Annotated in this window: 55 protein-coding genes (2 of these 55 only partly in view); 28 read left to right on the top strand and 27 right to left on the bottom strand. The window is 73.8% G+C overall.

The features are described 5' to 3' along the window. Nucleotides 1-57, bottom strand: the start of a protein-coding gene (locus EV383_RS17835) for a TetR/AcrR family transcriptional regulator (protein ID WP_130294646.1). 546 nt of this gene lie to the left of the window's left edge; the window shows 57 of its 603 coding nt (coding positions 1-57); the start codon lies at nt 55-57; the stop codon falls past the left edge of the window. A gap of 134 nt (nt 58-191) precedes the next feature. On the opposite strand from EV383_RS17835, the gene EV383_RS17830 reads away from it, so the two are divergent. Beyond that, nucleotides 192-827: a Pr6Pr family membrane protein gene (locus tag EV383_RS17830; RefSeq protein WP_130290961.1), complete on the top strand. Its 636-nt coding sequence runs from the start codon at nt 192-194 to the stop codon at nt 825-827. Between the two features lie 245 nt (nt 828-1,072). After that, on the top strand, nt 1,073-2,542 hold the full coding sequence (locus EV383_RS17825; RefSeq protein WP_130290960.1) for an acetyl-CoA acetyltransferase: 1,470 nt from the start codon (nt 1,073-1,075) through the stop codon (nt 2,540-2,542). Nucleotides 2,543-2,598: 56 nt separating this feature from the next. On the opposite strand, the gene EV383_RS17820 is transcribed toward EV383_RS17825, so the two are convergent. From EV383_RS17820 to EV383_RS17810, 3 genes are read right to left on the bottom strand one after another with little or no spacing between them, the layout of a single operon-like run. Continuing rightward, nucleotides 2,599-3,828 (bottom strand): CaiB/BaiF CoA transferase family protein, encoded by a 1,230-nt coding sequence (locus tag EV383_RS17820; protein WP_130290959.1) that lies wholly within the window; start codon nt 3,826-3,828, stop codon nt 2,599-2,601. Nucleotide 3,829: 1 nt separating this feature from the next. After that, entirely contained in the window at nt 3,830-4,636 is an 807-nt protein-coding gene (locus EV383_RS17815; RefSeq protein WP_130290958.1) for an enoyl-CoA hydratase/isomerase family protein, read from the bottom strand. 10 nt (nt 4,637-4,646) lie between these two features. Further along, complete coding sequence (locus EV383_RS17810; RefSeq protein ID WP_130290957.1) at nt 4,647-6,266, bottom strand: AMP-binding protein; 1,620 nt, start codon at nt 6,264-6,266, stop codon at nt 4,647-4,649. Between the two features lie 167 nt (nt 6,267-6,433). Here EV383_RS17810 and EV383_RS17805 point away from each other — a divergent pair, with 167 nt between their 5' ends. The 3 genes from EV383_RS17805 to EV383_RS17795 are packed head-to-tail and all read left to right on the top strand — an operon-like array spanning nt 6,434 to nt 9,115. Further along, on the top strand, nt 6,434-7,645 hold the full coding sequence (locus tag EV383_RS17805; protein WP_130290956.1) for a CaiB/BaiF CoA transferase family protein: 1,212 nt from the start codon (nt 6,434-6,436) through the stop codon (nt 7,643-7,645). Between the two features lie 34 nt (nt 7,646-7,679). Then, nucleotides 7,680-8,909 (top strand): cytochrome P450, encoded by a 1,230-nt coding sequence (locus EV383_RS17800; RefSeq protein WP_130290955.1) that lies wholly within the window; start codon nt 7,680-7,682, stop codon nt 8,907-8,909. Next, nucleotides 8,906-9,115 (top strand): ferredoxin, encoded by a 210-nt coding sequence (locus tag EV383_RS17795; RefSeq protein WP_130290954.1) that lies wholly within the window; start codon nt 8,906-8,908, stop codon nt 9,113-9,115. Before EV383_RS17800 ends, EV383_RS17795 begins: the two co-directional genes overlap by 4 nt. 28 nt (nt 9,116-9,143) lie before the next feature. Here the strand turns inward: EV383_RS17795 and EV383_RS17790 are convergent, their stop codons facing one another. The 5 genes from EV383_RS17790 to EV383_RS17770 form a co-directional block, all read right to left on the bottom strand. Continuing rightward, nucleotides 9,144-9,962: a GAF and ANTAR domain-containing protein gene (locus EV383_RS17790; protein WP_130290953.1), complete on the bottom strand. Its 819-nt coding sequence runs from the start codon at nt 9,960-9,962 to the stop codon at nt 9,144-9,146. A gap of 83 nt (nt 9,963-10,045) precedes the next feature. Then, entirely contained in the window at nt 10,046-10,774 is a 729-nt protein-coding gene (locus EV383_RS17785; protein ID WP_130290952.1) for a GAF and ANTAR domain-containing protein, read from the bottom strand. A gap of 357 nt (nt 10,775-11,131) precedes the next feature. Continuing rightward, a complete protein-coding gene (locus tag EV383_RS17780) occupies nt 11,132-11,719 on the bottom strand; it encodes an STAS domain-containing protein (RefSeq protein ID WP_130290951.1) in 588 nt (195 codons plus the stop codon). Nucleotides 11,720-11,971: 252 nt separating this feature from the next. Next, nucleotides 11,972-13,909 (bottom strand): GAF domain-containing protein, encoded by a 1,938-nt coding sequence (locus EV383_RS17775; RefSeq protein ID WP_165438387.1) that lies wholly within the window; start codon nt 13,907-13,909, stop codon nt 11,972-11,974. 14 nt (nt 13,910-13,923) lie between these two features. Then, nucleotides 13,924-14,604: a response regulator transcription factor gene (locus EV383_RS17770; RefSeq protein WP_130290949.1), complete on the bottom strand. Its 681-nt coding sequence runs from the start codon at nt 14,602-14,604 to the stop codon at nt 13,924-13,926. A 161-nt stretch (nt 14,605-14,765) separates the two neighbouring features. On the opposite strand from EV383_RS17770, the gene EV383_RS17765 reads away from it, so the two are divergent. From EV383_RS17765 to EV383_RS17750, 4 genes are all read left to right on the top strand, one after another. Continuing rightward, complete coding sequence (locus tag EV383_RS17765) at nt 14,766-15,194, top strand: MmcQ/YjbR family DNA-binding protein (RefSeq protein ID WP_130290948.1); 429 nt, start codon at nt 14,766-14,768, stop codon at nt 15,192-15,194. 32 nt (nt 15,195-15,226) lie between these two features. Beyond that, complete coding sequence (locus tag EV383_RS17760) at nt 15,227-15,841, top strand: DJ-1/PfpI family protein (protein WP_130290947.1); 615 nt, start codon at nt 15,227-15,229, stop codon at nt 15,839-15,841. Beyond that, entirely contained in the window at nt 15,838-16,350 is a 513-nt protein-coding gene (locus EV383_RS17755; RefSeq protein WP_242623169.1) for a MarR family winged helix-turn-helix transcriptional regulator, read from the top strand. The genes EV383_RS17760 and EV383_RS17755 overlap by 4 nt, the downstream gene beginning before the upstream one ends. Before the next feature lie 77 nt (nt 16,351-16,427). Next, nucleotides 16,428-18,476: an ATP-dependent Clp protease ATP-binding subunit gene (locus EV383_RS17750; RefSeq protein WP_130290946.1), complete on the top strand. Its 2,049-nt coding sequence runs from the start codon at nt 16,428-16,430 to the stop codon at nt 18,474-18,476. A 9-nt stretch (nt 18,477-18,485) separates the two neighbouring features. On the opposite strand, the gene EV383_RS17745 is transcribed toward EV383_RS17750, so the two are convergent. The 3 genes from EV383_RS17745 to EV383_RS17735 are packed head-to-tail and all read right to left on the bottom strand — an operon-like array spanning nt 18,486 to nt 21,186. Continuing rightward, the gene (locus EV383_RS17745) at nt 18,486-19,265 is read right to left on the bottom strand and encodes a citryl-CoA lyase (RefSeq protein WP_130290945.1); all 780 of its coding nucleotides are present in this window, start codon (nt 19,263-19,265) and stop codon (nt 18,486-18,488) included. After that, nucleotides 19,262-20,209, bottom strand: coding sequence for an alpha/beta hydrolase (locus EV383_RS17740; protein WP_130290944.1), 948 nt, complete (start codon nt 20,207-20,209; stop codon nt 19,262-19,264). Before EV383_RS17740 ends, EV383_RS17745 begins: the two co-directional genes overlap by 4 nt. Then, nucleotides 20,209-21,186, bottom strand: a complete 978-nt coding sequence (locus EV383_RS17735; protein ID WP_165438386.1) for an amidohydrolase family protein — start codon at nt 21,184-21,186, stop codon at nt 20,209-20,211. Before EV383_RS17735 ends, EV383_RS17740 begins: the two co-directional genes overlap by 1 nt. A gap of 153 nt (nt 21,187-21,339) precedes the next feature. Here EV383_RS17735 and EV383_RS17730 point away from each other — a divergent pair, with 153 nt between their 5' ends. Further along, nucleotides 21,340-21,657 carry a hypothetical protein gene (locus EV383_RS17730; protein ID WP_130290942.1) on the top strand — a complete coding sequence of 106 codons (318 nt, stop codon included), beginning with the start codon at nt 21,340-21,342 and terminating at the stop codon, nt 21,655-21,657. A gap of 186 nt (nt 21,658-21,843) precedes the next feature. Next, nucleotides 21,844-22,704 (top strand): hypothetical protein, encoded by an 861-nt coding sequence (locus tag EV383_RS17725; protein ID WP_130290941.1) that lies wholly within the window; start codon nt 21,844-21,846, stop codon nt 22,702-22,704. A gap of 7 nt (nt 22,705-22,711) precedes the next feature. On the opposite strand, the gene EV383_RS17720 is transcribed toward EV383_RS17725, so the two are convergent. Beyond that, a complete protein-coding gene (locus EV383_RS17720; RefSeq protein ID WP_130290940.1) occupies nt 22,712-23,662 on the bottom strand; it encodes an alpha/beta fold hydrolase in 951 nt (316 codons plus the stop codon). A gap of 219 nt (nt 23,663-23,881) precedes the next feature. Between EV383_RS17720 and EV383_RS17715 the strand changes: the two genes are divergently transcribed. Together EV383_RS17715 and EV383_RS17710 are read left to right on the top strand one after the other, a co-directional pair. Continuing rightward, complete coding sequence (locus EV383_RS17715; RefSeq protein WP_242623168.1) at nt 23,882-24,919, top strand: GGDEF domain-containing protein; 1,038 nt, start codon at nt 23,882-23,884, stop codon at nt 24,917-24,919. Between the two features lie 45 nt (nt 24,920-24,964). Next, nucleotides 24,965-25,684 (top strand): PIG-L deacetylase family protein, encoded by a 720-nt coding sequence (locus tag EV383_RS17710; protein WP_423213652.1) that lies wholly within the window; start codon nt 24,965-24,967, stop codon nt 25,682-25,684. A gap of 55 nt (nt 25,685-25,739) precedes the next feature. Here the strand turns inward: EV383_RS17710 and EV383_RS17705 are convergent, their stop codons facing one another. The 6 genes from EV383_RS17705 to EV383_RS17680 all read right to left on the bottom strand — a co-directional run bounded on the left by EV383_RS17705 (nt 25,740) and on the right by EV383_RS17680 (nt 29,550). After that, nucleotides 25,740-25,922, bottom strand: a complete 183-nt coding sequence (locus EV383_RS17705; RefSeq protein ID WP_130290937.1) for a DUF4236 domain-containing protein — start codon at nt 25,920-25,922, stop codon at nt 25,740-25,742. 76 nt (nt 25,923-25,998) lie between these two features. Beyond that, nucleotides 25,999-26,418 (bottom strand): DUF1772 domain-containing protein, encoded by a 420-nt coding sequence (locus EV383_RS17700; protein WP_130290936.1) that lies wholly within the window; start codon nt 26,416-26,418, stop codon nt 25,999-26,001. 40 nt (nt 26,419-26,458) lie between these two features. Then, entirely contained in the window at nt 26,459-27,082 is a 624-nt protein-coding gene (locus tag EV383_RS17695) for a DUF4190 domain-containing protein (protein ID WP_130290935.1), read from the bottom strand. A 152-nt stretch (nt 27,083-27,234) separates the two neighbouring features. Further along, nucleotides 27,235-27,891: a TetR family transcriptional regulator gene (locus EV383_RS17690; RefSeq protein ID WP_130290934.1), complete on the bottom strand. Its 657-nt coding sequence runs from the start codon at nt 27,889-27,891 to the stop codon at nt 27,235-27,237. A 77-nt stretch (nt 27,892-27,968) separates the two neighbouring features. Beyond that, the gene (locus tag EV383_RS17685) at nt 27,969-28,283 is read right to left on the bottom strand and encodes a hypothetical protein (protein ID WP_130290933.1); all 315 of its coding nucleotides are present in this window, start codon (nt 28,281-28,283) and stop codon (nt 27,969-27,971) included. Nucleotides 28,284-28,365: 82 nt separating this feature from the next. Continuing rightward, entirely contained in the window at nt 28,366-29,550 is a 1,185-nt protein-coding gene (locus EV383_RS17680) for an FAD-dependent oxidoreductase (RefSeq protein WP_242623167.1), read from the bottom strand. A gap of 123 nt (nt 29,551-29,673) precedes the next feature. Between EV383_RS17680 and EV383_RS17675 the strand changes: the two genes are divergently transcribed. The 4 genes from EV383_RS17675 to EV383_RS17660 all read left to right on the top strand — a co-directional run bounded on the left by EV383_RS17675 (nt 29,674) and on the right by EV383_RS17660 (nt 35,707). Continuing rightward, complete coding sequence (locus EV383_RS17675) at nt 29,674-30,567, top strand: LysR substrate-binding domain-containing protein (RefSeq protein ID WP_130290932.1); 894 nt, start codon at nt 29,674-29,676, stop codon at nt 30,565-30,567. 76 nt (nt 30,568-30,643) lie between these two features. Beyond that, entirely contained in the window at nt 30,644-31,312 is a 669-nt protein-coding gene (locus EV383_RS17670; protein ID WP_242623166.1) for a maleylpyruvate isomerase N-terminal domain-containing protein, read from the top strand. A gap of 108 nt (nt 31,313-31,420) precedes the next feature. Then, nucleotides 31,421-34,819, top strand: a complete 3,399-nt coding sequence (locus tag EV383_RS17665; protein WP_242623165.1) for a proline dehydrogenase family protein — start codon at nt 31,421-31,423, stop codon at nt 34,817-34,819. Nucleotides 34,820-34,858: 39 nt separating this feature from the next. Beyond that, nucleotides 34,859-35,707, top strand: coding sequence for a CBS domain-containing protein (locus tag EV383_RS17660; protein WP_130290930.1), 849 nt, complete (start codon nt 34,859-34,861; stop codon nt 35,705-35,707). Here EV383_RS17660 and EV383_RS17655 read toward each other — a convergent pair. Together EV383_RS17655 and EV383_RS17650 are read right to left on the bottom strand one after the other, a co-directional pair. Then, nucleotides 35,704-37,374, bottom strand: a complete 1,671-nt coding sequence (locus EV383_RS17655) for a class I adenylate-forming enzyme family protein (protein WP_130290929.1) — start codon at nt 37,372-37,374, stop codon at nt 35,704-35,706. The genes EV383_RS17660 and EV383_RS17655 overlap by 4 nt on opposite strands. A gap of 130 nt (nt 37,375-37,504) precedes the next feature. After that, nucleotides 37,505-37,900 carry a DUF1275 family protein gene (locus EV383_RS17650; protein WP_165438385.1) on the bottom strand — a complete coding sequence of 132 codons (396 nt, stop codon included), beginning with the start codon at nt 37,898-37,900 and terminating at the stop codon, nt 37,505-37,507. 101 nt (nt 37,901-38,001) lie between these two features. On the opposite strand from EV383_RS17650, the gene EV383_RS17645 reads away from it, so the two are divergent. Next, nucleotides 38,002-38,781: an SDR family NAD(P)-dependent oxidoreductase gene (locus EV383_RS17645; RefSeq protein ID WP_130290927.1), complete on the top strand. Its 780-nt coding sequence runs from the start codon at nt 38,002-38,004 to the stop codon at nt 38,779-38,781. Between the two features lie 70 nt (nt 38,782-38,851). Here EV383_RS17645 and EV383_RS17640 read toward each other — a convergent pair whose 3' ends face one another. After that, nucleotides 38,852-39,973 carry an NDMA-dependent alcohol dehydrogenase gene (locus EV383_RS17640; protein ID WP_130290926.1) on the bottom strand — a complete coding sequence of 374 codons (1,122 nt, stop codon included), beginning with the start codon at nt 39,971-39,973 and terminating at the stop codon, nt 38,852-38,854. Next, nucleotides 39,973-41,112 carry a CaiB/BaiF CoA transferase family protein gene (locus EV383_RS17635; protein WP_207223567.1) on the bottom strand — a complete coding sequence of 380 codons (1,140 nt, stop codon included), beginning with the start codon at nt 41,110-41,112 and terminating at the stop codon, nt 39,973-39,975. Before EV383_RS17635 ends, EV383_RS17640 begins: the two co-directional genes overlap by 1 nt. Before the next feature lie 157 nt (nt 41,113-41,269). On the opposite strand from EV383_RS17635, the gene EV383_RS17630 reads away from it, so the two are divergent. The 4 genes from EV383_RS17630 to EV383_RS17615 all read left to right on the top strand — a co-directional run bounded on the left by EV383_RS17630 (nt 41,270) and on the right by EV383_RS17615 (nt 46,095). Then, the gene (locus tag EV383_RS17630) at nt 41,270-43,189 is read left to right on the top strand and encodes a flavin-containing monooxygenase (RefSeq protein WP_242623164.1); all 1,920 of its coding nucleotides are present in this window, start codon (nt 41,270-41,272) and stop codon (nt 43,187-43,189) included. Nucleotides 43,190-43,347: 158 nt separating this feature from the next. Beyond that, nucleotides 43,348-44,070 (top strand): DUF4190 domain-containing protein, encoded by a 723-nt coding sequence (locus EV383_RS17625; protein ID WP_130290925.1) that lies wholly within the window; start codon nt 43,348-43,350, stop codon nt 44,068-44,070. 85 nt (nt 44,071-44,155) lie between these two features. Continuing rightward, the gene (locus tag EV383_RS17620; RefSeq protein WP_207223566.1) at nt 44,156-45,169 is read left to right on the top strand and encodes an SCO6745 family protein; all 1,014 of its coding nucleotides are present in this window, start codon (nt 44,156-44,158) and stop codon (nt 45,167-45,169) included. After that, nucleotides 45,166-46,095, top strand: coding sequence for an SCO6745 family protein (locus tag EV383_RS17615; protein ID WP_130290924.1), 930 nt, complete (start codon nt 45,166-45,168; stop codon nt 46,093-46,095). The genes EV383_RS17620 and EV383_RS17615 overlap by 4 nt, the downstream gene beginning before the upstream one ends. Before the next feature lie 63 nt (nt 46,096-46,158). Here the strand turns inward: EV383_RS17615 and EV383_RS17610 are convergent, their stop codons facing one another. Further along, nucleotides 46,159-47,526 (bottom strand): PQQ-dependent sugar dehydrogenase, encoded by a 1,368-nt coding sequence (locus tag EV383_RS17610; RefSeq protein ID WP_242623163.1) that lies wholly within the window; start codon nt 47,524-47,526, stop codon nt 46,159-46,161. Nucleotides 47,527-47,656: 130 nt separating this feature from the next. On the opposite strand from EV383_RS17610, the gene EV383_RS17605 reads away from it, so the two are divergent. The 3 genes from EV383_RS17605 (at nt 47,657) to EV383_RS17595 (ending at nt 50,580) form a co-directional block, all read left to right on the top strand. Next, nucleotides 47,657-48,046, top strand: a complete 390-nt coding sequence (locus EV383_RS17605; RefSeq protein WP_130290923.1) for an SRPBCC family protein — start codon at nt 47,657-47,659, stop codon at nt 48,044-48,046. A gap of 112 nt (nt 48,047-48,158) precedes the next feature. Then, complete coding sequence (locus tag EV383_RS17600) at nt 48,159-49,880, top strand: N-acyl-D-amino-acid deacylase family protein (protein ID WP_130290922.1); 1,722 nt, start codon at nt 48,159-48,161, stop codon at nt 49,878-49,880. Between the two features lie 88 nt (nt 49,881-49,968). Next, nucleotides 49,969-50,580, top strand: coding sequence for a class I SAM-dependent methyltransferase (locus EV383_RS17595; RefSeq protein ID WP_130290921.1), 612 nt, complete (start codon nt 49,969-49,971; stop codon nt 50,578-50,580). Between the two features lie 151 nt (nt 50,581-50,731). On the opposite strand, the gene EV383_RS17590 is transcribed toward EV383_RS17595, so the two are convergent. The 3 genes from EV383_RS17590 to EV383_RS17580 are packed head-to-tail and all read right to left on the bottom strand — an operon-like array spanning nt 50,732 to nt 54,077. Continuing rightward, the gene (locus EV383_RS17590) at nt 50,732-51,637 is read right to left on the bottom strand and encodes an alpha/beta fold hydrolase (protein WP_242623162.1); all 906 of its coding nucleotides are present in this window, start codon (nt 51,635-51,637) and stop codon (nt 50,732-50,734) included. Beyond that, nucleotides 51,634-52,518: an SDR family NAD(P)-dependent oxidoreductase gene (locus EV383_RS17585; RefSeq protein WP_130290920.1), complete on the bottom strand. Its 885-nt coding sequence runs from the start codon at nt 52,516-52,518 to the stop codon at nt 51,634-51,636. The genes EV383_RS17590 and EV383_RS17585 overlap by 4 nt, the downstream gene beginning before the upstream one ends. After that, on the bottom strand, nt 52,515-54,077 hold the full coding sequence (locus EV383_RS17580; protein WP_130290919.1) for a flavin-containing monooxygenase: 1,563 nt from the start codon (nt 54,075-54,077) through the stop codon (nt 52,515-52,517). Before EV383_RS17580 ends, EV383_RS17585 begins: the two co-directional genes overlap by 4 nt. Nucleotides 54,078-54,185: 108 nt before the next feature. Here EV383_RS17580 and EV383_RS17575 point away from each other — a divergent pair, with 108 nt between their 5' ends. The 3 genes from EV383_RS17575 to EV383_RS17565 all read left to right on the top strand — a co-directional run. After that, nucleotides 54,186-55,277 carry an AraC family transcriptional regulator gene (locus EV383_RS17575; RefSeq protein ID WP_165438384.1) on the top strand — a complete coding sequence of 364 codons (1,092 nt, stop codon included), beginning with the start codon at nt 54,186-54,188 and terminating at the stop codon, nt 55,275-55,277. Between the two features lie 85 nt (nt 55,278-55,362). Further along, nucleotides 55,363-55,554, top strand: a complete 192-nt coding sequence (locus EV383_RS17570) for a hypothetical protein (protein ID WP_130290918.1) — start codon at nt 55,363-55,365, stop codon at nt 55,552-55,554. A gap of 106 nt (nt 55,555-55,660) precedes the next feature. Next, a protein-coding gene (locus EV383_RS17565) for an enoyl-CoA hydratase-related protein (protein ID WP_130290917.1) crosses the window boundary here: on the top strand, nt 55,661-56,185 show its 5' portion. The gene runs 282 nt beyond the window's last position; only the first 525 of its 807 coding nucleotides appear in the window; it begins with the start codon at nt 55,661-55,663; the stop codon falls past the right edge of the window.

Raw genomic sequence — 56,185 nt, 5'->3', positions numbered from 1 at the left:
CTCCGCCGCGTCGAGCAGCGCGGTACGCGTCCGGGCCTTCGACTCGGCGCGGGTCATCCGGGGCACGGCCCGAGTGTGCTCCGCGAGCGATCGCTATGACAAGAGCGATCGTTATCCGAAAATCGGACGTACCGACTGTGATCGCCGGAACGATCGGGAACCCGATCACGTGCCGGGGAGTTGCACCTGACATGAACGACGTGACCGGCGCCGCCGGCAGGCCGAGGCTGCGCGGGGTCCTGCGGGTGGTGATCGTGGCCGCGGTGCTTCTGGCGCTCCTGCTGGTCGAGACGACGTCGCGGTCGGGGGTGCTGTGGCGGCTGACCACGTTCACCTACCAGGTCAACGTGCTGGCGGCGGTGTTCTACGCGTGGTCCCTGTTCTCCGCCCGGGCCGACGCGCGGCCCGGTCTGCGCGGTGCCGTGGTGCTCTACGTCGTCGTCGCGGGTCTGGTGTGGAACGTGTTCCTGACCGACCAGAGCATGGGCTACACCCCGGCGAACGTCCTGCTGCACGTCGTGATGCCGGTGCTGGCGTTGACCGACTGGCTGCTGGTGGGCCGCAGCCAGGGCGACGTCCGGTGGTGGCAGCCGATCGCCTGGCTCGCCTACCCGGTGGCCTACCTGGGGCTCGCGCTGGCCGTGCTCAACGAGGCCGGACGGCGGGCGCCGTACTACTTCCTCGACCCGGACTCGGTCGGCACGGCCGCGGTCGTCGGCAACATCGGCCTCCTCGCGCTGGGTTTCGTCGGGCTCGGGTACGTGATCACGGCACTGGGCCGGGCCTCCGTGGCGGCCCGCGCGAGAGTCCCCGAGCCGGTCGCCTGACCGGAGTCCGCATCCGGTGCGCCGGTCCGCACCCTCTGCGGCAGGTGCGCATCGACGGCAGGGGTGCGGATCCGGCCGGGGTCGGCGCCGGTGTGGCCCCGCGCCCGGCCTTGACTCCGCCGACGGCCCGGTGCCAGCCTCGATCAACACTCCGGCGCGGGAGCCCGGACCTGCAGCGGTGCAACGAGGACGGGGCAGTTGACGATCACGGTGGAGCAGCAGCCGTCGCGGTCCGGGAGCCCCGCGTGAGCGGGCCGGTCGGACCCACGACCCCGGTGCTCGTCGGGGTGGGCACGGCGTCGCAGAAGTGCGAGGACCACACCGACGCCGCGGAGCCGCTGGAGCTGATGCGCCGCGCGCTCGACACCGCCGGGCGTGACGCCGGGGCCCCGTCACGCGGGGGGCACGGGGACCTGCTGGGCCGCATCGAGCACATCGCGGTGCCGCACGGGCGGTGGGACTACGGCGACCCCGGCCGCCTGCTCGCCCCCGGGGCCACGACGGTCCTGGCCGAGGTCGGCGTCCTGCAGCAGTCGTTGATCTCCGAGTGCGCACAGAAGATCGCCGACGGCGAGATCGCGGTGGCCGCGGTCGTCGGCGGCGAGGCGGGGCACCGGATCCGTCAGGCCGCGCGGGCCGGCACCGAGGCGTCCGAGACCGCGGACGACGGCGTGCCCGACGTGCACCGCACCCCGGACGCGGAGCTGCGTCTCCCCGTGGAGGCGACGGCCGGGCTGTCGCGCGCCGTCGGCTACTACGCCGTGCTGGAGGCCGGGTTCCGGGCCCGTCACGGCCTGGGCCTCGACGAGTCCCGCGACCGGATCGCGGCGATGTACAGCCGCTTCTCCGAGGTCGCCACCGGCAACCCGGACGCCTGGCGCCCCCGCTCCGCCGCGCCCGCCGAGATCCGCGACGCCGGGCCGTCGAACCCGATGATGGCGTTCCCCTACACCCGCTCGCACACCAGCTCGTGGAGCGTCGACCAGGCCGGGGCACTGCTGCTGTGCTCGGCCGGGGTCGCCGAGGAGATCGGGGTGCCGCGCGAGAGGTGGGTCTTCCCGGTCGTCGCTGCGGAGTCCAACCACATGGTGAACGTGTGCCGCCGCGCCGATCTCGGCGACTCGCCGGGTGCCCGCGCCGTCGCCGCCGCGGTGCTCGACCACGCCGGCTCGAGCGCCGACGACCTGGACCTGGTCGACCTCTACAGCTGCTTCCCGGTGGCGGTCGAGATGTTCGCCGACGCACTGGGGGTCTCCGAGGAGCGCGCGCTGACGGTCACCGGCGGGATGCCGTGGGCGGGCGGGCCGTACAACAACTACGTCCTGCAGGCGACGTGCCGGATGGCCGAGCAGATCCGCGCCGACGGCGGGACCGGTCTGGTCAGCTGTGTGTCCGGGCTGATGACGAAGCAGGCGGCCGCGATCTGGTCGTCGGCCCCGCCGTCACGGCCGTTCGCGAGCCTCGACGTCACCGCGCAGGCCCGGGAGAGCGGAAGCGAGGTCGAGGTGGTCGACGAGTACACCGGCTCCGCCGTCGTCGCGGGGTACACGGTGCTCCACATCCCCGGCAAGCCCGACCGCGGCGTCGCCGTCCTGGACCTGCCCGACGGCCGCCGCACCATGGCCCGCTGCGAGGACCCGGACGTGACGGCCGCCATGGAGACCGAGGAGTGGTGCGGCCGCCGCGTCGACGTCGACGGCGGCGCCTTCCGCTGACCACTCGTGGAGCTGTCGTGCGGTGTCGCGGCACGAAAGCCCCACGAGTGCGGCGGTCAGGGCTGCTCGTCGGGCGGCTCCGGGCTGTGCACGATCTTCTCGGAGTGCAGCCGGTCGAGCTCGGCGTCGGAGATGCCGAGGTCGCGCAGGACGGCGTCGGTGTCGTCGCCGATCGCCGGAGGTGCGGCGGTCGGGCCGGCCCCGGCTCCGAACGTCACCGGGGTGGCGAGGGAGCTGATCGTGTCGCTCCCGCTGCCGGCGACCGGGACGTCGACGAACACCCCGGCCGCGTGCGCCTGCGGGTCGGTGAGGACGTCGGCGGCGGAGTTCACCGGCGTCCACCACACCTCGTTCTCCTCGAAGCGCTGCGCCCACTCCTCGCGTGTCCGGCTCGCGAAGATCTCGTCCAGGATCGCGACGAAGTCACCCGCGGCCTTGCGACGGCCGCGCGGGGTGGAGAACCGCTCGTCGTCGAGGCGCTCGTCGTCCAGGGCCGCACGGATGCCGGGCCAGTGCCGCTCGGCCTCGGCGCCCATCAGCCAGAACCACTCGCCGCCCTTGCCGGCGTAGGAGTTCATCAGCGGGTTCTGGGGCTTCACCCGGCTCGGCGGGGGAGCGAGCTTGCCCAGCGTGAGGCGGGTCGAGAGCTCCATGCCGATCGAGTAGGCGCCCGAGCGCAGCAGAGACGTCTCCACCAGCTGGCCCTCCCCGGTCCGCTCCCGGTAGAGCAGGGCGGCCAGGATCGCGGCGACGGTGGTGACGCCGGTGACGGTGTCACCCATGCCCCCGGCCAGGGTGGTGGGCGCATCGCCCGGAGGCGTCGAGCGGTCCGCGACGCCGCCGCGCGCGGAGAACGCGGCCACGTCGAACCCGGGGGCGTCGCGGTCGGGCCCCTCCAGGCCGTAGCCGGTGAGGCTGGCGTAGACCAGGCGCGGGAACCGGGCCAGGAGTCGCTCGTGGTCGAGCCCGACCCGCTCCAGGAACGCCGGGCGCATGTTCGTCACGAACACGTCGGCGTCGCCGATGATCTGTTCGACGAGGTCGCGGCCCTGCTCGGTGTTGACGTCGACCGACACGCTGCGTTTGCCGCGGTTGTAGAGGTCGAACGGCGGGCACCGCGTCTCCTGCGAGCCCGACAGCGCACCGAACAGGCCCCGCATCGGGTCGCCCCTCGGCGGCTCGATCTTGATCACCTCGGCGCCCCAGTCGGCGAGCACCCCGCCGGCGGCGGGCCCGGCGACCCACAGCCCCATCTCCACGACGCGGACCCCGGTCAGAATCGTCATCTCATCGCCCCCGGAAGACGGGTTCGCGCTTCTCCATGAACGCGCGGGGCCCCTCACGGGCGTCCTCGGTGCGCGCGTTGGCGACGACGCACTCGGTCTCGATCGCGAACGCCTCGTCGAGCGGACGGCCGTTGGAACGGATCATCGCCTCCTTGCTCTTGGCCAGCGCGACCGGCGCCCCGAGGCAGATCGAGCGGGCCATGCCCTCGGCCGTGGCGAGCAGGTCCTCCGGGGCGACCACCCGGTTGACCAGGCCGATCCGTAGCGCGTGCCCGGCGTCGATCGGCTCGGCGACGAGCGCGACCTCCATCGCGTCGGCCCACGAGAGCTGCCGGGTCAGCCGGGCCAGCGAGCCGCCGCCGGCGATCAGACCCCGGCGGACCTCGGTGAGCGTGAACGTCGCGTGCGTCGCGGCGACCCGGATGTCGGTCGAGAGCAGGAACTCGGTGCCCCCGGCCGCGGCCGGCCCGTTGACGGCGGCGACCACCGGTTTGAAGAACGTGTCGTTGCGCAGCAGCGCCGCGTGCAGCAGTGAGCGGCGGGCGGCGAGGCGCTCCTCCCACTCGTCGGCCGGCTCACGGGTGCGCATCATGATCGGGATCAGCGCGCCGAGGTCACCGCCGGAGCAGAACGCCTTCTCCCCGGCGCCGGTCACCAGCACGACCCGGACCTCGTCGTCGTCGGCGACCTCGTCCCAGATCGCTGCCAGCCGCACGACCATCTCCGGGGTCAGCGCGTTGCGCTTCTCCGGGCGGTTCAGGGTGACGCGGGCGATACCGTCGCCCTTCTCGAACAGGATCGGGGTCATCGGCCGCTCCTCAGCGCTCGGGGATGGTCGCGGGCGCGGCGAGCCACGCCTCGATCCGGGTCCTGGCCGCAACGTAGTCGGCCTTGCCGTTGGGGCCCCGGCCGACGTCGTCGACCACCAGCACGTGCCGGGGTGCCTTGTATCCGGCCAGGCGGCTGCGCACGTGCTCCACCAGCACGCCGGTGTCGACGTCGTCGCGGGTCTGCACCAGTGCGGCCACCGCCGAGCCGAAACGCTCGTCCGGTACACCGACCACCAGGGCGTCGACGACGTCCGGGTGGGACTTCAGGGCCTCCTCGACCTCCTCCGGGAACACCTTCTCGCCACCGGTGTTGATGCTGGTCGAACCGCGGCCGAGCAGGGTCACCGACCCGTCGGCCTCGACGGTGGCGAAGTCTCCGGGCACCGAGCACCGCACGCCGTCGATCACCGGGAAGGTGGCGGCGGTCTTGACCGGGTCCTTGTGGTAGCCCAGCGGCAGGATGCCGCGCACCGCGACCCGCCCGACCTGCCCGGACCCCGGCACCACCGGCACGTCGTTCTCGTCGATCACGAAGGAGTTCTCGCCGAGCCGGAACCGGGACGCCGACGCGCGCTTGCGCGCCGAGACGACCGAGCGCCCCATCCCGCTGGCCTCGCTGCTGGAGAGCATGTCGACCAGCAGCGCGTCGGGCGCGTACTCCAGCAGGGCGTCCTTGTTCGCCGGCGACCACATCATCCCCGACGACGACACCGCGGTCAGGCTCGTCAGGTCCCAGCGCCCGGGGTGCTCCCGCAGCGTGTCGAGGATCGGCCGGCAGAACGCGTCGCCGACGATGCACAGCGCCGAGACCCGCTCTCCGGTGATCAGGTCCAGTAGCTCGGGGACGTCCAGGCGCCGTGAGGTCGCGGTGACGACGGTGCCGCCGCGGGACAGCACCGTCCCGGCGAAGACGAACCCGGTGCCGTGCATCAGGGGCGACCCGGGCAGCCCGACCGGACGGTTCTGCGACGCCGTGATCCGCGAACGGACGTGCGCCAGGTCGGCGGTGTCGGGGTCGCGGGCGACGTCGGAGACGCGGTACATGTCGTGCTGGCGCCACATCACGCCCTTGGGACGCCCGGTCGTCCCGCCGGTGTAGATCAGGAGCAGGTCGTCGCCGGAACGGCCCCACGGGGCACGGACGCGCCCGCCCGCCGAGGCCGCCGCCTGCTCGTAGGGCACGGCCCAGTCCGGGCACGGTGTCGTCGCGTCGTCGGCGTGCAGCCACAGCCGCACCCCCGGGAGCCGGTCGCGGACCTGCGCGACGGTGTCGGTCAGCGCCCCGTGGAACACGACGGCGCTCGCGTCCGCGTCGTCCCAGAGGTAGGTGAGCTCGTCGGGGCCGTAGCGGTAGTTCGTGTTCACCGGGACCAGCCCGGCCTTGAACGCACCGAACGCCGACTCGAGGTACTCGGTGCCGTTGTAGAGGGCGAGCGCGACGGAGTCCTGACGGCTCAGCCCGGCGTCGAGGAGGGTCGCGGCGACCCCGTCGGCACGCCGGTCGAAGACCGACCAGGTGTCGCGCCGGTCGCCGTGGACCTGGGCGGTCCCGCCGGGCACGGCGTCCGCGGCCGCCTCCCAGACGTCGGCGAAGGTCCACTCGGTCACGCGGCCGCCGCCTTCCCCGTTCGCCCACCACCGGCCGTTCGAGCCTAGGTACCGCCGGAGACGAAGACCAACTAGCGGAACCGACAGTCGCGGTCGCCCGATCACACCGTGTGTACTGGATCACAGACGGTGCACCGGAGCGGGCGTGCCGGGAAGGGGACGCCTCGATGAGTTTCCTGCCGCTGCGCGGTGTCCGGATCGTCGACTTCTGCGCGAACATCGCAGGCCCGTTCGGCTCGATGATCCTGGCGCAGCTCGGGGCCGACGTGATCAAGGTCGAACCGCCGGCCGGTGACGACTCGCGGCACTACGCCTCGCAGGCCGCCGGGGTCAGCGTCGTGCACCGCTACGTCGGCGCGGGCAAGCGCGGCGTCGTGATCGACCTGAAGTCGCCCGACGGCGTCGAGGTCGCGCTGGCGATCATCGCGCGGTCCGACGTGGTGCTGCAGAGCATGCGCCCCGGGGTGGCCGACCGGCTCGGCATCGGGCGCGAGGCGGCGCTGGCACAGAACCCCGACGTCCTCTACTACGACGTCAACGCGTTCGGCACCGGCCCGGTGGGGCGCGGCCGCCCCGGTTACGACCCGCTGGTCCAGGCGTTCAGCGGGATCATGGAGATGACCGGGCACGACGACGCGCCGCCCACCCGCTGCGCGCCGTCGGTCGTCGACCTCGGCACCGGGCAGTGGGTCGCGATGGGCGTCCTCGGCGCGCTGCTGGCGCGTGCGAAGGGCCAGGACGTCGGGACCCTGGAGACCTCGCTCGTCGACACCGCGTTCTCCCTCGTCGCCTACCAGGCCACCAGCGCACGCGTGACCGGGCAGCGGCCCCGCCGCGCGGGCTCCGGCAACCCGATCGCCGCGCCGTACCAGTGCTACGAGGCCGCCGACGGCTACCTGCTGCTGGCCGCGCCGAGCCAGAAGCTGTGGGAGGCCGCGGCCCGCGCGCTCGGCGCTCCCGGGCTGATCGACGAGGAGCGCTTCGCGACCGTCGCCGACCGGACCCGGAACAAGGACGCGCTCGAGATCACGATCACCGCGATCACGCTGCGCGAGCCCACCGAGACCTGGATCGAGCGCCTGAGTGCCGCGGGCGTTCCGGCGGGGAAGGTGTTCGGCCTGGAGGAGGCCGTGCAGACCGACATCGCCGCCGAGCGCGGCACGTTCGTCGACTCCGACGACGTCCCGCTCGTCCGCCTGCCCTGGCTCGCCGACGGGGAGCCGCTGGCATGGCAGCGACCCGCCCCGCGCCTGGGCGAGCACACCACCGAGGTGCTCGCCGAGCTCGGCTACGACGCCGAGCGCCGCGACGAGCTGCTCGCCTCCGGTGCCGTGGCGGGCGACCCCGCCCAGAGCGGCACCGCCGCCACACGCATCTAGAACGCACGCCCCACCACACCCACGAGGAGATGCCATGACCGTGTCCGGAGAGATCGGTGGACGGAACCACTTCACCGACTTCGACCTCGACTCGACCGAGTTCTCGCAGAACTTCGACGAGGTCGTCTCGGCCGTGCACCAGGGATGCCCGGTCGCGCGCAGCGAGGCGCAGGGAGGCTACTGGGTGGTGAGCGGGTTCGACGACGTCCGCGCCATCGGGCAGGACTGGCAGACCTGGACCAACACCAACGGCTACGAGCCCACCCGCAGCGGCACCGACGACGCGCGGCTCTACCCGTTGGAGATCGACCCGCCGTACCAGACCCGGTGGCGCTCGCACCTGGGCGAGTTCTTCAGCCCGCGCGCTATCCGCGGCAACAAGGAGAGCATCCGGGCCAACGCCAACGAGCTGATCGACCAGTTCATCGACCACGGCAGCTGCGATTGGGTGGACGCCTTCGCCGCGCACCTCCCGGGCCGGGTGTTCTTCTCGACGATGCTGGGGGTGCCGCTGGAGGATCTGCCCTACCTGCAGGCCGCCGCCGACCAGGCGGTGCGTGGCCCGGTGGCCGAGCGTGGCGACGGCTGGAACAAGGTCGGCGCCTACCTCGACGGCTACCTCAAGCAGCGGCAGAACGAGCCGGAGCGCGGTGACTTCGTCGACGCCGTCCTCAAGGGTGTCGAGACCGACGACGGCGAGCCGGCGCCGTGGAACCACAAGATCTTCATCATGGTCGACATGCTGGCCGGTGGCCTGGCCACCACGACGTTCCTGCTCTCGGGCATCGCGCACTTCCTGGCCACGCACCCCGAGGACGCGAAGCGCCTCGCCGACGACCCGTCGCTGCGCCCGGGCGCGGTGGAGGAGGTCATCCGGGTCTACGCCTCGATCCTGTCGCTGGGACGGACCGCGACCAAGGACACCGAGGTCGCCGGCCAGACGATCAAGAAGGGGGAGATGGTCATGCTGTCCTACGCCGCGGCCGCCCGCGACCCCCGCCACTTCTCCGACCCGCACGAGATCGACATCACCCGCAAGATCCCGACCAACATCGCGTTCGGCTACGGCCCGCACCGCTGCATCGGCTCGCACCTGGCCCGCCTGCAGGCGCTGACGGCGATGGAGGAGATGCTGCGCCGTCTGCCCGACCTGCACATGGCCTCCGGTCAGGAGCCCCTGTTCAGCCACAGCACCGTCACCCGCGACATGGAGACGCTGCCGGTCGAGTTCACCCCGGGTGCGAAGGAGGGCTCGGGCGCGTGAGGTACTTCGTCGACCCGGCGCTGTGCGCGGCGCACGGGCAGTGCGCCGCGGTCGCGCCGGACGTCTACGACCTCGACGACGAGGGGTACAACGCCCTCGTCGGCAAGCACGTCGACGTCCCACCGGAGCTGGAGGCCTCCGCCCGCGCCGGTGCCGTCGCCTGCCCGGAGTCGGCGATCTTCGTCGACGAGGACGGGTCCGTCTGAGAGCGCCGGCCCGTCGTCGCGCGACCGCTCAGCGGCGGACGCAGGACGACGGGTCGGCGCGGGCGTTCTGCCGGCCGACAGCCTCCGGGGAGACGGACTCCGGTGCGATGTCGCCCGTGGCCTCCGGTGCGATGTCGCCCGTGGCGAGCTCCCCGGCGACGACCTGACGGGCCACCTCGCTCAGGCGCAGGTTGTTGTTCCGCGAGTACCGGCGCAGCCGCTCGAACGCCACGTCCATGCCCGCGTCGAGCTGCTGGGAGAGCACCCCCTTGGCCTGCTCGATGACCACCCGGCTGTCGAGCGCGGTCTGGAGCTGCTCGGTGACCACCTCGCCGCGGCGGATGGCCCGCTCGGACAGGATGCCGATCGTGGCCACGTCGGCGAGGGCCTGCCCGAGGGCGAGGTCGCGTTCGGGCAGGGGCCCGGGGCTGCGGTGGAACAGGTTCAGCGCGCCGATGGCCTGACCCCGCAGCCGCAGGGGGATCGCGTGCACCGATCCGGCGAACCCCGCCCGGGTGAGGACGTCGACGACGCGCGGCCACCGGTCGGCGGCCTGCCCGATGTCCGGGACGCTGATCGCGGTGGCGGTGCTGAAGCTGTCCAGGCAGGGGCCCTGGTCGGCCTGCACCTGCAGCAGCTCCATCGCCTGGGCGGCCTCGCTGGACGCCGCGACGGCCCGGAGCTGGCCCCGGGCGTCGCCCAGGACGATGCCGGCGGACTCGGCGGCCAGCAGCGACACGCAGTGGGCCACGAGCTGGTCCAGCAGATCGATGATGTCGTAGTCGTCGACCAGGCTGTCGGCGAGGGTGACGAACGCCTGGTTCACCTGGTGCTCTCGCTCGGGCACGGTGATCTCCTCCTTCGGTGGACCCGCCGGTGCGGGCCGTTCCTGGGTCGTGTCGTGTGGGTGGTGTCGCTGCGCGGACCGCGTCAGCTCATGTCGTCGGTGAAGGCCAGTCGTCGGTCGATGACGTCGCGGGCGACGTCGCCCATCAGCCGGTCGTGGGCGAAGGCGTAGCCGCGCAGACGGGCCAGCGCGTCGACGGCGCTGATCCCGAGCTGGGCGAGCACGACACCGGTCGCCTGGTGGACCTCGGTGCGGGACCCGGCGGGTGTGTCGAGCCACTGCGGTGCCGGGCCACCGGCGGGGGGCCGCGGTGCGCCGTGCATGCCGAGCATCAGCTCGGTCGCGGTCTCGGTGGCGTCGAGCGCGTCGCGCTGCTGCTGGGGGCTCAGGGCGCCCGCACGGTTGCGGTGCAGGTCGATGACACCGAGGTTGATCACTCCGCACTGCAGGGGCAGCGCGAACAGGGCGGTCACGGTGGTCCGTTCGGCGACCGCCGCGGCGAACAACGGCCACCGCGCCGCCTCGGTGGCCTCCCGCAGGTCGGGGACCAGCACCGGCCGGCCGGTCGCGGCGGCCTCCATGCAGACCCCTTCGTTGAGGGAGAACTGCAGCTCCTCGAGGCGTTCGGCGACCGGTCCGCTCGCACACAGGGTGCGCCGCGCCGTGCTGCCGCTGAGCACCGACAACGCGGCGCCGTCGATGTCGAGACCGTCGATGCAGGCCGCGCAGATTTGACCGGCCCAGGTCGAGCTGTCGGTCCCGTTGCCGGGGATCGCCAGCAGCGACCGGGTCACCGCGCCGGGTTCAGTCATGACGACGGTCCCGGTGCTGCGGGGACGCGCCGGCGGCGGCGTGCCGTGACGTCATGGGAACCCCCGTGGTGCGGAACGGGCTCGACGAAGCCCGGCACGCGACAGGGGTCCGGATCGCGTGGCAACTCAGCGTAGCCGATCGTGAGCCGGGTCAGGGGGGTGGCGGGTGATCATCGACGGGCGGTCGGAACCGGGACGGGTGCCGCCACCGGGCGCGGTGCGGAGCCGGGTCGAACGGGGTCCGCCGGTGGCCGTCGTGCCGCGGGCCGTCCGGATCGGACGGGTCCGGAGCTGCTGCGGACGGATCCGCCCCGGCCTCCCCGGTCACCGGCGACGCCCGCGGCGCGGCGCCGGCCGTCACGAGGTCGCGCTCGTCCGGCTCGGGCCGCCCGACAGTGCGGAGAGGACGGCATCGGCCGAAGGGGCGAGCCGGATCAGCCGATCGGTCGCGAGCCGGTCGAGCAGCTTGCGCCCGGTCCCGCCGGCCGACGCCGACGGCCGCGTGAGATGGAGCTGGGTGCCGCGCCCGGTCGCCTCCCGGTGCAGGCCGAGCAGCACGCGCACCCCGCCGTGGGTCAGGGTCGCGGTCCCGGTCAGGTCGACGACGATGTGCACGGCCCGGCCGAACAGCGCGGTCACCTTCTCCGACAGCACTGCCGCGGTCGACTCCTCGAGGGTCCCCGAGATCTGCGCGACGGTGACCCTCGGGAGGGGGGTGTGCAGCCGGACCGCCAGGGTCCTGCGCCGCGCCGGGACGGGCCTGGGTGGCGCGGCGTCGGAGTGGGGTGCCGGCTGCAGCCGGGGACCGGGCCGGACCGGGGCCACCCCGGCCGGGGGCCGGCGGAGGGCGGCCGCGGGCGCGGGCGCGGCGGCCGCGATCATGCAGTGGCACCGCTCGGCGTCGACGGTGACGTCGCCGCAGCGGTCGCAGATGTGGACGGACATGGTGGTGCTCCTGACCCGGGTACGAGGTCGGGGCGCAGCAGCGCCCCGATGAACTCGAGCGATCCCACCGGGGCGTGCGAGCACAGCGCGTGGACGCACGGGGCGTCGCTCCTGCGGTGTGCACGGTCGGCACGCATGGCTACCCGGCTCGCTCGATCGCGGGCCACCGGGGACACGGGCGGACTCGAAGGGAGATCAGCGTCTCACACGTTCGCGCGGATGGCCTGGTGGCGGAGTCGCCGTGGACCGGCCTCAGAGCGGGAACGTGGCGACGAGCCGGGTCCCGAACCCGTCGCCCGCTCGGGTCCGCACGAGCGTGCCGCCCGCGTCGTCGACGGTGCGGCACAGCGACGTCAGGCCCCGGCCCGGGACACCGTCGAGGCCCGCCCCGAGCCCGTCGTCGACGACGGTGACGACGAGCCGGTGATCGTCGGCATCGGTGCGTTCGGTCCGGACGTCGAGGCCGATCCGGCAGGGCCCGGCGTGCTTCGCGGCGTTGACGGTACCCTCGCGGACGATCTTGACCACGGCGTCGGCGACCGGGCGGGGGAGCGTGGCCAGGGCGTCGGGATCCGGTATCTCGACGCGGACGGCCACGCCGAACTCGTCCTCGACCGACTCGACCTCGAGCCGGATCCGGCGGGCCGGGGAGGCGTCGGGCTCGTTCGAGAGCCGGTGGATCACGTCCCGGATCGCCGCGTCGCCGTGCACGAGCAGATCCCGGACCTCGACGATGCGTTCCGTGGACGGGCCCTGCGGCGAGGACTCCAGGACCGTGTCGATGCCCAGCTGCGCGGCGAACAGGATCTGGGCGACGCGGTCGTGCAGGCCGTCGGCGATCCGCTCCCGCTCCCGCAGCCGGGCGATCTCGGCGAGCTGGTGCTGGTAGCGCTCGGTGGTCCAGGCCAGCGCGACGAGGCCGGCCAGGCGAACCACGACGTCGGACTCCTCGGGGGAGAACGGCTCGCCGTTGCGGCGCAGCACCGACAGCGTCGCCGCCCGGGCGCCGTCGAACGTGACCGGTGCGTGCAGTGCGGCCCAGCCCGGGTCCCCGGCCCGCCGCGGGAACGCGCCGGTGGACGTCGCGGCCAGCGCCCGGGCGTCGCGGAGCAGGCGTTCCTCGATGTCGGGCGCCGGCGGGCCGCCGCGGCGCAGGAGCGGGTCCGCGGTCAGCGGGACGAGCGCCACCGTCGACGCGCCGGTGACCTCGACGAACCGGTCGAACGCCGGGACCAGGCAGTCCTCGACCTGACGCCCGGAGGCGACCGCGACGGCGGTGGCGGTGAGGATCGCCTCCAGACGCTGCTGGGCGGCCATCCGGCCGACCGAGCGGGCGAGGTCGACGGCGACCGCGATCTGGGGGGCCACCTCCTCGACGCACGCGATGTCGGCGACGGTGAAGTCGTCCGTCTTGTTGACCAGGTGCAGCACGCCGATGCGCCGACGGGGCAGCGTCAGCGGGACCGAGAGGATGCGGTGGATGCGGAAGACCTCGGCGTAGGGCTGCAGGACGCCGGGGTCGCGGACGGCATCGTTGCTCAGATAGGGCTGGCCGGTCGCGAACACCCGGGACCCGGTGCTGAGCAGGTTCGTGACCGGTCCGGTGACCGACGCGGCGAGTGCCCCGTCACCCACCCCGAACGCCCCGGGCAGGGCGCGCAGCACCTGACGGTCGGGGTCCCAGAGCGTGATCCCCACGGCGGCTGCGCCGACCAGGGGCCGGACGACGTCGGAGACCAGCGCGGTGACGTCGTCGAGGGTCGTGGACAGCCCGTCGTCGTCGTCCCACGGCAGGACGTGCGTCCGGTCCGGGGCCCGCCGCGGCCGCCGCTGGAGGATCACACCGAGGTGCCGGGCGAACGCGCGGACGTGGGCGTGCAGCCGCTCGGGTGGTGTGACGTCGACGTCGTGCAGGACGTGCAGCGTCCCGATCCGGCGGCCGGCGTCGTCCCCCAGCGACGTCGAGCGCACCGCACGCCCGGACCGGCTCCGCCCGTTGTCCACGACCGCGTCGCCCGCGGTGGCGGGGAGGCCGGGGAGCACCTCGCCCGGGCACAGGCCGGATCCGGAGGCGCCCTCGTCGAGCACGACGCGGGGTCCGTGACCGCGCTCGTCGACGACGAGGACGGCGTCCGCCCGCAGCGCCGACAGGGCGGCGCGGGCCAGGTCGGCCAGTCCGGGGTCCGTCACGGGCGCCGTGCCGCTCATCCCGCCCGGCCGGCCTCGGGGACCGTCACGTCGGCGCCGGGGTCCTCGGCCGTGACCAGACCGGCCCGGATGGCCCGTACGACGAGGTCGGTGCGCCCGGTCGCCTCGAGCTTGACCTTGAGCTTCTGCACGTGGAAGCGCACCGTGGACTCCGAGATGACCAGGCTCTCGGCGATCGCGGCGTAGGTCAGCCCGCGGGCGAGGAGCTCGAGGACACGGGCCTGCTGCGGGGTCGGCGAGTCCGTGCGGTCGCGGGACCCGACGACCTCCTCCATCCGCCGGACGATCTGCGAGACGCTCGACGGTGCCCCGGTCCGGCCGTCGTGGGCGTCGTCGATCGCGGTGCGCAGCTCGGCCAGGCCGGCGGCCTTGGTGACGTAGGCCGAGGCACCGGCCCGCAGCGCGTCCCGGATCGCGGACTCGGTCAGGTACGAGGTCAGCACGACCACCGCGGTCCCGGGTGAGGCCTTGCGAAGCCGGCGGCACAGCTCGTGACCAGGCATGTCGGGCAGGCGCATGTCGACGACGGCCACGTCCGGCCGGGTCTCCGTGACGACGGAGATCGCTTCGTCGCCGGTGCCGACCGCCCCGACGATCTCGAACCGCTCCTCCGCCGAGAGGGCGGCGGTGAGCCCGGCGCGGACCACCTCGTGGTCGTCAGCGACGAGGAGCCGCACCCGGCCGGTCACCGTGCCCGCCCGCGTGATCGTGATGACCCCACCGTCTCGTCCCCTCCGTGACCGCGCCGTCCCGTCGGCTCAGTCTAGGCCGCGCCCAGGTGGTCGCACAGGCTGCACGGGTGGTGGGATCGGGCCCGTCGGAGCCCTACGCTGCGGCGATGGCCCGCACGCCGCGCCCCGCCGCCGTCGAGGACGTCCACGCGCTCGCCCTCGCGATGCCGCACGTGACGGTCGTGCACGGGGGGAGGGGGAACCCGGTCTACCAGGTCGGGGGGAAGTCGTTCGTCTTCTTCCGCACGCCCCGCGCCGACGCGAAGGACCCGGAGACGGGGGAGCGGTACCCGGACGTGATCGTCTTCTGGGTGGAGTCCGACGCCGACAAGACGGCTCTGGTCGAGGACGCGAGCACGCCGTTCTTCACGACACCGCACTTCGACGGGCACCCTTCGGTACTGGTGCGGGCGAGCCGGCTCGGCGAGATCGGCCGCGACGAGCTGGCCGAGGTCGTCCAGGACGCCTGGCTGGCCCAGGCCTCCTCCCGCCGGGCGTCGGCCTGGCTCGCCGAGCATCAGCTCGGGCGGTATTGACAGCATGTTGTCGGATCGGACAACATGCTGTCATGACAACGGACACGGTGCACGTCGCCCTGCACGACGGACTCGCGGACTGGGAGGTCGGCCACCTGCTGGCCGAGCTGCGCACGGGCCGGTTCACCGGCCGCCCCTTCGACATCGTGACGGTCGGGCTGTCGGACCGTCCGGTCACGACGATGGGCGGGGTGCGGATCGTGCCCGACGCCGTCGTCGACGACCTCGACCCGTCCGTCAGCGCGCTGCTGGTCCTGCCCGGCGGGGAGATCTGGGACGCCGGCGGCGGGGACGAGTTCGTCGAGGCCGCACGGCGCTTCCTCGACGCCGGGGTGCCGGTCGCGGCGATCTGCGGAGCGACCGCCGGGCTCGCCCGCGGCGGCCTGCTGGACACCCGCCCGCACACCAGCGCGGCGGCGGAGTACCTCGCCGCGACCGGGTACGCCGGGGGCGGGCACTACCGCGAGGAGCGGGCCGTGATCGGCGGCGATGTCGTCACCGCGGGGCCGCAGTCGCCGGTCCAGTTCTCCCGGGCCGTGCTGGAGCGCCTCGGCCTGGCCTCGCCCGAGGTCCGCCAGGCCTACGAGGCGGTGTTCCACGGCGGCGACGGCTCCGCGTTCGGTGTCCTGATGGGCGCGCACGCGTGACGACGACGGGTGCCGAGGAGACCCCGGCCCGCGAGGACTGGCCGGAGCCGCCGCCGATCTCCGACGCCGGCCGGCTGCTGACCGACGTCATCCTCACGACGTTCCGGCTGAACGGGCGCCTGATGGAGGTCGCGCAGGAGCGGGCGGCCGAGGGCGGGCTGACGGCGGCGTGGTGGCAGGTTCTCGGTGGCGTCCTCGACGAGCCGCGCAGCGTCGCGGAGATCGGGCGCCGGATGGGGATGACGCGCCAGGGCGTCCAGCGTGTCGCCGACCTGCTGGTGGAGCGCGGTCTCGCCGAGTACCTCCCGAACCCGGCCCACCGCCGGGCCAAGCTCCTGGGCTGCACGGAGGCGGGCTACTGGGCGATCCGGAGGATCACGATGGTGCAGGTGCCGTGGGCGGACCGGGTGGGTGCCGAGGTGGGTGCCGACGAGCTGGGTGCGGCACTGGCGACGATGCGACGGCTGGTCGACGTCCTGGAGGCCGATCCGGAGGCGTCGCGGAGGTAGCCGCGGCACGGACGTCCGCCGACGGGCATCCTCGTGGGAGGCGGTCGCGCCGCGCGCCGCCGAAGGGGGCTCCGTCCATGCCGCAAGACCCGTTCCGCGACGCGTTCGGTCCGCTGGAGCCGCTGCTCGGGCGGTTGTTCGAGAGCCTGGGGGACCTGGACGGGACCTTCGGCGGCTCGAGCGACGACACCGACCGGCGCCCGCCCGGTACCCGCGGCACCCGCGGGCTGGACCGGTTCGGCCGCGACCTCACCGCCGACGCCGCGGCCGGACGCCTGGACCCGGTCATCGGCCGTGACGAGGAGATCGACGCGGCGCTGGAGGTCCTGGGCCGGCGGGCCAAGAACAACCCGGTCCTGATCGGGGACCCGGGCGTCGGCAAGACCGCGATCGCCGAGGGCATCGCCGCACGGGTGGCGACCGGGGACGTCCCCGCGGTGCTGCGCGGGGTGCGGGTGATCGCGCTGGACCTGGCCGGGATGGTCGCCGGCACGAAGTACCGCGGCGAGTTCGAGGAGAGACTCACCGCCGTCATCGACGAGGTCGTGGCCTCCGAGGGGCGGATCGTCGTGTTCGTCGACGAGCTGCACCTGGTCGTCGGCGCCGGCGGCGGGGCCGACGGGGGAGCGATGGACGCCGGCTCCATCCTCAAGCCCGCGCTCGCCCGGGGTGCGCTGCGGCTGGTCGGGGCGACCACGACCGGGGACTACCGCCGCTACATCGAGAAGGACCCGGCGCTGGAGCGGCGGTTCGAGCCGGTCGTGGTCCCGGAGCCGACCGAGCCGCAGACCGTCGCCATCCTGCGCGGCCTGCGCAGCCGCTACGAGAGCTACCACGGCGTGACCCTGACCGACGGCGCGCTCGACGCCGCCGTCGCGCTGTCCGCCCGCTACGTCCCGGACCGCTTCCTGCCGGACAAGGCCATCGACCTCGTCGACCGGGCCGCGGCCCGCGCCGGGATGCGCACCGCGAGCGGCGACGCGGCGGCCGGGGCGACCGCGCGCGAGGTCGAGGAGCTGCGCCGCGCACGCGAGGTCGCCGTCGACTCCGAGGACTTCGAGCGGGCCTCGATGCTCACCCGGGAGCTCGACCGGCTCACCGCCGGCACGGCGACCCCGGGCGGCCGCCCGGAGATCACCGCCGAGGATGTCGCGGAGATCGTCTCCCGTCGCACCGGCATCCCGGTCGCGCGCCTGGGCACCGACGAGCGCGACCGGCTCCTGGCGTTGGAGGAGCACCTGCACCGCCGCGTCGTCGGGCAGGACGAGGCGGTCGAGGCCGTCGCCGACGCCGTCCGCGCCGGGCGGGCGGGTCTGGGGCACCCCGGACGTCCGGTCGGGTCGTTCCTGTTCCTGGGCCCGAGCGGGGTCGGCAAGACCGAGCTGGCCCGCGCCCTGGCCGAGGCCCTGTTCGACTCCCCGGACCGCCTCGTCCGCCTGGACATGAGCGAGTACACCGACCGCTCGTCGGTGACCCGCCTGATCGGCGCCCCGCCCGGCTACATCGGCCACGACGACGCCGGGCAGCTCACCGAGGCCGTCCGCCGGACCCCCTACTGCGTGCTGCTGCTCGACGAGATCGAGAAGGCGCACACCGAGGTCACCTCGACGTTGCTGCAGGTCCTCGACGTCGGGCGGCTGACCGACGCGCGCGGCCGCGTCGTCGACTTCCGGCACACCATCGTGATCATGACCAGCAACCTCGGGTCGGAGCAGCTGCTCGCCGCGGCCGCGTCCGGTGCGTCGCTGGAGGACGTCCGGGAGCCGCTGATGGCGCTGGCGCGCAGCCACTTCCGCCCCGAGTTCCTGAACCGGATCGACGAGGTCGCGCTGTTCGCGCCGCTCTCGGCGCCGCAGCTGCGCCGGATCACCGCGATGCTGCTCGACGAGACCGGCGAACGCCTGCGCGCCCAGGGCGTCACGCTCACCGCCGACGACGACGCGATCGACCTCCTCGCGCAGCGCGGACACCGCCCCGAGCACGGCGCCCGCCCGCTGCGCCGCACGATCGGTCGCGAGGTCGAGCGGCGGCTGTCGCGGCTGCTGCTCGCCGGTGACCTGCGGCCGGGGCAGCGGGTGCGCCTGACCGTCGCCGGGGAGGACCTGGACGTGCGCGTGGAGGGGTGAGTCCGTGGGTCAGGGGCGCAGGTGCGCGGTGGCCTCGTCCTCGGCACGCTGCCAGAGCTCGATCGCCATCGGGTTCTCCGACTCCTCCAGGATGTGCCCGACGAGCCCGATCGCCCGCGCCATCACGCCCAGGCCCCGGACCGTCCGCACGGGCAGGCCGAGCTCACAGCACAGCGCGCCGATCGCGCCGGTGGCGTTGACCGGGAGCTCGCGGCCGAACGAGCGGCTCGCCTCCGCCCCGACGAGGTTCATCAGCTCCACGTAGCGCCCGGACAGGCCCTCCTCGGCGGCGATCTCGAACAGCCGCGGTGTGCGCGGGTCGATCGGCTTGTGCACCGGGTGCCCGACGCCCGGGACGAGCTGCTTGCGCTCCCGGAACCCTGCCACGACGTCGGCGGCGACCCGGTTCAGGTCGGCGCTGCCGTCGTCGTCGGCCAGAGCCTCGCTCAGCAGGCGCGCCGAGCCCTCGGTGGTCCCGACGAACACCGTGCCCAGCCCGCACAGCCCGGCCGCGACGGCGGCCTGCAGCGACTCCGGGGCCCCGGCGTAGGTGAGCCGGGCGGCCAGCGAGCTCGGCGTCAGCCCGTGCTCGACGAGCGTGAGCAGCAGCGCCTCGTAGACCCGGGCCTCGGACGGCGTGGGACGGCGGGCGGTGAGCTGCAGGAACGAGAACTCCGCCAGCCCCATGTGCCCCAGGATCTCGCCGGGCAGGTCCAGCCCGCGCACGGTGATCCGGTCGGAGGTGCTCCAGGCGATCTCGGAGCTGATGGGCTTCGGTTCGCGGGTCACGCGTTCTCCTTCTCCGTATGGCCGACCGGCCGGGCGGCGGCGACGGCGGTGGTGATCGCCTCGGCGATGTCGGCGACGGCGTCGCGGGCGACGTCGATGTGGTGGTGCAGCCGCACGAAGCCGTGCGTGACACCGGGGTAGCGCTTCGAGGTGACGTCGACGCCGGCCTCGCGCAGCCGCTGCGCGTAGGCCTCGCCCTCGGAGCGCAGCACGTCGTACTCGGCGGTGACGACGGCCGTCGGCGGCAGCCCGGCGAGGTCGTCGGCGCGCAGCGGGGCGACGTCCGGGTGCAGGTGGTCCTCGGCGGGTGCGTAATGGCCGAAGAACCAGGCCATGTCGCGGGCGGTCAGACCCAGGCCCTCGGCGCAGTCGCGGTAGCTCTCGGTGTCGCGGGCGCCGTCGGTGACCGGGTAGACGAGCACCTGCAGCACGGGGGAGACCCGTCCGCGCAGCCGCCGGAGGGCGACGGTGGCGAGGTTCCCGCCCGCGCTGTCCCCCGCCACGACGAGCGGCAGCGCGCCCAGCTCGGGATCGGCGCCGATCCAGGTCAGGACGTCCTCGGTGTCCTCGAGCCCGGCCGGGAACGGGTGCTCCGGGGCGAGGCGGTAGTCGGGCAGCAGGACCGCGCACCGGGAGTGGTGGGCGAGCTCGCGGCCGAGGGTGTCGTAGTCGTCGACGGTCGCGACGACCCAGCCGCCGCCGTGCAGGTAGACGACGAGCCCGGTGACGTCGCCGTGCGGGACGTGCAGGCGCGCCCCGATCGACCCGGAGCGGGTCGGCACGGTGACCTCCCTGGTCTCCGCGGTGTCGCGCCCGGGACCGATCGCCGCGCGCCCGGCCGCGACCAGGGCGCGGGCGTCGTCGGGGGTCCCGGCGGACAGCGCGGGCGCGCCGGCCTCCTTCTGCGTCGCGAGCATCGTCGCGACGAACGGGTGCAGCGCCATCAGCGGTCTCCTTCCCCCGGCCAGAACAGGCGTCGGGCGTTGTCGTGCAGCACGTTCCGCAGTTGGGGCTCCGACAGCGGCAGCCGCCGCGCCGACGCCGTCGCCCGGCCCATGTCGAGCAGCGGGTGGTCCGAGGCGAAGAGCACCTTCTCCGCCCCCGCTGTGCCGTGCCAGCCACCGGCCATGAACTCCACCAGCTCGGCCGGGTACCGCCTGGGCGCCCACGCCGAGGTGCAGAGGTAGAGGTGCGGGTGCCGCGCGGCCAGGCGCACCGACATGTCCGTCCACGGGTCGCCGATGTGGTGGGCGACGATCGTCAGGTCCGGGAACGCGAGCGCGACCTCGTCGAGGTGGGCGGGGTCGTGATGGGTGGCCGGCCACAATGGTCCGGGCATCCCGACGTGCACGAACACGGCCAGGCCCAGCTCCGAGCAGGTCGCGAACACCGGCCAGAACCACTTGTGGTTCGGCGCCATCCCCCACGGCGACGGCGTCAGGTGCACGCCGACGACGCCGTGCTCGGCGTGCGCGTCGCGGACGATCCGGACGGTCTGCATGACGTCCCAGTAGGTGCCCGGACCGAGCTCCGGCGGCACGATCGTCGCCACCGCGGCCAGGCGCCCGTCCGACGCGGCGACGAGCCGGCCGAGCTCGCGGTGCACGCCGCGGACCCCGGCCTCGGTGGCGGCGTAGTAGACCTTCGCCGGCAGCACCGCGCGGGTGGTTCCGGCGGCGTCCATGGTGTCGAGCAGCTGCGCGGCGGACAGGCGCTCCAGCGGGCGCCCGTCGTCGTCGACGTGGGCGAACGTGTGCATCACCCGGGCCAGGCGGGCGTCGCCGTGCCAGTCCACGACGTCGCCGCGCGGGTCGGACGGGTCGTCGCCGCCGAGCCAGGGGGTGTGCAGGAACGCGTCCACGACCGGACCGTCGTAGCCCTCACCCACGCGCGTGCCCGTCCCGTCCTCGTCGACTGCCACCCGGCGACCGCGGTCTCCGGCCCCGCGTCGGAAGCTAACAGAGCCCGGCGCCGGTTGGCCCGCGATCTTCGCCGTGCCGGATCCGGCGATCATGGGCTCCGGGTGTGGGGCGGGGTTCACTCGATGGGGTGACGGTGACCGTAGGCTCACGGGATGCCCACGCGCCGTCACGTCGCCCGAGCCCCGTCCGCCGCCGACTGGATCGCTCCCTGGATGCAGATGTGCGAGATCGCGGTGACGGCGCCGCTGGTGATCGGCTACCGCACGGCCCGGATCCTGACCGGCGGGTTCCCGCCCAGCGCCCGCGACCGGCGCGAGTACACGCGCATGGTGTGGGAGAAGGTCGAGGGGTTCTCCCAGGCCGCGGTGGCCGTGGCGACGACGGCACCGGGCCCGGCCGCGGTGACGAAGGCCCTGACCCCGGTGACCAAGCGCGTGCGGAGCAACGCGACCCGGCTCTCCCGCGGCTGAGCGGTCGGGGGTAGGCACGTCAGGACGGGTGCGGCACCGCCGCCCGTCCCGCGATCACGCCCCGTGACCAGTGTTGATGCGCTCCGCCGGCTGCGGTCCGGCGCCGTCGGCCCGGCCCGGTAACGGACTCGGGCCACCGCACGACGGCGGTCACATGAGCCCGCACCCGGACCACGGTTCCCGGCGATGACGACGACCCACCACCGGTGGACGGACGACGCCACCGCGACCGTGCCGATCCCGATCGTGCGGCCCGCCCGGTCCCGGCGTCCCGTCACGACGATCGCGCTCGCGGTCGTGCTCGTGCTCGTGGTGGGCGCAGCCGTGGCCGCCGGCGTGGTCCTGCTGACGCCGGCCGGCCCCGCACCGGGCCCGGCCGTGCCCGTCCCCGCCGCTGCCGCGGCACCGCCGTCGCCGGCCGCGACGGCACCGGCCGACGGCCCGGCGGAGCGGTTCGACTCCGGTGAGGCGGTGCCGGCCCCGGTCGCGGCCGGCGCCCGCGCGCTCTACTCCGCCCTGGCGACCGCCGACCTCGACACGGTCCGGACGCTCTACCGCCCGACCGGCGACAGACCGTCCTGGGGACGCGTGCGGCCGCAGCTGTCGAAGGAGACGGTCCGCCGCCCCCTGCTCACCGCCCTGCGGACCGCGCCGACGGCCGGGGAGGACGTCGCGGTCCTCTACACCTCCGGCAGCTACGCGGCCGGTTTCTCCTCCGGCGGACAGCTGGTCTTCCTCGACGCCGGGGTGGCGTCCGGGGGATCGGCACGATCGGCTCCGACGCCGGCTCCCCGGTCCGAACCCACCGGAGGCTCGACGGCCGATCCGGCCGATCCGGCCGATCCGGCCGATCCGTACGGCTGTCTCGCCGCGGAGCGTGCCGGGCTGTCGTCGGCCGAGGACCCGTGCTCGTCGCACTTCCACGACGCCACGGACCCGACGCTGATGGAGCCCGACACCCCCGCCACCCGCTGGGCGCTCTGCCACGGGGAGGCGAGCGCGGACGACCCGGACTACCTGGTCGGAGCCCGCAAGCGCTACTGCTAGTCCCCGCTCAGAGCGCGACGCCGTCCGCGGCGACCGGCTCGGGGACGGGCGTGCCCAGGATCCTGCGGCGCAGGGCGGCACGGTCGCCCGCGGCGGGCATCGTGCTCGCGACGAAGTCGCCGACCAGGGCGGCGAAGCGGTGGGGCTGCTCCGCGTGCGGGAAGTGACCGGCCTCGTCGAAGATCTCCAGCCGGCTCCCGGGCAGGCGTTCGTGTGCGGCGACCGTGTGCTCGACCGGGATCACCCGGTCCCGCCCGCCGCCGACGAACAGCACCGGCACCTCGGCCAGCAGGTGCAGGCGTTCGGCGCCGTCGAGCCGCTGGCCGGACGGTTCCAGCGCGCCCTTGACGGTCTGGACGAACGCGCTGCGGGTGCCGCGGTCGCCGAAGGACTCCCACGCGGTGTAGACGCCGTCGAGGTCGGATCCGGGGACGCTGCCGACGGCATGGGCCACGCGGTGCACGGTCCGGCGCATCCACCGCGGGGTCAGGGACGCGGCCGAGCGCAGCACCAGTTCGGTACCGGGCAGGCTCGCCGCCCGCAGGGCGAGGCTGAGGTCGTGGCCGAGACCACCGCTCGAGGCCAGGACCAGCCGCTCGGTGAACTCGGGGAACTGGTGCGCGAACTGCATCGCGACGCCGCCGCCGAACGAGTGGCCGACGACGGTGACCCGGTCGACGTCGAGGGCCACCAGCAGGTCGCGCAGCCCGGTCGCGAACCCGCCGAGGGAGTAGTCCCCGCTGTGCGGGGCGTCGCTGTGGCCGTGTCCCAGCAGGTCCGGGGCGATCACGTGTACGTGGTGGCCGAGCGGCGCGAGGACCGGGGACCAGGTCGACGAGCTGCCGGCGAGGCCGTGGATCAGCAGGACGGCGTGACGGTGGCTGCGGCCCGCCTCCCGGTAGCTCACCCGGTGCCCGTGCAGGGTGATTGCGTGCTCTGCAGGCGTCTGACCCGCCATCCGACTCCTCCGCGATCGTGGTGCGCACTACGCTGAGCGTCTCTCCGAGGCTACCGCCGCACGGGTCGAGGTCTCCGGCCGGTGTGGCGTGTCCCTCCCTCCTGTCGTCGACGGGTCCGCCCGCCGTGTCGCCACGGCACCGGTCGGCCTGCACACTTGCTGTTGCAGTTGCAGATGCAACACAGTGGAGCGGGAAGCGGGACCGGGCGGAGGTGGATCGTGGCGGGTGTCGTCGCCGGGTCCGGTGCCCCGACCAGGGTCGCCGGTCACCTGATGCCGGAGCGGGCCTTCGACACGGCGTGCGCGATGGTCGTCGACTACCTGGCCGAGATCGCGCCGATGGGCATGTGGGCGGTGACACGGATCGTCGACGGGCGGCAGGTGCTGCTCACCGTGCGGGGCGACGCGTACGGCATCGACGCCGGTGCCGAGTTCCCCTACGAGGACTCGCTGTGCCGCTGGATGGTCTCCGGCGAGGCGCCGAGGATCGCACCGGACGTCGCCGACGTACCGCGGTACGCCGTGGCCGCCGCCGAGGCTCCGGTCACCATCAACGCCTATGTCGGCACCCCGATCGTCGACCCGGACGGGCTGTTGTTCGGCACCGTGTGCGGGTTCGACCCGCACCCGCTCGCGCCCCGGGACCAGCCCGGGCAGGCGCTGCTCGACCTGCTCTCGAGCCTGCTCGCCGCGGTGCTGCAGTCCGACATCGCGGCCACGGCCGTCACCCGTGAGCTGGAACGCGCCCGGGCCGAGGCCGACCGGGACGTGCTGACCGGGCTGCTCAACCGCCGCGGATGGGACCGCTATCTCGAACGCGAGGAGGAGCGCTTCCGGCGCTTCGGCGACCAGGCGACGGTCGTCGTGCTGGACCTGGACCGGCTCAAGGTCGTCAACGACACCCTCGGCCACGACGCCGGGGACCGCCACATCCGCCGGGCCGCGAACGCGCTGGCCGGTGTCGTGCGGAGCAGTGACGTCCTGGCCCGGCTCGGTGGCGACGAGTTCGGCATCATCGCGGTCGGCGCGACCGAGGAGCAGGGCCTGCGTCTCGTGGAGCGCGCGTCCGGCGCCCTGGCGGCGGCCGGCGTCGAGGGGTCGTTCGGGCACGCGCCCTACAGCGTGGTCGCGGGGTTCCCGGGCGCGGTCCAGGCCGCGGACCGGGCCATGTACGAGGAGAAGCAGGCCCGCCGTGCGAACGCGGCCCGTGTCCGCGTGGGCGGCGCGCCCCGGCACCGCCGTCCGGACGGTCACTGATCTTCCGCCGTACCGTGTGTGCGGCGATGACCCGGTGATGCTGTGATGGGCGGCGTGACCGACATCGAGCGCGCACTGATCGTCGCCGCGCACCCCGACGACATCGACTTCTCCTCCGCCGGGACGATCGCGACCTGGACCGACGCCGGCGTCGCCGTGTCCTACTGCATCGTCACCGACGGCGACGCCGGGGGATTCGACGAGAACGTCCCGCGCTCGGAGATCCCGGGGATCCGGCAGGCCGAGCAGCGCAAGGCCGCGGCCGTGCTCGGCGTGACCGACATCGACTTCCTCGGCTACCCCGACGGCCGCCTCACCGTGTCCCTCGAGCTCCGCCGCGACATCTCGCGGGTGATCCGGCGGGTGCGCCCGGACCGGATCGTCGTGCCGTCGCCGTTCCGCGACCTGAAGAGCATGTACGGCAGCCACCCCGACCACATCGCCACCGGCGAGGCCGCGATGTGCGCGATCTACCCCGACGCCCGCAACCCCTACGCCCACCCCGAGCTGGCCGCGGAGGGCTTCGCCGCGCACGCGGTCCCCGAGACGTGGGTGAGCAGCGCGAACGACACCGCCGACCACTACGTCGACATCACCGACACGTTCGACCGCAAGGTCGCGGCCCTGCGCGAGCACGTGAGCCAGACCGAGCACATGACCGATCTCGCGGAGATGCTCGGCAAGTGGTCGGGATCGCAGGCGACGGCGGCCGGCTTCGAGCCGGGACGCCTCGCCGAGGGCTATCTGGTGCTCGACACCCGGTGAGGAGATGTCACGGCTCCGCCGGCCCTGCGCTCGGAACCGATACGCGCCTCCCTGCTCAGTCGGAGGTGTAGGAGTAGCCGCCGGGCAGGTCGACCGTCTTCTTCTTCGTACGGCTGTTCCAGCTGACGCCGAACAGCTTGACCGTCCACGACACGGTCTTGCCACGCTCGGAGCGGGAGACGTTGCGCCAGATCGGCAGCGGTCCCAGCTTGCGGCGGCCCCGGTAGTTCAGTCCCATGTGTCCTCCTCGACGGGATCGGTCACGTTGGACGGTCCGTACCCGATCCGGCCGTCGGCGACGCATCACATCGTGGTCACGCCGCCTGAGCTGCGACGACCAGTCCGGTCACCGATCCGGCCGTCCAGATCAGCGACCGGACGAGGTTGATCCGCAGCAGACGGCGCAGTGCACCCGGGTCGGCGGTGGGGTCGAGGTTGCCGTGGACGGTGACGGCGGCGCCCGTCGCGGCGATCGCGGCGACGACCAGGACGGCGTCGGCCCAGACCAGCAGGGAGCCCGGGGCGGCGATCACGAGGACCGCCGACGTCACGACCTGGGCGACCCACGGCGGGCCGACCACGATGCTGATCGCCCGGGAGTGCGCGGCGTGGTAGCGCTCCCAGGCGTCCCGGGGGACGAGTGCGAACGCCGGGTAGACGACGATCTGCACGACCCACGCCACCCCGGCCAGCAGCAGGGTGGCGGCGGCGTGGACGAACGCGATCGTGGTCACGACGACGATCGTGCGGCACGCCGCCGCCGAGCGCCCGGCGTCAGGAGCCGCCGAGCTGATCCTCGACCTGTTGCTGGTACTGCTGCTGGCACTGGAGAGTCCGGGCCTGGTCTCCGGCCGCCTCTTGGACACACTGCACCAGATCGCTGCCGCCACTGCTGGCGAAGAAGGTGGCGCCCACCGCCACGATCGCGATCGACGCGATCAGTCCGAGGAGGCCGGTGACGATGCCGGCAATCGCGACGCCCTTGTTGGTGGCGCGGCCCTTACCCACCCGGCGGACGCCGACGATGCCGAGAATCAGGGCCAGCAGGCCGAGAGGGATGCCGAAGACGACACCGATCACCGTGATCGCCGCGAGAATGGCGAGAATGCCCAGCACCAGAGCGGCGATGCCCAGCCCGTTCTTCGGCGCCACCGGTCCCGGCCCGTATCCGGCCGGTCCGGGATGGCCGCCGGGGTTCTGGCCGTAGCCCTGCTGACCCTGGGGGTAGCCCTGCTGGTTCGGGTAGCCCTGCTGGTTCGGGTAGCCCTGGTCGGCGCCGTATCCCGGCTGGTTCTGCGGATGACCCTGCTGACCCTGCGGATATCCCTGGTTCGGGTCGTAGCCCGGCTGGTTCGGCTGGGAGCCCGGGTACGGGGGCTCTCCGGACGGTGTACTCACCTGTGGTGTCCTTCCAGGGCATGTCCCCGAGGGGGCCGGACGATCTCGACCGGTGCGCGCATGATGTCGGGTTCGCGGGCGTCGCGTCCACCGCAACCACCGCCGGACGTGGCGTGTGGGGTGCGCAGCCGGACCGGTCCCCGGCCGCCGTCTCAGTCCTCGGTCGCCGGCCGGGCGGGCGGGGGTGGACGCCCGGAGCCGCGGGGACGGCGGGTCGCGGGCGGTGGCGGACGCAGGCGGCGGGCCAGATCGTCGTCGGCGCGCTGGGCGGCGGAGGCCGGTACCCGGGCGGCGATGCCGTCGACCAGGACGTCGAGGGCGAAGGTGAGCCGGACGTCGTCGACGGTCGTACGGCCCAAGCCGTGGTCTCGGACCATCCCGGTCACGGCGTGGACGACGAGCCGGGCCGCGGTGGCCGCACCGGTGCGGTCGAGTCCCGCCGTCGTCGCGGCACCGGCCAGGGACTCGATCAGGGAGTGCCACCGCGGGCCGTCGGGGTGGGCGACCTCGAGCAGGCGGGCGCCGTCGCGCCGGGAGAGCAGGGCGTCGTGCAGTCGGGTGGCGATCACCCGCAGGCGGTCCGGCCAGGCGGGCGGCAGCGGAGGTCGGTCGCACCCGGTGAGCAGGGCGTCGGCCATCAGGTCGAGCAGGGCGGGCTTGCCGGTGGCGTGCCAGTAGACGGTGTTGAGCTGGACACCCAGACGTGTCGCGACCCGGCGCATGGTGAGCGCGTCCAGGCCCGAGTCGTCGAGCTCGTCGAGGGCCGCCGCCACGATCCGGTCGGTGGTCATGCCTGCGCGCTGCGACACGTCGTCACCCCGTTCCTTGAACGAGGATCAAGACTACCCCACGGGAGCGTTGAACACCGTTCAACGCCGGCGCTGGATCAGAGCAGCGGCAGGACCAGCGCGGCGGCGACCAGGATCAGCACACCCATCGTGGCACCGAGCAGCGTCCAGAGCACGGCGAGGCGGGTGTCGCGTCCGACGACGACGGGGGCGGGGGAGAGGACCTGCTGCTCCGGCGGGGTCCCGACGATCGTCTCCGGCGCGACCGGCAGGCGCTGCGCGGGGACCGCAGGCGGGGCCGTCACGGTCGACGCGCGCTGCGCCGGGACGTGGACCGCGGGGGGCGCGGTGCGCTGCGCCGGGATGAGGGCGGAGAGCGACCCGGGGGAGTCGGGCAGGCGGGGCGTGGTCATCGGAGGAGCTCCACTGTTCGGCTGGTGGTGTCTCCTCGTCGCGACCCGGACACTGCCCGTTAGCCGTTGTCCACCGAGATCATCAGAACGAGGTATGCCCGCGCGCGGGGGCCGGGTCGGTGAGGGCGGGCCGGTCGAGGGCGAACCCGCCGATCGGATGGCGGGTGGTGCCGGTCATGGCCAGGTCGGCCAGGATCCGGCCCAGCAGCGAGGCCAGCTCGAACGCGTGCCCGGCACCGGCCACCACGCTCACCCGTGGGCAGCCGGGCACGGTGCCGAGGACGACGTCGCGGTCCGGAGCGACCGTGCAGAGACGGGTCCGCGTGGAGACCTCCGGCCCGGCGAAACCCGGGAGGTGTTCGGCCAGGAACTCCTCCTGACGCTTGAGGCGCAACGGGTCCGGTTCGTCGGTGTGGCCGTCCGCGGTGATCTCGGGGCCGCCCCCGAGCTGGCCGAGCTTCGTCGCGACCTCCCCGTGGACGGGGAATCCGCGAAAGCTGTCCGCTCCGTGCCAGGCGAACACCGGGAACCGGTCCGGCGAGAAGTCGATCAGGTGGGGCGTCGCGTAGTAGGTGACCTGTTCCTGGGTGACGGTCAGCGGCAGAGGTGGGCGCCCCACCTGCGCGAGCAGCCCGCTCAGGACGTCGTCGGTGCGGGCGTCCGCGGCGACGACGACGTGCTCGGCGCGGTAGACCTCGTCGTCGGTGACGACCTCGACGTGGCGGCCGGCGTCGTGCACCGCGCGGACCGGGGTGTTCTCCCGGATCCGCGCACCGTTGCCGCGGGCCAGCGCGACGTGGGTGGCGCCGGCCCGCCGGGCGTCGACGATGCCGGAGTCGCGCCGGTGGAGGGCCTGTTCGGAGCCGTGCAGCCGGAACTGCGGCCACCGTGCGGCGACGGCGTCGGCGTCGAGCCGCTCGGTCTCGATGCCGTGGCGGGCCGCCTCGTCGGCGTGGCGGTCAAGGTCGTGGGCGGTGGCGCCGGGTCGGGCGTCGGCGTCGGAGATCACGAGGCCGCCGGTCCCGGTGAGCAGCGACTGCCCGGACAGGCACTCGAGCTGGCGCCACGTCCTGCGGGCGGCGGGAGCGAGGGCGGGGTGGGCGTGGCCGACGGCGCGGCTGTGGTCCCGGCCGTGGTCGTGACCGAGCGTGTGCCGCTCGAGTCCGAGCACCGACGCGTACGGGGACGCGGCGCGGGAGAGCCAGTAGAGGGCGGCGGAACCGAGGCCGCCGCAGCCGACGACGACGAAGGCGTGGTCGGAGTTCACGCAGATCGCTCCCGGGTCCCGATGACGGAGTCGGCTCCAGCCTGGGCGCGCGTCCGTCGGTACGGGGTCGATCGGTGATCCGCGTGGGCGATACTCGGATAAGCCGGTCCTTATGATCGGGTGGTGGACGTCGAGCTGCGCCAGCTGCGGGTGTTCCTGACCGTGGCCTCCGAGCTGCACTTCAGCCGGGCGGCCGCCCTGCTGCACATCAGCCAGCCGGCCCTGAGCCAGCAGATCCGCACCCTGGAGAGGGCTCTGGGCACCCCGTTGTTCGACCGCACCAGCCGGGCGACCGAGCTGACCCCGGCCGGGCGGGTCCTGCTCGACGCCGCGCCGAGGGTGCTGTTCGAGGCCGAGCGGGCGCAGGCGCGGGTGTCCCAGGCCGCCGAGGGGGCGAGCGGCCTGCTGGTCGTCGGGTCCGTCGGCACGGCGCTGGCCTCGATCGCGCCCCGGATCCTGCGCACCGTCCGCGCCCGTTTCCCGGACCTGCAGCTGGAGGTCTCGCAGCACGACACCGGTGCCCAGATGATCGCCCTGGCCGAGGAACGCCTGGACGGCGGCCTCGTCCGCGAGGCGGTGCCGACGTCGACGGTGACGGTCGAGGAGCTGATCTCCGAACCGCTGCTGGCCGTCCTGCCCGGTGACCACCCGCTGGCCGCGCACGACACGGTCGACGCCGGCGACCTCGCCGGCGAGCCGTTCGTGCTCTGGCCGCGGCCGCTGGGGTCGGCGTTCTTCGACATCCTCACCGGCTACTGCCGCGAGCACGGGTTCTCGCCGCGGATCGTCGCCGAGGGGGCCGACATCGAGACCCAGCTCAGCCTCGTCGCCGCCGGGCTCGGGGTGTCGCTGCAGCCGTCCTACTACGCCAACCTGCGCCCGCCCGGGGTGGCGTTCCGCCCGCTGTCCGGCGACGTCCCGACGGTGGCGCTGCAGGTGGCGTGGCGGCGCCGGGACCGATCTCCGGCCGTCGGGCACTTCGTGGAGGCGGCGCGGGAGTGCGCGGCCGCGGGCTGACGTCGCGGGCGCGGCAGAGCCGGAGGGGCCGGGCTCCCCGTGCCGGGCCGGGCCTCGTCTGGTTGGCTCTGCGACCGTGGACGGAATCGAGCAGTGGACGGCGGCCCAGCAGCGCGTGATCGCCCTCGTGGGCGGACGCCCCGCGGAGGAGACCGAGGTCAGGGTTCCGGCGTGCCCGGACTGGACGGTGCGTGACCTGTTCTCGCACATGGTCGGGCTGGGCACCGACGTCGTCGCCGGCGACGAGCCGGACGACCACAACGAGACGTGGACGCAGAAGCAGGTCGCGGCGCGCGCCGACCACGACATCGCGACGCTGGTCGCGGAGTGGGAGGCGACCGCGGAGCCGCTGCGGGAGTGGATGCGGGCCAACGGGACCCGGCCGGTGGGTGACGTGACGATCCACGAGCAGGACCTGCGGGGGGCGCTGAACGAGCCGGGGGCGCAGGACACCCCGGCGCTGGCGGCGCTGCGCGAGACGTTTGTCGGGCGCGTCGAGAAGGAGCTCGGCGACCTCCCGCCGATCGCCCTGGTGGGCGAGTCCTGGCAGTGGGTGTCGTCGGGGTCGGTGGACGACGCCGCGGTCCTGGTCCGCGCATCGGACTTCGACCTGGCCCGCGCGGTGATGTCGCGACGGTCGGCGAACCAGCTGCGGACCTGGACCGAGCGCGGCGACGTCGAGCCCTACCTCGACGCGTTCGCCGTCCTGGGCGGCCTGCCGGACTCCGACCTCACCGAGTCCTAGGACGAGGCCCCGTGCGCGGATGTCACTGCCGGAGCAGCGATGTCCGCGCACGAGGGCGTTCACGCGAACGTTGCGCCGACGGGCCCCGGCAGGGCCACAATGAGGCGGGTGAGCGAGGAACCGCGCAGCACCTCCTCGGCGTCGGCCGGTACGCCCGCTGAGCCGCCCGGGATCGACGACGCACTGGTCGGACGGGCCGTCGCGCGCGTCGAACGCTGGATCCGCAGCACCGAGGCGGAGGGCGGCGGCGACGGTGGTCCCTCGGCCCGGCTCGCGGCACTGATGCACGACCCGGCCGGGGTCGACTTCACGATGGCGTTCGTGGACCGGGTCGCCCGTCCCACCGACGACCGGGTCGCGGCCCGCGAGCTGGCCCGCCTCGCCGGAGCCGGGTCGACGATCCCGCGGTTCGTCTCCGGCGCCGACCGGGCGCTCGTGCGGCTGGGTGCGGTGCTCGCCCCGCGGCTGCCGCACGTCGTCGTCCCGTTGGCCCGGCGGCGCCTGCGGGCGCTGGTCGGGCACCTGGTCGTCGACGCGGGCGGGCGCTCGCTGCGGCGGCGCCTGGCCGCCGCCCGCGGGGACGGGTTCCGGCTCAACCTCAACCTGCTCGGCGAGGCGGTCCTCGGCGACGGCGAGGCCGACCGCCGGCTGGAGCGCACGATCGCCCTGCTGCGCCGCGACGACGTCGACTACGTCTCGGTCAAGGCGTCGTCGGTGGCGAGCCAGCTCGTGCCGTGGGACCTCGAGGGCAGCCGGGACCGGCTCGTCGAACGCCTGACCCCGCTCTACCGGGCGGCGCGGGACTCGGGGACGTTCGTGAACCTGGACATGGAGGAGTACAAGGACCTCCACCTCACGGTCGCGCTGTTCACGACGCTGCTGTCGCGGCCGGAGTTCCGCGACCTCGAGGCGGGGATCGTGCTGCAGGCCTACCTGCCGGACGCGCTCGGTGCGCTGGAGCAGCTCGCCGCGTTCGCCGTGGCCCGGGTCGCGGACGGGGGTGCGCCGATCAAGGTGCGCCTGGTCAAGGGCGCGAACCTGGCGATGGAGCGGGTCGAGGCGGAGCTGCACGACTGGCCGCAGGCGCCGTACGCGACGAAGGAGGAGGTGGACGCGAACTACGTCCGGCTCCTCGACCGCGGGATCGGCGGCGATCTGACCGGCGCGCTGCGGCTCGGCGTGGCGAGCCACCACCTGCACCACGTGGCCCTGGCCCTGGAGCTGGCCGACGCCCGCGGCGCCGCCGGGCAGATCGACGCCGAGATGCTGCAGGGCATGGCGCCGGCCTGGGCACGGACCGTCGCCGCGGACGCGCCCGACCGGCTCGTGCTCTACACACCGGTCGTGCACCGCGGGGACTTCGACGCCGCCGTGTCGTACCTGGTCCGGCGGCTGGAGGAGAACGCCGCGCCGGAGAACTACCTGTTCGCGCTGTTCTCCGACGCCGGGCCGCACTCCTACCTCGACCGGTTCCACGCCTCGGTCCGGGACCGCGACGCCGTGCGCGCCACCGCCCGTCGTGAACAGGACCGGGGGACGGAGACACCACCGGCCCCGCTGCCGGGGTTCCGGAACGAGCCCGACACCGACCCGTCGCTGCCCGCGAACCGTGAGTGGGCCCGGCGCGCCGTCACCGCGACGCCGATGCCGGTCCGAAGCCCGGTGGTCGCCGAGCCGGCCGCCGTCGACGTCATCGTCCGGACGGCATCCCAGGCGGGATGGCACGCCACCCCGGCCCGCGAGCGCGCCCGGCTGCTGCGCGAGGCGGCCCGGGCTCTGGCCACGGCCCGGACCGAGCTGCTGACGGTGATGGTCGCGGAGGCGGGCAAGACCGTCGCCGAGGCCGACCCGGAGATCTCCGAGGCGATCGACTTCGCCACCTACTACGCCGACCGGGCCGACGAGCTCGGCGGCGTCGATGGAGAGGGCGCCCCGTTCACCCCGGACCGGGTCGTCGTTGTCACCCCGCCCTGGAACTTCCCGGTCGCGATCCCGCTCGGCGGCTGCCTGGCCGCGCTGGCCGCCGGGGCCGCCGTCGTGATCAAACCTGCGCCGCAGGCCCGGGCCTGTGCCGAGGTCGGCGTGGCCGCGCTGCACCGCGGCGGCATCCCGGCCGACGCGCTGCAGCTCGTGCACACCGACGAGGCCGACGCCGGACGGCGGCTCATCACCCATCCGGACGTCGACCACGTCGTGCTCACCGGAGCCACCGACACCGCGCGGCTGTTCCGGTCGTGGCGGGAGGACCTGCGCCTGGTCGCCGAGACGAGCGGGAAGAACGCACTGGTCATCACGCCCAGTGCCGACCCCGACCTGGCCGTCGCCGACCTCGTGCGGTCGGCGTTCGGGCACGCCGGGCAGAAGTGCTCGGCCGCCTCGCTGGGGATCCTGGTCGGGTCCGCGGCCACCGGTTCCGCGACCGGGCGACGGCTGCGGCGCCAGCTCGTCGACGCGGTGCGGACGCTGCGGGTCGGGTACGGCACCGACCTGTCGACGACGATGGGCCCGCTGATCGCCGAGCCCGAGGACAAGCTGCTGCGCGCGCTGACCACGCTGGAACGCGGCGAGCGGTGGCTGGTGAGGCCGGCGCGCAGGTCGGAGCGGGTGTGGACACCGGGCGTCCGCGCCCCGGTGCAGCCGGGCTCCTGGTTCCACCGCACCGAGTGCTTCGGCCCGGTGCTCGGCCTGATGTACGCCCGCGACCTCGACGAGGCGATCGCCTGGCAGAACGCCACCGGCTACGGCCTGACCGGCGGCATCCACTCCCTCGACCCGGACGAGATCGCGCACTGGTGCGACCGCGTCGAGGTCGGCAACGCCTACGTCAACCGGCACATCACCGGCGCCATCGTGCGGCGCCAGTCGTTCGGCGGGTGGAAGGGCTCGGTCATCGGGCCGGGGGCGAAGCCGGGCGGGCCGAACTACGTCGCCCAGTTCGGGACCTGGCACGACGGCCACGCCCCGCTTCCGGACGCGCCGACCGGCCCCGTGGTGGACGCGGTGCTCGCGGCCGCCGCGGACCGTGTGCCGGACACGGACCGGCAACGGCTGCGCGTCGCGGCCGGGAGCGACGCGGCGGCCTGGCGCGACGAGTTCTCCCTCGAACACGACCCGACCGGCCTGCGCGCGGAGACGAACGTGTTCCGCTACCGGCCGCTGCCGCGTCTCACCGTGGTCGCCGGGCCGGACGCGCCGACCGTGGACGTGTTCCGGGTGGTCCTGGCGGCGGCGTGCGCGGGGGTGCCGGTCGACCTGCACGGCGCGCCGGCGCTCGACGGACTGCCGGGCGTCACCGTGCACGGCGGCGTGCCGGACCCCGAGCCGGGCGGACGGATACGGGTCGTCGGCACCGTCCCCGGCGGGCTGCGTGCGGCCTGCGTCGACGCCGGGACGTCGCTGCTCGACGCCCCGGTCCTCACCGACGGGCGCCGGGAGATGCTTACCGTCCTGCGGGAGCAGGCGATCAGCCGGACCCGGCACCGCTTCGGCCATATCGAGGATCACTAGGCGGTCCTGCCCGGCCGTCCTCCGGGATACGGTCGGACCATGGTTCTGCGGGCCCGCGAGATCATGACCGAACGCGTCGTCACGGTCTGGGAGGACGCACCCCTGGCGCGGGCCGAGCAGCGGATGGCGGAGTTCCGCTACAGCGCCCTGCCCGTCGTCGACCGGGCGTTCCGGCTGGTCGGCATCGTGAGCCTGGTCGACCTGCTGCGCCACCGCGACGACCCGGACGCCGTCACCGTCGCCGACGTCATGACCCGCGACGTGCTCTACATGTCGCCGACCGCGAACGTGGCGATCCTCGGGCACCGCCTGCGCGCCTACGGCGAGCTGCGGGTGATGCCGATCGTCGACCGTGGGGTGCTGGTCGGGGTGGTGACCCGCAGCGACCTGCTCCGCCGGCGGACGGCCGGGAGCCGGGTCCTGCGTGCGGCCCGTCGCGCGGTCGGGGCCGACCGGACGATCGACATGCCCGCCGCCGCACCGCGCGGCGCCGGCCGGATCGGCGACCGGGACATCGCGACCCTGACGGTGTCCGACGTGATGACCGCCGACGGCCTGGTCACGGTGAACCCGCAGACCCCGGTCGACGAGGCCGCCGAGGTCATCCTGGCGTTCCGGTTCACCGCGGTGCCGGTCGTCGACATCGACGACCGGCTCGTCGGCATCCTCAGCGAGGCCGACCTGATGAGCGGCCCGCTGCACGGCGGCCGGCGCACCCGGGCCCGCTCGGTCGGCGAGGCGATGACCCGCGACGTCGAGGCCCTCGGCCCGGACGAGCCGCTCACCCGGGCCCGTTCGCTGCTGTCCGGGCGCGGGTTCCGGGTGGTGCCCGTCGTCGACGACGACGACCTGCTGGTCGGCGTGATCAGCCGCAGCGACCTGCTCTAGCCTTCCTGGTCCGAGTACAGGGCTGCGAGCTCGGCCCGGAGCCGGTACTTGAGGACCTTCCCCCCGACCGTCTCCGGCAGCGACCCGACGAACACGATCTTCTTGGGCGCCTCGAAGCCGGCCAGGTGCTCGCGGGCGTGCGCGATCAGACCGGCCTCGTCCGCGGCCTGCCCCGGCGCGAGCATGACCACCGCGGTGACGGCCTCGCCCCAGCGCTCGTGCGGCAGGCCGACCACCGCCGCCCGCGCGACCGCCGGATGGGCCTGCAGCACCGACTCGACCCGCAGCGTCGAGACGTTCTCCCCGCCGGACTTCACGATGTCCTTGACCCGGTCCTGCATGATCCGCAGTCCGTCGGCGTCGTAGGTGCAGACGTCACCGGAGTGGAACCAGCCGTCGCGGAACGCGGTCTCGGTGGCCTCCCGGTCCCGGTAGTAGCCGGCCGTCACGGCGGGGGAGCGGTAGACGGCCTCGCCCGGCTCGCCGGGACGGTCGCGCAGGTCGTCGCCGTTCTCGTCGACGACGGCCGAGGCCAGCAGCGGCGAGGGCAGCCCGACGTAGTTCGTCATCGGAGCGCCGCGGTGGTACTTCACCGGGTGCTCCTCGAGGTGGAAGCGGTGGCACGCGATCGACTCGGTCTGCCCGAAGATCTCGAACAGGTGCACGTCCGGGTCGCAGAGGTCGTGCAGCAGCGTGGCCAGGCCGGGCGCGATGTTGGCCCAGCCGAAGACGATCGCGGTGACGGTGCGGGCGCTGTAGGCGATCGGGTCGTCGCGCAGGGTCTCGGCGAACGCGCGCAGCATCTGCGGGGAGCCGCCGTAGTGCGCGGTGGCCCGTTCCCGGGTGACGGCCTCGGCGGCCTGCCGGGCGTCCGGGCGCCGGCCGAGGATCAGCGTGCCGCCGGTGAGGAACGCCGGGAACGTGAAGATGTGGTCGGTGACGTGGTAGATCGTCGGCAGGAAGCAGGACAGCCGCAGGTCGCTCTCGGACGCCAGGCCGCGCGTCAGGGAGAGCGCGAAGCTGTAGGCGGCGAAGTGGGCGTAGGTGTGGGAGAGCATCACGCCCTTGGGCATCGCCGTGGTGCCCGAGGTGAACAGGATCTCCCAGATGTCGTCGCCGTGGACGGTCACGTCCGGCTCGGTGGCCGGGTACCGGGCCAGGAACTCGGAGAACACGACGCTGCCGCCGACCGCGCCCCCGCCGATCGGGATCGTGACGTCGACGGCGATCCCGGCCTCGCGCAGCGGCGCCGCAACCCGGGGCTCCAGCTCGGCGTCGAGCACCGCGAAGCGCGGTGAGCACCGTTCGATCAGGTGCGCGACGACGTCCGGCGCGAGCTGCGGGTTCACCGGCAGGCAGACCATGCCCGCCTTGGCGACCCCGATCTTGGCGACGTAGGCCTCGACCGAGTTCTCGCACACCAGCAGCACCCGGTCGCCGCGGCCCAGGCCGTGAGCGATCAGGCCCTGGGCGAACCGGTTCGCGGCCTCGTCGGCCTGCCGGTAGGTCAGCCGGGCGAACGCCGGGTCGGCGAACGCGCCGTCCATCCCGACGATCGCCTCACGGTCCGGGCGGCTCCAGGTGTTGCGCTCGAACACGTCCCCGATGCAGACCCGGTCCCACCGGTTGTCCGCGCGGCGGTCGAACAGGTTGTCGACGTCGATCATCGTTCCTCCGTGCGTCGTTGCCGGAGACCGTGCACGGCGGTGTGCCGGGTCCGGTTCGGACACTACGGCGACTCGACGGGATCGTGTGCCGATCTTCCGGGAACGCGGACCGGCCCGGCGCGACGCCGGCTCAGGCGGTGGGCCCTCCGCCTGCCTCCTCCTCGACGGGACGGGCGAACTGCGGGTCGCCCTGCACGAGCCCGCCGTGGTTGGCCATCGTCACCCGCACCATCAGCACGATCACCAGGGCGACCATCGCCACCGGGATCAGGTAGGTGAAGTCCGGCGCGCGGAGCTGCACGAACGCCCCCGCCGCCGCGGCCACCGCGACCGTGGCGATCCGCAGGGCCGAGTTGCCGTCCCAGTCGAGGCCGAGCAGGATCAGGTTGCCGGTCATGGTCGAGGCGAAGACCTCGTTGAACGCGAAGAACGTCACGGCGTCCAGCGAGCCGGCCGCGGCCGTCAGTGCGACGGTCACGGCGCCGAGGGTCCGTGGCGCCTTCTCGGGATGATCGAATCCGGTCACGATGATCATGATGCGGTCGCCTGGGCGGGGTCGCCGGACAGACCGGCCGGGCTCACACGTCGGGCCGTGCGGCCGGCCCGTCGACCGGTCACCCTGATCCCATGCTGATGGAGGACAGGGTCGCGGTGGTCGTCGGGTCCGGCGCGGGGATCGGGCGGGAGATCGCGCTGCGGATGGGCACCGAGGGCGCCGACGTGGTGCTGGCCGGACGTTCGACCGCGGAGATGCAGGAGGTCGCCGGCCTCCTGCGGGCCGTCGGTCGTCGTGCGCTGGTGGTGCCGGTGGACCTGACGGAACCGTCGTCGGTCACCGCGGCGGCGGAGCGGGCGACGGCCGAGTTCGGGCGGGTGGACGCGCTCGTTGTCAACAGTGGCGTCGCCGGGCCGACGAAGCCGCTGATCGAGGTGGGCCTCGACGAGTGGGACGAGACGTTCGCCGTCAACGTCACCGGCACGTTCCTGTGCGCGAAGGCCTTCCTGCCCGCCATGCTGGAGGCCGGGTCCGGGTCGGTCGTGGTGATCGGCTCGATGACCGGCAAGCGGCCGCTGCTGCACCGCAGCCCGTACGCGGCGTCGAAGATGGCGCTGGTCGGGCTCGTCCGCACCCTGGCCGCGGAGGTCGGGCCGTCCGGTGTGCGGGTCAACCTGGTCTCGCCCGGCGGGGTCGAGGGGCCACGTCTGGACCGGGTGATCGCCGGTCAGGCGCAGGCTCAGGGCATCAGTGAGGAGCAGGCCCGCGCGCAGTTCGCCGAGGGCTCGCCGCTGCGGCGGCTGGTCACGGCGGGGGACGTGGCGGACACGACCGTCTTCCTGTCGTCCTCGCGCGCCACCGCGATCACCGGGCAGGACGTCAACGTGACGGCCGGGTCGGTCATGTACTGACCGCGCCGCAGCACACCGGCGGACCTGACGTTCGGTGCCGCCACACAGGAGCCCCACGGATGGGACGCGATCAGTCGTCGTAGACGATCAGGCCGCGGATGTTGGTGGCCGCGCGCAGGTCGTCGAAACCCTGGTTGATCTCGGAGAGCCGGTAGCGGGTGGTGATCAGCCCGTCGAGGGTGAGCTTGTCGGCGCGGTAGAGGTCGAGCAGCTCCGGGATGGCGGCGCGCGGGCTGCGCGAGCCGTAGAGAGTGCCGCGGACCTGCTTCTCGTAGAGCGTGAGGTCGAGCAGGCTCAGGTCGGCGCGACGCTGGTCCGGCGGGGCGACGGCGACGACGGCCGCGCGCCCGTTCTTGCCGAGCAGCTCCATGGTCGGGCCCAGGTACTCGCCGTGCGCCAGGTCGGTGGTCAGGATCGCGGCGTTCGCCATCCGCCCCCAGCTGATCTCCTCGATCAGCGCGCGTGCCTTCTCGGAGTCGCTGACGACGTGCGTGGCGCCGAGGGAGAGAGCGGTGGCGTGCTTGGCCTCGACCGGCTCGATCGCGACGATGATCCGGGCCCCGGCGATCCGTGCGCCCTGGATCGCGGCCGCGCCCAGCCCGCCGACGCCGACGACCGCGACGACGTCCCCGGCACGGACCTCCGCGCCGTGCAGCGCGGCGCCGACCCCGGCCGTCACCCCGCACCCGACCAGGGCGGCCGGCACCAGCGGGATGTCTCCCTCGATCTTGAGCACCTGCGACTCGTGCACGACGGTGTGCCGGGCGAACGTGCCGAGCAGGGACATCGTGGTGATCCCGACGCCGTCGGCCTCGCTGGAGAACCGCAGCGAGTCGTCGGCGAGGGCCCGTCCCTCGCGCCGGGCGGCCCCGCGCTCGCAGAGGTTCTGCCGGCCCTGCGCGCACGGGCGGCAGCGCCCGCACGACGGGATGTAGATCAGCACCACCGGATCGCCCGGCGCGACGTCGGTGACGCCCGGCCCGACCGCCTCGACGACACCGGCCCCCTCGTGCCCGCCGATCGCCGGCAGCGGCTGGGGGAGACCGCCGGTGACCAGGTGGTCGTCGGTGTGGCAGATGCCGGACGCGGCGAGCCTCACCCGGACCTCGCCGGTCACCGGCTCGCCGAGCTCGACCTCACGGACGTCCCACGCCCCGCCGGTCTCCCAGAGGACGGCGGCCTCGGTACGCATCAGGGTTCCTCCCGTATCAGCTCGGCCAGGATCTCGTCGGTGTGCTCGCCGGGCCCGGGCGGGCGCCGCAGGGCGATCTCCGGCGGCAGGAACGGCAGCCGCATCAGCTGCAGGTCCTCGGCTCCCTCGGCGTCGACCAGCAGACGCCTCTCCTGCGCGACCGGCTGGGCCAGGGCGACGTCGAGCGGGTTCACCGCGGACACCGGCACCTCGGCCGCGGCGAGCCGTCGTTCGGCCTCGGCACGGTCCAGCTCCAGCGTCCGGGCCTCGAGCAGTGCGTGCAGGGCGTCCCGGTTCGCGACGCGGTCGGCGACGGTCCCGAACCGGACGTCGGCCGGCAGCCCGGGGACGCCCAGGGCGGCGCACATCCGGGCGAAGATGCCCTCGTTGCCGGCGGCGACCATGATCTCGCCGTCGCGCGTCGCGAACGTCTCGTAGGGGGCCGCCATCGGGGTCACGGCTCCGGTCTTCGCCGGGGGTCTCCCGGTGGCCAGGGTGTTCATCACCTGGTGGCACATGAGCTGGAAACCGGCGTCGACCAGGGCGGTCTCGACCCGGTCACCCCGACCGGTCTCCTCGCGGCGGGCGAGCGCGGCCATGATCGCGGTCGCGGCCCACATGCCGGTGGTGATGTCGATCAGCGACGCGGGGACGCGCGCGGACGGCCCGCCGGGGTGGCCGGTGGCGTCCATGATCCCGCAGAACGCCTGCAGCACCGGGTCGTAGCCGGGCAGGTCGTGCCCGAGCGGGCCGGAGCCCCACGCCGAGACCGAGCAGTAGACCAGTCGTGGGTTGCGCGCCGAGACCGTCTCCCAGGACAGCCCGAGCCGGTCGAGCTTGCCCGGGCGGAAGCCCTCGACCAGGACGTCGGCGCCGTCGACGAGCCGCAGCGCGGTCTCGCGGCCTTCGTCGGTCGTCAGGTCCAGGGCGATGCTGCGCTTGTTGCGGTTGAACGCGCTGAAGACCGTGGAGACGCCGTCGCGGAACGGCGGCAGGCGTCGCCCGTCCTCACCGCCCAGGCGTTCGACCTTGACGACGTCCGCGCCGAGGTCGGCCAGGATCATCGTGGCCATCGGCCCGGCGATCACCGCCGAGAAGTCCAGGACCCGCAGCCCGGCGTAGGTCGTTCCCTCGTGCACGCGTGCTCCGCCCCTCGCCGTCGACAGGTCCGCCCACGGTGTCCGGTGGCGGCGCCGCACCGCAACCGGAGGCACGGCTGATCGCGCGTGGGCGTCGCGTCGTCCATCCTGGGGGCGGCCGGTGCGCGATCGCCGCACCGCCGGGGAGGAGTTCCGCGTGCCCGAGCCGGTCCCGCAGCGCCCGATCGACACCGAGCGTCTGACGACAGCCGTGGAGTCGGCGAACCTCCCGACCCTGGCGATGGTGACGTTCCACCTCACCGGCGACGAGCGGTGGCTGGCCGACCCGTTCCGTCCGACCAAGGCACCGGGTCTGTCCCCGCACGACGGCGGTGGATTCGACGCCGCGACGGCCGCCGAGCTCAGGGCCGCCGCCGTCGAGGCGATCACGGCGTGGTCCGGCGGGGCGGAGCCGGCGGTCCCGGAACCGCGCCCGGAGCTGTTGCGCCGCATGCTGAGCACGGCCGTCGCGGAGGAGGTGCCGGACGAGTACGAGCGGCTGATGCGCGAGGACATGGGCTTCGCCCCGGACGCCGAACCGGTGCCGGTCCCGGCGGCGGAGGTCGAGGCGCGCGACCTGCGGGTGGTGATCGTCGGGGCCGGGGTGTCCGGCCTGATCGCGGGCGTGCGGCTGCAGCGGGCCGGGGTGCCGTTCGTGATCCTGGAGCGTCAGCACGACGTCGGCGGGGTGTGGCTGACGAACCACTACCCGGGCGCCGGCGTCGACACCCCGAGCTACCTGTACTCGTTCTCGTTCTTCTCCCGCGACTGGTCCACCCACTTCGGCAAGCGCGACGAGATGGCCGGCTACATCGCCGACATGGCCGACCACTTCGACCTCCGCCGGCACATCGAGTTCGGCGTCGAGGTCTCCTCCGCCGTCTGGGACGAGCCGACCCGGCGCTGGACGGTGCGGGCGGGGGAGCGGCAGTGGTCCGGCACGGCTCTGGTCAGCGCCGTCGGGCTGTTCAACCGCCCGGTCGTCCCGGACCTGCCCGGGCTCGACGGGTTCGCCGGGCCCGCGTTCCACACCACCGACTGGCCCGACGGCCTCGACCTGCACGGCCGGCGCGTGGCCGTCGTCGGGACGGGGGCGAGCGCCATGCAAGTGGTGCCCGCGATCGCCGGGCGGCCGTCGCAGCTGACGGTGTTCCAGCGCTCCCCGCAGTGGGTCGCCCCGAACGCCGAGTACTTCGCCCCGGTCGGCGGCGACGTGCACTGGCTGATGCACCACGTGCCCTACTACCACCCCTGGTACCGGTTCCGGCTCGCGTGGGTGTTCAACGACCGCGTCCACCCGAGCCTGCGTACCGACCCGGAGTGGGAGCATCCGGAGCGCTCGCTCAACGCCGTCAACGACGGGCACCGCCGCTACTTCACCCGCTACCTGGAGTCCGAGCTCGACGGCCGCCCGGACCTGGTCGAGAAGTGCACGCCGGCCTACCCGCCGTTCGGCAAGCGGATGCTGCTCGACAACGGCTGGTTCGCCACCCTGCGCCGCGACGACGTCGAGCTCGTCACCGACGCCGTCGCGCGGGTCACGCCGACCGGCGTCGTGACCGAGGCCGGCGAGCACTACGACGCCGACGTGCTCGTACTGAGCACCGGCTTCGACGCGCAGAACTTCCTGCCCGGCGTCGAAATCCGCGGCCGCGACGGGCTCGACCTGCACGACGTCTGGGGCGCCGACGACGCCACCGCGCACCTGGGGATCACCGTCCCCGGCTTCCCGAACCTGTTCCTGATGTACGGCCCGAACACCAACGCCGGGGCCGGCGGCAGCTTCATCTTCGTGGCCGAGGCGCAGGCCCGCTACATCGTCGACCTCGTCGCGCGGATGGGCCGGGAGCGGATCGGCGCCGTCGACGTCCGCCCGGAGGTCCACGACCGCTGGGTGGACGACGTCGACGCCGCGCACGAGCGGATGGTCTGGACCCACCCCGGCATGACGACCTACTACCGCAACCCGGCCGGGCGGGTCGTCGCGAACTCGCCGTACCGGGTCGTGGACTACTGGGCGATGACCCACGACGCCGACCTCGCCGACTTCCGGACCGAGCCGCTGCACTCCGGCTGACCGCGGCCGTACGGCCGCTCCGGCGAGACCGTACGGCGCAACTTCCGCCGTCGAGCCCGTGTCCCAAAAGGACACCCCGTAACGGGGAAGATCATCGGGCCGACTCCCGGCCGAACGGTGGCCACCACAGCGGTGGCGACCCGGACGGAGGTCCCCCGATGACGCAGATGCAGCCACCCACGATGCCGAGCCCGGCCGGCGGCTCGCGGTACCCCATGACGCCTCCGCCCCCGCCTCGCGGCACCAACACCCTCGCGATCCTCTCGCTCGTGCTGGCGTTCGTCGTCGCCCCGGTCGCGGCGGTCCTCGGGTTCGTCGCGCTCGGGAAGATCAAGCGCACGGGAGAGGGCGGCAAGGGCCTCGCGGTGGCCGGCATCGTCCTCGGCGTCGTGTTCACCCTGGTCGGGATCGCGGCCGTGCTGTTCGTGGTACTGGCGACGCCGACACGGACGACGGACAACATCGAGACCCAGATCGCCACGACGACCGAGCAGACGGTCGGCGTCGCGCCCACCGGAGTGCAGTGCCCGGACTCGGTCGACGTCCAGGTCGGCGCCACGTTCACCTGCACCGCCGGGGTCGACGGGCAGAACCTGACCTACCTGGTCACGCAGAAGGACGACGCCGGCAACGTCGGCATCGTCAGCCAGGGCTTCGTCTCCACGGCGGCCGCGGCGAAGGCCGTCGACGACGAGGCCACGAAGAACGCCGGCGTGCCGGTCACGACGACCTGTGCCGACGGTGCGAAGGTCGTCGTCGGTGGTCCGGGCACGACGTTCGGCTGCACGATCGCGGCCGAGTCGGACCCGACGATCACCGAGGAAGCCACGGTCACGATCACCAGCGACGCGGGCGACGTCTCGATCTCCTCGGGCGGCTGACCCCCGTCCCCGCCGTGATCGTCCGGCGTTGCGCCACGGGGGGCGCGCGTCGGAGGATCGCGGGGACACGACGGGGTGACCTTCCATGACCGACACGACGTCCGCCGACTCCCTCCGGGCACGGGCCCTGGCCACCGCGCTGGAGCCGTTCGTCGGATCGGTCTACTTCGCGCCGGAAGCCCACGCCGGCTACGCGGAGCTGGGCTTCGACCCGAGTCCGGGGCCGGTAAACGAACCATGGGGAAGCGCGCACTGGGGCGGCGTCGCGATGACCGACGGCCCCGCCTACATGACCAGCCGCGGATCGTTGCTCGGGCAGGTGCACGGTGCCGTCGTCGCGGCGGCGTTCGGGGTGTTCGCCCCGGCCGCGGTGATCGCCTCGGTCGAGCTCGGATGGTCGCGCACCGACGCCGCGACGATCGGTGCGGTGCGCACCCGGGGCGCGCTGGCACAGCTGGTGCGGGTGCTGGGGGAGCGGCCCGCCGGCGTCGACGACGCGATCGCGCTGCTGGAACGGGCGGGGGCGAACCTGCCGCTCGCCGGTCGGCCGATGTACGCCGGGGTCTGCGCGCAGGGCCTGCCGGACGTGCCGATCGGGCGGGCCTGGCGGCTGGCCGAGCGGCTGCGCGAGCACCGCGGCGACGGGCACGTCGTCGCGTTCACCGCGGCCGGGTTCGGTGGATGCGCGATCCAGGTGCTCACCGAGCGCGTGGCCGGGATGCCGCCGCGGACCTACAGCCGCACCCGCGGCTGGACCGACGCCGACCTCGACGCCGCCGAGCGCGCGCTGCACGACCGTGGCCTGATCGGGTCCGACGGCGCCGCCACCGACGCCGGGCGCGCCGCCCGTGAACAGGTCGAACGCGCCACCGACGCGCTGTGGACGGCCCCGGCCCGCGACCTCGGCGACGACCTGCCGCGGCTGGTCGCGATCCTGCAGGACTGGAACGCGTGGCTGCGCTCGGCGGCCGCGTACTACCCGTCGTCGCCGCAGGAGGCGACGCTGGCCGCGGACGTCCAGCGCTGGATGCGCGAGCACGGCCTGCACCCGTTCCCGGGCGTACCCGACCGCCCCGACCCCGCCGGAGGAGCTCGATGACCCGGGTCTTCAACGCGACGATCCCCGACGACGTGCTCTCGCGGCGGGCCCGCGCACTGCACGCCGCCGTCGAGCCGGTCGCCGCGCTCGTCTACTTCGCACCGGAGGTCCACACCGAGTTCGAGCGGATCGGGTTCGGGCCGGGGGTGACCGAGCCCGGCTGCCTGACGCTGCCCGACCTCGCCGGCTACTTCTGCAGCCGCGCCGGGTGCGTCGGGCAGGTGCCCGGCGAGGTCGTGGTCTCGGTGTTCGGCGTGTTCGACCCCGCCGTGGTGATCCCGGAGACCGAACGGGGCTGGGCCACCGCCTCGCACGCCGACATCATGGCCGCCCGCGAGCGCGGGGCGACCGCCGCACTGGAGCGGATCCTCGGCGGGGACGACCCCACCCGCGCCACCGAGCTGCTGCTGCGCGCCGCCCGGGCGGGCCGGGCCACCGGCCGTCCGTTGTTCGCCGGGCTGCGCGCCCTCGGGCTGCCGGACACCCCGTGGGGTGAGATGTGGCGCGCCGCGGACATGGTGCGCGAGCACCGCGGCGACTGCCACATCGCGGCCTGGACCGCCGCCGGGCTGGACCCGGTCGAGGCGGGCCTGCTCACCGAGGTCTACGCGGGGATGCCGCGGCGCCGCTACCAGATGACGCGGGGCTGGACCGAGCAGGCGATCGCCGACGGCGTGGACCGGCTCGTCGGCCGCGGGCTGCTGACCGGCGACGGGACCGGGTTCACCGACGCCGGCGCCTCGCTGCGGGAGTCGCTGGAGACGGCCACCGACGTTCAGCAGGAACCGCTGCTCGACGCGCTCGGCGACGACCTCGACGAGCTGCTCGGATACCTGCGGCCGTGGGCCGCGGCGATCGTCGAGGCCGGGGTCTACCCCAGCTCGATCGAGCAGCTTCCGCCGACCTGGGGGCGTCCGCCTCGTTGACGTGCGCCGGCGACGGTCGTGCGCGGATATCGCTGCCCTGGCAGCGATATCCGCGCACGGGGGTCAGCGGCCGGGCGGGGCCAGGCGGTAGACGGCGCCGGCGTCGTCGTCGGTCACGTAGACCGCGCCGTCGGGGCCGGCGACCGCGGCGACCGGACGGCCCCAGCGGGAGCCGTCGGTCGCCTGGAAGCCGCCGACCAGCGTCTGCTGCGGGCCGAGTGCGCCGTTCGAGTACGGGAAGAACGACACCTCGGGGGCCCGCGGCGGGCTTGCGTTCCAGGAGCCGTGCACGCCGGCCAGGGCGCCCTGGGCGTACGGGCCGGGCAGGCCGCCGTCGACGAACGACAGGCCCAGCGGGGCGGAGTGCGCCCCGAAGGTCTGCTCCACCCGCGGCAGCGTGGCGCAGTCGAGCTTCGCGCCGTCCGGGTTCGTCTCGGCGTCGCGGACGAAGGGCACGTTCGACGGGTTCACCGGGCTGGCGGCGACGCCGGGGTCGGCGTCACGCTCGATGTTGCAGTACGGCCAGCCCAGGTTGCGGCCCTGCGACAGCTTCGCCAGCTGCTCGCCGGGGTGGTTGGTGACGTAGTCCTTGATCACCTGGCCGTAGGCGGACCCGGTCCCGTTGCCGTAGGGCTTGTCGTAGGGGTAGGGCACGTTGTCGCGGCCGTTGACCGCGGTCCACACCGCGCCGTCCGGGGCGACGGCCAGACCGGTCCCGTTCCGGACACCGGTCGCGAACGGGGCGGGGGTCCCACCACCCGGCGGGATCCGCAGGATGGACGCCCGCGGCGGGTTCGCCGTCAGGTCCTCCTCCGAGATGTTGCCGGTGGAGCCGACCGAGACGTACACCGCGCCGTCCGGGCCCACGGCGACGCTCTTCAGCGCGTGCGCGTAGGCGCCGCGCAGGTCCGCGCTCTTGGAGTCGGGCAGGTTCGCCGCGACCACCCGGCGGTTCGTGACCTGCCCGCCGGCGTAGTCGTAGGCGTTGACCTGGTTGCTCTCGGCGACGTAGAGCGTCGATCCGGCGAACGCCAGGCCGTGCGGCTGGTTCAGGCCCTCGAGGAGGGGTGCGGTCGTGGAACCGCCGCGACCGTCCGGGGTCAGGCGCTCGACCCGGCCCTCGTCGGGCACCGAGACCAGCAGCTGACGGTCCGGTGTCCAGACGGCCAGGCGCGCCTCGGGGACGCGGGCGAACACCGAGATCGTCCAGCCCTGCGGCACCAGCGCCTGGTGCGACTCGTCCAGCGGGGAGGCGTCCATGCCGGCCGGGACGTTCAACGTGGTCGGCACGAGACCGGACCCGGCCGCGGCGACCGGGGCCGCGTCACCGGAGAGGGCCACGTCGACCGGCGTCGGACCGGTGCAGGCCGTCAGGAACGCGGTGGCGGTGAGCGCGGCGGCGGCGAGCCGGAGCGAACGGGGCGAGCGCATGGACACCCTTCGTCGAGAGATCTGCACCGGCGATTCTGCCCGAATTGGGCGTGAGGGCGGTGTAGGTCCGACGCTACGGCGACGATCACGCCACCGCGCGGTGTCGCGGCGTGGGCCGGATCATCACGGGATGCGCGTCACCCTGCACGCCCGCGGCCCGCAGCCCGCCGACGAGGTGTGGGAGCGCTACGCCGTCCCGGCCCGCTGGCCGGTCTGGGCTCCCTACATCCTCGGCGTCGAGGCCTCCGACGAACAGATCGTCACCGGGACGACCGGGAAGGTCCGCGGGCCGCTCGGGATCGCGGTCTCGTTCACGGTCACCGCCGTCGACTCCGACGCCGGGACGTGGTCCTGGGACGTCACCCTGGGCCCGCTGGCGATGGCGCTCGACCACGGGGTCGCCCCGGACGCGACCGGCACCCGGACCTGGCTGACCGTCGACGGCCCGGCTGCCGCGCTGGTCGGCTACCTGCCGCTGGCACGGGTGTCGCTGGAGATGCTGGTGCGACGGAACGTCTAGGTCATCCCGCTTTTACTGCTCCGATCCGTGGGTCCGGGCCGCTCCCGGTTCCGTCGCGGAGCCGGGTGGGGTAGCCAGGAGGGACCGGTACGGCGATCGAAGGAGATCTCCCATGACGGCACACGACCTGGTGGTGCGTGGCGGCACCGTGATCGACGGCAACGGCGGCCCGTCCCGCACCGCGGACGTCGCGGTGGACGGCGACCGGATCGTCGAAGTCGGGAGGGTCTCCGGCACCGGGCGCCGGGAGATCGACGCGGCGGGCGCGGTCGTCGCCCCCGGGTTCGTCGACATCCACACCCACTACGACGGGCAGGCGACCTGGGAGTCGCGGCTGCAGCCGTCGTCGTGGCACGGGGTGACCACCGTCGTCGCCGGGAACTGCGGGGTCGGCTTCGCCCCGGCCGCTCCGGAGCACCGCGACCGGCTGATCGAGCTCATGGAGGGTGTCGAGGACATCCCGGGCGTCGCCCTGCACGAGGGCCTGGCCTGGAACTGGCGCTCGTTCGGTGAGTTCCTGGACGCGCTGGAGGCGCGCCCGCACGACGTCGACCTGGCCACCCAGGTCCCGCACGCCGCCCTGCGGGTGCACACGATGGGCGAGCGGGCCGCCGCCCACGAACCCGCCACCGCCGACGAGATCGCCGCGATGGCCGCACTGGCCAAGGCCGGCATCGAGGCCGGCGCGCTGGGGTTCTCCACCTCCCGGACGCTCAACCACCGCAGCATCGATGGCGAATTGACCCCGTCCTACGACGCCGGCGCCGACGAGCTCGTCGCGATCGCCACCGCGGTGGGGGAGACCGGCACCGGGGTGCTGCAGCTGGTCTCGGACTTCCCGGAACCGGAGGCGGAGTTCGCGCTGCTGCGACGGATGGTGGCCGCGTCCGGGCGCCCGCTGTCGTTCTCGCTGGTCCAGTTCCCGGAGGACCCGCAGCGCCACAAGCTCCTGCTGGAGCTGATGGAGAAGGCGTGGGCGGACGGGCTGGAGATCCGCGGGCAGGTCGCCGCGCGTCCGGTCGGGATGCTGATGGGGCTGCGCAACACCCTCAACCCGTTCATGACGAACCCGGTCTGGCAGCGCCTCGTCGGTGACCTCCCGCCAGCCGAGCAGGCCACGCGGATGGCCGACCCGGCCGTGCGCTCCGAGGTGCTGGCCGCGCAGAACCGGGACAAGGACCGCAGCCGCCTCGGCGGGCACATGATCCACAAGTTCCACATGATGTACGCCCTCGGGGACCCGCCGGAGTACGAGCCCTCGCCCGAGCAGGCGATCGCCGCCCGTGCCGCCCGGGCCGGGGTGGAGCCCGCCGAGATCGCCTACGACGTCGTCGCGGCCGGCGGGATGCTGTACGTGACGTTCGCGAACTACGCCCACGGCAACCTCGACGACCTGCACGAGATGCTGGTGCACCCGCATACGCTGCCGGGCCTGTCCGACGGCGGCGCGCACGTCGGCACGATCTGCGACGGCAGCTTCCCGTCGACGCTCGTCCAGCACTGGACCCGCGACCGTGACGGCGCTCGCCTGGACCTGCCGTTCGTGGTGCAGCGCCAGGCCCGCGACACCGCCCGCGCGGTCGGGCTGCTCGACCGCGGCGTCCTCGCACCCGGGTACCGGGCCGACCTCAACGTGCTCGACGTCGACGCGATGCGCCTGCGCGCGCCGGAGATGCACCAGGACCTTCCGGCCGGCGGGTGGCGCCTGCAGCAGCGCGTCGAGGGCTACCGGCACACCGTCGTCGCGGGGCAGGAGACCTACACCGACGGCGAGGCGACCGACGCCCTTCCCGGGACGCTGATCCGGGGGCCGCGCGGCGCACCCCCCGCCTGACGGCCCGGTCACCCGGCCGCGGCGAGGCACCGGGCCGGGTGATCACCCGGCCCGCGGCGCGGCACCGGTCCGGGGGAGGATGCCGGGCATGGGTGACGCACTTCTGTTCGTCCGGCAGTTCCTCCGCTCGCCGACCACGATCGGGGCCGTCGCGCCCAGCTCGGCGTACCTGGCCCGGCGGATCGCCGCGGACGTACCCGAGTCCGGCGACCCCGTCGTTCTCGAGCTCGGCCCGGGCTCCGGGGCCTTCACCGGCGAGATCCGGCGCCGCCTGGGCGGGCGGGGCCGGCACGTCGCGATCGAGGTGAACCCGTCGATGGCGGCCGCGCTGCGGTCCCGTCACGCCGGCGTCGAGGTGATCGAGGGCGACGCGGCGGAGACCGCGGGCCTGCTCCGGACCGTCGGCGTGGACCGGGTCGACCTCGTCGTCAGCGGGCTGCCGTGGGCGGTGTTCCCCGGCCCGAAGCAGGACGCGATCCTCGACTCCGTGGTCGCCGCGATGCCCCCGGACGGCCGGTTCGCCACGTTCGCTTACTCCCACGCCACCGTGCTCCCGCCCGCGGTGCGCTTCCGGCGGCGGCTGGAGGAGCGCTTCGAGACGGTCGGCTCCGGCACGACGGAGTGGCGCAACCTCCCGCCCGCCCGGATCGTGCACGCGTCCCGGCCCCGGGCCGGAACGACGTCCGACCCCGCCGCCTGAGCGTCACCGGCCGGGGCTCGATCGGCGGAGCGTCGGTCCCGGGGATCTCGGTTTCAAAAATGGTGAACGAGACGTGCTTTCTCGTTCACCATTTTCGAGAGCAGGGTCCTGCCGGGCTGCCGCTGATGAGCAGCAGCAGGCCCGGCCGACCTCATGTGCCCGACTGCTCCGCGTCGCGCAGGAACGTCCGGGCCAGGTCCGCGAAGGCGTCGGCGCGTTCGATCTGCGGCATGTGACCGCAGCGGGCGAACACGTGCGAGCGGGCGTGCGGGATCGCCTTCAGCGCCGCCCGGAGGTGCTCCGGCGGCAGGATGATGTCCCGCTCGCCCCAGACGACCAAGGTGGGCCGCGGATGACGGGCGACGTCCGCGAGCAGCCGGGCCCGCCACTGCGGACGCACCCCGCGCACGGTGCCGAGCTCCTTGGCGATGTCGGCGAAGACACCGGCCTGGTCGGCCCGTCCGGCCACCTCGAGGGCGAAGGCGATCCGCTCGTCGGTGACGAACGCGTCGTCGAGGAAGATCGCCCGCTCGGTGCGGCGTGCGGCCGCGCGGTCGATCCGGGTGAGCAGGCGGGCGCCGACGAACGGGATGCCGAGCACCCGCAACGCGACCGTCACCTCGGAGCCGAACCCCGCGGCGGCGACCAGGGTCAGCGTCGCGACACGCTCCGGGGCGCGGGTGAGGACGAGCATCGACACCGCACCGCCGAGCGAGTTCCCCATCAGGTGCACCGGTCGGTGCTCCCCGATCGCGTCGAGGACCGCGACGGCGCCGTCGGCGAGCTGCTCGAGCGTCGCCGGGCCGGGCAGCCGGTCGGACAGGCCGAACCCGGCGAGATCGGTGCTGATCACGCGGTAGGTGTCGGAGAGGCGCTCGTGCTGGGTGTCCCAGTCCTCGAGACTCCGCCCGATGCCGTGCAGCAGCAGGACCGGCGGCGCGGCCGGGTCGCCGCTGGTGCGGACCCGGATCCGCGCCCCGCGCACGGTGACGGTCGCGATCTCACCGGGCGGCGACGGGTGGGTCGGCGACGCGGGCCGCGACCCCGTGGTCGTCACCGGTCGGCCCCCACCGGGAGCTTGTTCTTCGCCGCCTTCTGGGCCTTGCCGGCCGCGCCGACCAGGCGCGAGAAGACCTTGACGCTGTTGGCCGGGAACAGCCGGGCCAGGACGTCCGGGATCTTCGCGCTCATCCCGATCAGGACGCGGGCACGGCGGTGCTCGATCCCGTCGATGATCAGTTCGGCGGCCTTGTCGGCCGGGAACGTGAGGAGCTTGGCGAAGTCGCGCTTGCCCTGCTCCGCCTCGTCGGCCGGGATGTTGACGCCGACCCGGGCATCGGTGGCGATCCGGGTCTTGATGCCGCCCGGGTGGACGGTGGTGACGCCGGTGCCGGTCTCGGCCAGCTCGGTGCGCAGCACCTCGGAGAACCCGCGGATGCCGAACTTGCTGGCGCAGTAGGCGGACTGCCCGGGCGGGGCGATCAGGCCGAACAGGCTGGACACGTTGACCAGGTGCCCGCCCGGCTGCGCGGTCAGCGCCGGCAGCAGGTGGTGGGTGAGCCGGACCGGGGCGTGGAAGTTCACGGCCATCACCCAGTCGAACTCCTCCAGCGTGAGCCGGGAGAAGTCACCGCCCAGCGCGACGCCGGCGTTGTTGACCAGCAGCGTGATGCGCGGGTGCTCGGCGAGGATCGTCGTCGCGGCGGCGTCCAGGGCGTCGCGGTCGGCGAGGTCGACGACCAGCGTGGACACCGAGACGCCCGGGTGGCGGCCGCGGACCGTCGCGGCGACGGTGTCGAGACGGTCGCCGTCGCGGTCGATCAGGACGAGGTTGCTGCCGCGCACGGCCAGGCCGTAGGCCACGTTCTCGCCGATGCCGCCGGCGGCACCGGTCACCACGGCGGTGCCCTCGGCGAAGCGGTACGGGGTCGTGCTCATGATGCGAGCTCCTTGGCGGTGTTCCCGGTGGACGGGTTGTCGGTGGCGGGAAGGTCGATCAGCCGGGTGAACGACATGTCGCGGGTCAGGTCACCGCGGTTCATGCCGACGGCGTCGAGGAAGAAGTTCTGCCGCAGGCGCCACGGGTCGTTCTCGCCCTGCTTGGGGAACTTCGCGACCGAGCGCTGCACGTAGCCGGACTTGAGGTCGAGCAGCGGGCGGTCGGGCTTCTGGTCCGGGCGCGGGGTGGCGATCGCGAAGCCCTTACGGTCCATGTGCTTGAGCAGGCGCGGCACGTAGCGCGAGACGAGGTCCGCGCGCAGCGTCCAGGACGCGTTCACGTAGCCGATGCACAGCGCCAGGTTCGGGATACCGGAGAGCATCAGGCCGCGGTAGGCGACGGTGTCGCCGAGGTCGACCTGCTTCCCGTCGACGAACACCTCCATGCCGCCGAGGGGCTGCAACGTCAGACCGGTCGCCGAGACGATGACGTCGGCGTCGATCTCCTCGCCCGAGCGCAGCCGGATGCCGGACGGGGTGATCCGGTCGATGTGGTCGGTGACGACCGAGGCCTTCCCACCGCGGATCGCCTTGAAGAAGTCGCCCTCGGGGACCACGCACAGCCGCTGGTCCCACGGCTCGTAGGACGGCGTGAAGTGCTCGTCGACGACGGAGGGGTCCTTGAGGAACTTCAGCGCCAGACCGCGCAGGACCTTCTTCACGCGCTCCGGGCGACGCCGGGCGAGCTGGTAAAAGGCCTGGGTGAGCGTCACGTACTGGGCGCGCAGCAGGTGGTGGGCGAGCTTGGCCGGCAGGTACTTCCGCATCGCGTCGGCCGTCGGGTCGGTGCTGGGCAGGACCGTCAGGTACGACGGCGAGCGCTGCAGCATCGTGACGTGCCCGGCCTTCTCGGCCATCGCCGGGATCAGCGTGACGGCGGTCGCGCCGCTACCGATCACCACGACGTTCTTGCCGGCGTAGTCGAGGTCCTCGGGCCAGAACTGCGGGTGCACCCACTGCCCGGCGAAGTCGGACCGGCCGGGGAACTCGGGCTGGTAGCCCTCGTCGTAGTTGTAGTAGCCCGAGCACATGTAGAGGAACGAGCAGGTGTAGGTCTTCTCGCCGGTCGCGGTCCGGGTCTCGACGGTCCAGCGCGCGGTGCCGGAGTCCCAGGACGAGCGGACGACCTTGGTGCCGAAGCGGATGTGCGGCCTGATCCCGCCCTCGTCCGCGGTGTCGGAGATGTAGTGCCGGATGCTCTCGCCCGAGGCCATCGACTTGCGCTCGCGCCAGGGGCGGAACGGGTAGGCCAGGGTGAACATGTCCGAGTCCGAGCGGACGCCCGGGTAGCGGAAGAGGTCCCAGGTACCGCCGATGTCGTCGCGGCCCTCGAGGACGGCGTAGCTCTTGCCCGGGAGTTCGTCCTGCAGGCGCCAGGCCGCGCCGATCCCGGAGAGCCCGGCTCCCACGATGAGCACGTCGAGGTGCTCGGTGTCCCGACCGCCCGCGGTGGGTGTGGCGGACGGAGCCTGCGTGGATGGCGGTGGGGTGCTCGTCATGTTCGGCCTCCTTCGGCGGCGACGACGTCAGCGGATCTGATCACGAGTATGGCCGCGTCGCCGACCGGGAACTTGACCTGACGCGACAGTAATTTACTCTGACGCGACATGGTCTCGATGATCCGGGCGGCCGCCCTGCGCGGTCTCACCCCGCTGGTGGACTCACTCGGCGGCGACGGCGCGGCGCTGCTGGCGCGCTTCCGGGTGCCGCCCGGCGCCGTCGACCCCGTGTCGGATCCGCGGGGGCACCGCCCGGCCGACGCCGACGGTACCCCCGCCGACGACGGCCCGGACGCGGCCGACGTCCTGATCCGCTCCAGCACCGCGGGCCGGATCCTGGAGACCGCGGCCGCCGAGCTCACCTGCCCCGACCTGGGCCTCCGTCTCGCCGAGCAGCAGGGACCGGACGTGCTCGGACCGCTCGCCGTGGCGGTGGAGAACTCGGCGACGATGGGGGAGGCGCTCGACTGCGCGTCGCGGTTCCTGTTCGTGCACAGCCCTGCGCTGCGGGTCTCCCGGATCGACGACCCGGAGGGCGCACCCGGGGTGATGGGCCTGCTCTACGGCAGCACCGAACCCGACCCGCCGCCCCCGCAGGCCGTCGACCTCGGTCTCGGCGTGTTTCACCGCATCGTGGCAGTGCTCGGCGGGGGGCCCTACGGCCTGCGCTCGGCGCACCTGCCCCACCCGCCGCTCGCCCCGGTCTCGCGCTACACCGACTTCTTCGGCACCGACGTCCGGTTCGAGCGCGACGCCGCGGTTCTGCGCGTGCCGTCCGAGCTCGCGTCGCGCCCGATGCACGGCGGCGACGAGACCGTGCGCGCGATCGCGATCGACTACCTGGAGAACCACTTCGACCGCCCCGGCCGGACGGTCACCGACCGGGTCCGCACCGCGCTGATCCGGTCGCTGGGCACCGGACCGCCACGGATCCCGTCGATCGCCCGTCTGCTCCGGATGCACCCGCGCACCCTGCAGCGCCACCTCTCGGCCGAGGGCACGACGTTCGAGACCGTGCTCGACGAGGTCCGCCGGGACACCGCACACCGCCTGATCACTCGCACCGATCTCCCGTTCTCGCAGGTGACGGCGATGGTCGGACTGGCCGAGCAGTCCGCACTGACCCGGGTGTCGCGGCGCTGGTTCGGGGAGACCCCGAGGGCGGTGCGGCGGGCCGGTGCGCGGTCCGGTCGTGATTGAACAGATTTGTTCACGTCCGCGAGGAGATCTGTCATCATTCGCGGCGAGGCCCGGTGCCACCGGGCAGCACGTCCGAGGGGGACCGATGAACGAACGCTTCCGCAACGCCCTGATCGCCGGCCTGCTGGCCGCCGTGGTCTGGATGATCATCGCCACGCTGGTCGGACTGGCCGGCGGCTCCGTCGTCGGGTGGGGGATCGGCCTGCTCGTGGTCGGCTTCGTCGGCACGTTCGTGATCGAGTCGGCGATCGTCCGGTCCCGGGCGGGTCGCCGGTAGGCCGCGGCGCCGTGACGCGGGAGGAGGTGACGGCCGCCCGGGGCGGGTGGCAGTGTGATTCCCGGGGCGACGACGGCGCGCCCCCTCGGACGACCCGGAGGCGCGTGTGGGCGAGGAACCGGTGCTGCTCTCGCACCGCGACGGCGGTGTCCTGACCCTCACGCTGAACCGCCCGCACCGGCGCAACGCCATCGACGGCGAGCTGTGGGAGGCGCTGCGTGCGGCGTTCGTCGACGCCCGCGACGACACGTCCGTCCGTGCGCTGGTGCTGACCGGAGCCGCGGGGGCGTTCTGCGCCGGGGCCGACCTGGGCTCGCAGCCCGGCGGGCACCCGCTGACGCGGATGCACCGGGTCAACGACGTGGCGCTGGCCCTGCACGAGATCGCGGTACCGACGGTGGCGAAGGTGACCGGCGTGGCCGTCGGCGCGGGATGGAACCTGGCGCTGGGCTGCGACCTCGTCGTCGCGACGCCGGAGGCGCGGTTCTCCCAGATCTTCGCCCGCCGCGGGCTCTCGATCGACTTCGGAGGGTCCTGGCTGCTGCCGCGCCTGGTCGGGATGCAGCAGGCCAAGCGGCTCGCCCTGCTCGCAGAGATGATCTCCGCGGAGGAGGCGCGCGATCTCGGGCTG

The organism is Pseudonocardia sediminis (assembly GCF_004217185.1).
GTDB lineage: Bacteria > Actinomycetota > Actinomycetes > Mycobacteriales > Pseudonocardiaceae > Pseudonocardia > Pseudonocardia sediminis.
The sequence above is the reverse complement of the archived record's forward strand: the minus strand, read 5'-3'. Positions and strand labels throughout refer to the sequence as shown.

What these genes read in the sequence shown, in the direction of transcription:
- EV383_RS17830 (WP_130290961.1), top strand. Translation starts at nt 192, where the DNA reads ATGAACGACGTGACCGGCGCCGCCGGCAGGCCGAGGCTGCGCGGGGTC.
- EV383_RS17820 (WP_130290959.1), bottom strand. Translation starts at nt 3,828, where the DNA reads ATGACGATTCTGACCGGGGTCCGCGTCGTGGAGATGGGGCTGTGGGTC.
- EV383_RS17815 (WP_130290958.1), bottom strand. Translation starts at nt 4,636, where the DNA reads ATGACCCCGATCCTGTTCGAGAAGGGCGACGGTATCGCCCGCGTCACC.
- EV383_RS17805 (WP_130290956.1), top strand. Translation starts at nt 6,434, where the DNA reads ATGAGTTTCCTGCCGCTGCGCGGTGTCCGGATCGTCGACTTCTGCGCG.
- EV383_RS17800 (WP_130290955.1), top strand. Translation starts at nt 7,680, where the DNA reads ATGACCGTGTCCGGAGAGATCGGTGGACGGAACCACTTCACCGACTTC.
- EV383_RS17785 (WP_130290952.1), bottom strand. Translation starts at nt 10,774, where the DNA reads ATGACTGAACCCGGCGCGGTGACCCGGTCGCTGCTGGCGATCCCCGGC.
- EV383_RS17780 (WP_130290951.1), bottom strand. Translation starts at nt 11,719, where the DNA reads ATGTCCGTCCACATCTGCGACCGCTGCGGCGACGTCACCGTCGACGCC.
- EV383_RS17765 (WP_130290948.1), top strand. Translation starts at nt 14,766, where the DNA reads ATGGCCCGCACGCCGCGCCCCGCCGCCGTCGAGGACGTCCACGCGCTC.
- EV383_RS17760 (WP_130290947.1), top strand. Translation starts at nt 15,227, where the DNA reads ATGACAACGGACACGGTGCACGTCGCCCTGCACGACGGACTCGCGGAC.
- EV383_RS17750 (WP_130290946.1), top strand. Translation starts at nt 16,428, where the DNA reads ATGCCGCAAGACCCGTTCCGCGACGCGTTCGGTCCGCTGGAGCCGCTG.
- EV383_RS17740 (WP_130290944.1), bottom strand. Translation starts at nt 20,209, where the DNA reads ATGGCGCTGCACCCGTTCGTCGCGACGATGCTCGCGACGCAGAAGGAG.
- EV383_RS17730 (WP_130290942.1), top strand. Translation starts at nt 21,340, where the DNA reads ATGCCCACGCGCCGTCACGTCGCCCGAGCCCCGTCCGCCGCCGACTGG.
- EV383_RS17725 (WP_130290941.1), top strand. Translation starts at nt 21,844, where the DNA reads ATGACGACGACCCACCACCGGTGGACGGACGACGCCACCGCGACCGTG.
- EV383_RS17720 (WP_130290940.1), bottom strand. Translation starts at nt 23,662, where the DNA reads ATGGCGGGTCAGACGCCTGCAGAGCACGCAATCACCCTGCACGGGCAC.
- EV383_RS17710 (WP_423213652.1), top strand. Translation starts at nt 24,965, where the DNA reads ATGGGCGGCGTGACCGACATCGAGCGCGCACTGATCGTCGCCGCGCAC.
- EV383_RS17705 (WP_130290937.1), bottom strand. Translation starts at nt 25,922, where the DNA reads ATGGGACTGAACTACCGGGGCCGCCGCAAGCTGGGACCGCTGCCGATC.
- EV383_RS17685 (WP_130290933.1), bottom strand. Translation starts at nt 28,283, where the DNA reads ATGACCACGCCCCGCCTGCCCGACTCCCCCGGGTCGCTCTCCGCCCTC.
- EV383_RS17660 (WP_130290930.1), top strand. Translation starts at nt 34,859, where the DNA reads ATGGTTCTGCGGGCCCGCGAGATCATGACCGAACGCGTCGTCACGGTC.
- EV383_RS17655 (WP_130290929.1), bottom strand. Translation starts at nt 37,374, where the DNA reads ATGATCGACGTCGACAACCTGTTCGACCGCCGCGCGGACAACCGGTGG.
- EV383_RS17645 (WP_130290927.1), top strand. Translation starts at nt 38,002, where the DNA reads ATGCTGATGGAGGACAGGGTCGCGGTGGTCGTCGGGTCCGGCGCGGGG.
- EV383_RS17640 (WP_130290926.1), bottom strand. Translation starts at nt 39,973, where the DNA reads ATGCGTACCGAGGCCGCCGTCCTCTGGGAGACCGGCGGGGCGTGGGAC.
- EV383_RS17625 (WP_130290925.1), top strand. Translation starts at nt 43,348, where the DNA reads ATGACGCAGATGCAGCCACCCACGATGCCGAGCCCGGCCGGCGGCTCG.
- EV383_RS17620 (WP_207223566.1), top strand. Translation starts at nt 44,156, where the DNA reads ATGACCGACACGACGTCCGCCGACTCCCTCCGGGCACGGGCCCTGGCC.
- EV383_RS17615 (WP_130290924.1), top strand. Translation starts at nt 45,166, where the DNA reads ATGACCCGGGTCTTCAACGCGACGATCCCCGACGACGTGCTCTCGCGG.
- EV383_RS17610 (WP_242623163.1), bottom strand. Translation starts at nt 47,526, where the DNA reads ATGCGCTCGCCCCGTTCGCTCCGGCTCGCCGCCGCCGCGCTCACCGCC.
- EV383_RS17605 (WP_130290923.1), top strand. Translation starts at nt 47,657, where the DNA reads ATGCGCGTCACCCTGCACGCCCGCGGCCCGCAGCCCGCCGACGAGGTG.
- EV383_RS17600 (WP_130290922.1), top strand. Translation starts at nt 48,159, where the DNA reads ATGACGGCACACGACCTGGTGGTGCGTGGCGGCACCGTGATCGACGGC.
- EV383_RS17595 (WP_130290921.1), top strand. Translation starts at nt 49,969, where the DNA reads ATGGGTGACGCACTTCTGTTCGTCCGGCAGTTCCTCCGCTCGCCGACC.
- EV383_RS17585 (WP_130290920.1), bottom strand. Translation starts at nt 52,518, where the DNA reads ATGAGCACGACCCCGTACCGCTTCGCCGAGGGCACCGCCGTGGTGACC.
- EV383_RS17580 (WP_130290919.1), bottom strand. Translation starts at nt 54,077, where the DNA reads ATGACGAGCACCCCACCGCCATCCACGCAGGCTCCGTCCGCCACACCC.
- EV383_RS17575 (WP_165438384.1), top strand. Translation starts at nt 54,186, where the DNA reads ATGGTCTCGATGATCCGGGCGGCCGCCCTGCGCGGTCTCACCCCGCTG.
- EV383_RS17570 (WP_130290918.1), top strand. Translation starts at nt 55,363, where the DNA reads ATGAACGAACGCTTCCGCAACGCCCTGATCGCCGGCCTGCTGGCCGCC.